We start from the raw sequence: 55,353 nt of genomic DNA, 5'->3' as shown, positions 1-55,353 counted from the left end.
CAGTGGTCGAGGCGGCGTTGGCGCTGGCCAATGTGCCGCACACGCTGACGGACGTGCCCTACCTGAAGCCGGGGGCCGAGCGCGACCGGCTGCTGCACCTGAATCCGCTGGGCCAGGTGCCTACGCTGATCACGCCTGATGGCGAGGTGATGACGGAAAGCGCGGCAATGGTGCTGCACCTGCACGACGTGGCGCCGCAGGCGGGCCTGGCACCCGAGGCCAGCAAGCCGGAGCGCGCGCATTTCCTGAACCTGCTGGTGCGGCTGGTGGCGGCGGTCTACCCAACCTTCACATTCGGCGATGACCCTGCGCAATGGACCACGCCGGGCGCGCCAGCCGATCTGCTGCGCGAGCGCATCCATATGCGGCGGGCCGAGCTGTGGCTGGAACTGGAACGCCAGGCCGGCACGCCGCACATGCTGGGCCGCCGCTTTTCGGCGCTGGACCTGTACGTGACGGTGATGACGCACTGGCGTCCGGGCCGCGCCTGGTTCGAGGCGAATTGCCCGGCCCTGAGCGCGGTGGCGCGTCAGGCGGCGCAGGAGCCGAACGTGGCGCGGGTGCTGGCGCGCAATTTCCCGCCGTTGACGGAGTAGCGTTTCGGCGTTCGGCAGCGGCGGTCCGCGCCGCTGCCGGTATTTCATTGATCGCGCGGTTTTGCGCTACGCCTTGGTGCGGCGCTTGCGCGAGCCATGGGCTTCGCGCAGCGCGATGTACACGCCGCTGCCGGCGATGAACAACGCGCCCAGGTAGGCGTAGGCATCAGGCGCTTCGCGCCAGAAGATCCAGCCCAGCAGCGTGGCCCAGATCAATCCGGTGTAGTCGAAGGGCGCCACGACGGACGCGGGCGCGATGCGAAAGCCCTGCGTGATGAGCGCCAGGCCCAGCGTGCTGAAGAGCGCCACGGCAGCGAAGTACGGCAGGTCGGCCAGAGCCGGCGTGTGCCACACCCACGGCAGCCCGACGGCGCTGCACACCAATTGCCCCGCGACGATGTAGAAGGTGGTGGTGAGCATGCCCTCGCCATGGCTGATGCCGCGCGCGGTGATCATCATGACGGCGTAGAGCAGCGCGGTGGTCAGCGGCAGCAGGGTGGCCGCCTGGAAGGCGTCGGTGCCGGGACGCACGATGATGAGCACGCCGGCAAAGCCGGCCAGCACGGCCAGCCAGCGCTTGGCGTCGACGCGTTCTTTCAGGATCAGCACCGACAAGGCGGTGACGAACAGGGGCGCGGCAAAGGCGATGGCGGTGGCCTCGGCCAGCGGCAGGGCGCGCAACCCCAGGTAGAAGCAACAGGCCGAGACGACGTTGATGGCGCCCCGCGTGAGGTGCAGGCCGGGGTGCGCGGTACGCAGTACGCGGCGTCCGCCCAGGCCGATGGCGAGCGCGGTGACGAAGGGCAGCGCGATGAGAGCGCGCAGGAACAGGATCTGCAGCGGGTTGTAGTTCGTGCCGAGCCATTTGGCGTTGGCGTCGCTGAGCGTCAGGAAGAAGATGCCGCCGATGACGCAGGCGATGCCGGCGGCGGCGGAGTGATTGCGGGTGGCGGGAAAGACGGTGGTGGAAGACATCGGGGTTCAGCGGGGGCGGCGGTGTTGCAACCGCCTGGGGTGATGCGGGGCAGGTGAATCAGCTTTGGGCGCGATAGGCGGCCAGGGCGACCATGGCCCAGGCGGCAAGGAAGGCGGCGCCGCCCAGGGGGGTGATGGCGCCGAGCCAGTGGGTGCCGGTGAGGGTCAAGGTGTAGAGGCTACCTGAAAACAGGACGATGCCGATGAACATGACGATGCCGGCGGCGGACAGCAGGGGGGAGCCGTAGCGGGCGCCGAGCAGGGCGATGATGAAGAGGCCGAGGCCGTGGATGAGGTGATATAGCACGCCGGTTTGCCAGACGGAGAGCAGCTCGGGGGTGACCAGGCGCTTCAGGCCATGGGCGCCGAATGCGCCGGCACCTACGGCTACCAGCAGGTTCAGGGCCGCTAGGACGGTTAGCTGGCGGTCTGTCATGCTTTTTCCTTTTTTCTGGGGGGCTGGGCTTTGGGTTCCTATGATAGGCGGAAATGTTGTTTGTTTTTTTTGGGCTTGCGTTGGGGAGTGCTTCGTAGGTCGTCCGTCGGGCGGCGTGTCTCGGTGGCGGGCGCCCACGATTGCGGTCCGGAGCCTTCGCTCCGGACTTCCCCTTCGTCATCGTCGTCCGCCTTCGGCTCCCTTCCGATTCCCTCGGGCGCATCGAGGTTGCCCGCCACCGAGACACGCCGCCCGACGGACTACGAGTGTCTGGGTGCGTGGCGGAGCTAGACCGAGTGGGGTGGGCGAGGGGTGCGGGGCCCGCTTCGTGCCGGCCGCGCGGGCGGCCTTACGAAGCTTACGCATTGTGGGGCGTCGGGGCCGTGTGCGCTGCGCGCGGGTGGGGAGCGAGTGGGAGGGGTGTGCTTCTTGGTGCGCTTGATGCTGTGCTCGATTGGCGGCTAGCGTGCGTCTTGTCGGCTTCTCTTTGGCAGTGGAGCTGATTGGTGAAGGTGCCGCGGCGAATTTGCCGCGGCGGTTTGAGGGGAGTTAGTCCACCGTGAGGACGGCGCGGCCTACGACCTTGCCGGCGCGTAGCGAGGCCAGGACGGTGTCGGCGTCTTTCAGGGGGTGGCGGTGGACGGGCATGGGGGGGACTTTGCCGGTGCGGACCAGGGTCATCAGTTCGCGTAGTTCGGCGAGGTTGCCGACGTAGCTGCCGATGATGGAGAGGGCCTTCATGGGGATGAGGGCGATGGGCCAGGACGAGGCGCCGCCGAAGAGGCCGACGATGATGAGTTTGCCGCCCTTGGTGAGGAAGTCGAAGGCGAGCGAGGTGGTGGCGGGGGCGCCGACGAGGTCGATGGCGGCTTGCAGGGGTTTGCCGCCGGCGGCCTTGAGGATTTGCTGGGCGGCGTCGGGGGCGGCGCCGTCGATGGCGGCGAGGGCGCCGGCTTTGAGGGCGGCCTGGCGTTTGGCGGGGTCGATGTCGACGATGATGCCGCCTTTGCCGCCCAGGGCCTTGATGAGGGTGAGGCTCATGAGGCCCAGGCCGCCAGCGCCGAAGATGACGACGGGGTGTTCGCGGTAGATGGCTTCGCCGATTTTCTTCAGGGCGGAGTAGGTGGTGAGGCCGGAGCAGGCGTAGGGGGCGATCTGGGCGGGGTCGAGGTCGCCGATGTCGATGAGGTAGCGCGGATGCGGCACCAGGATGTGGTCGGCGTAGCCGCCGGCGCGGTGTACGCCCAGGCAGGCGGGGGCGGTGCAGTGGTTTTCCTGGCCCGCGAGGCAGGTGGCGCAGGCGCCGCAGCCGATCCAGGGGTAGACGAGGTAGTTGCCGCCCGGGGCGGCGCCCTGGGCGTCGGGGCCGGCGGCGACGATGCTGCCGACGGTTTCGTGGCCCATGGTGAGCGGCAGGGTGACGCCGCGGTCTTTCAGCGACAGGGTACGGCCCTGGCCGAGGTCGTAGCCGCCTTCCCACAAGTGAATATCGCTATGGCAGACGCCCGCGGCGCGGACCTTGAGCAGCACCTGCGTGCCTTGCGGCGCGGGGGTGGGCGGGTCCATTTCCTGCAGGGGCTCGCGGAAGTTGACGACGCAATAGCACTTCATGATGTCTCCTCGTGGGATGGGCTTATTTTTTGACCAGGGGGCATTCGCTGTCGGCCAGCGACACGAACACGTTGTCGCCGGGCACCGTGGACAGGATGCGGTAGAAGTCGCCGGGGTATTTGGAGTCGGCCGGCTTTTTCACTTCGACCAGATACAGATCCATGATGACGCGTCCGTCTTCGGGGCGGATATGGGCATTCTTGATCAGTTTGGTGGTGATGGGCAACTCGCGCATCTTCTGGTTGACGGCGGCGCCGTCGAAGGTGCCGGCGGCCTGCGCGGCTTGCAGGTAGTGGGTGGTGGCGACGTAGCTCAGGGCCTGCACGATGGAGGGCGGGCGGGTGACGCCCATTTTCTTTTGCCAGCGGCGGGTCCATTCGCGGGTGTCGTCGTCGGCGTCCCAATAGAAACCGGTGGGAAAGGTCAGGCCCTGGGCGACGGGCAGGCCCATGGCTTGCACATCGTTGATGAAGGTCAGGAAGGTCAAGAGGCGCTGTTTGCCGCCGGTCAGGCCGAATTCCTGGGCTTGCTTGATGAGGTTGACCAGGTCGCCGCCCGCGCTGGCCAGGCCGACGACGTCGGCCTTGGAGGATTGCGCCTGCACCAGGAACGAGGCGAAGTCCATGGCGCCCAGCGGGTGGCGCGTGCTGCCGACGACCTTGCCGCCGGCAGCCTCGACGAAGCGGCTGGCGTTGGCTTCGAGCGATTTGCCGAAGACGTAGTCGGTGGTGATGAAGTACCAGGACTTGCCGCCGCTGTCGACGACGCTTTTGACCACCGCGTTGGCCAGGGCGTAGGTGTCGGGCGCCCATTGGGTGCTGAGGGGGCTGCATTGCTTGCCGCTGAAGTCGCCCGCGAAGCCGCCGCTGATGAGGGCGGTGCCGCCTTTTTCGCGCGCCACGCCTTGCGCGGCCAGGCCGGCCGAGCTGGCGCCGCCGTCCACGACGGCGACCAGCCCCTGGGTGTCGAACCAGCGCCGCACCAGCGCCGAGGCCACGTCGGCCTTGTTCTGGTTGTCGGCGCCGATGACCTCCACGGTCTTGCCGGCCGCCTTGCCGCCGAAGTCTTCGACGGCCATGCGCACGGCCATTTCCGAGCCCAGGCCGCCCAGGTCGGAATAGATGCCGGACCGGTCGTTGGAGACGCCCAGCCGGGCGACATCGCTTTGGGCCTGCGCGGCGCAGGTGGCGAGCAAGGCGGCCGCGGCCGCCCACAAGGGGTTGATACGCATCTGTCTGTCTCCACGGTCCGCTCGGCGAACCGGCGTGTGCATTGTTGGAATTGACGCGAATACGACGGCAGCGCGCCGGTGCTCCAGCCGGCTGAATTTGTTTGCTTGTTAAGGAATAAAAATTCCTGTGCAAGAAGTTAAATTTTCATATGTGAAAGGTCAATGGGTGGATTGCCTAGGTGGGGGCGTGCGCGGGCCGCTTGCCGGGCGGAGAACACGGCAGGCCAAAGAAAGGAAGGCGGGGGGAGGATGTGGCGGGCGGAAGCCTTGCGCGACGGCTGTCTTCAAGGGCTGGCGGGCCGCGCCGCCCGCCCTTGAGCACGGGGGATCAGGTGCCGCGCCGCACCAGCGTCGATTTGCCGAACAGGCTTTCGATCAGGTCCACGGCCAGGTCGGCCGTCTTGTTGCGCACGTCGAAGGCGGGGTTCAGTTCCACCACGTCCAGCGAGCGCATGAGACCGGTGTCGGCGATCATTTCCATGCACAGCTGCGCTTCGCGGTAGGTCGGCCCGCCCATGACGGTGGTGCCCACGCCGGGCGCGATCTCGGGGTCGAGAAAGTCGACGTCGAAGCTGACGTGCAGGTGGGTGTCGTCGTCCAGCCCGGCCAGCGCGGCCTGCATGGTGGCGCGCATGCCCATTTCGTCCAGGTAGCGCATGTCGAACACTTCCAGGCCGGCCTGGTGCACCAGGCGCTTTTCGCCGTCGTCGACGCTGCGGATGCCGATCTGGCGTACCCACGACGGATCGATGTCGGGCGTCTGGCCGGACATGCCGGTGATTTCCGCGGGGCCGTGGCCGCACAGGCAGGCCACCGGCATGCCGTGGATGTTGCCGGTGGGCGTGAGCGTGTTGGTGTTGAAGTCGGTGTGGGCGTCCAGCCACAGCACGCGCAGTTTCTTGCCGGCGGCGCGGCAGTGGCGCGCCACGGCGCTGATCGAGCCGATGCCCAGGCAATGATCGCCGCCCAGCAGGATGGGCAGGTGGCCCTGGGCCAGCGCGGCGTACATGGCGTCGTGCACGGCCTGGTTCCAGGCGGTGACCTCGGCCAGGTGGCGGTAGCCGTCCACGGGCGGTTGCCAGGGGTTGGCCGGGCCGTACAGGTTGCCCTGGTCGGTGACGGTAAAGCCCTGGGCTTCGATGACCGGCCCGATGCCGGCCACGCGCAGCGCTTCGGGGCCCATCGAGGCGCCGCGCGCGCCCGCGCCGATGTCGGTGGGGGCGCCGATGAGGGTGACGTGGGTGGGCAAAGCGGGGGTGTTCTGCAAGGTCTGGCTCCGTGAAGCTGGGGTCAGGGGCGCCCAGGGTGGGCGGCGGTGCCGTCGAGTGTAGCGCCGCTGCGTGTAGACATTGCCATGGCGATGGCCGGGCCTTTGCCGGTGGCGCGGCGGGGCTGCGGCACAATAGCGCCGAGACCCGCATCGATCCCCGGGCGGGTGCCCGATCTTTTTTCGGACGACTTCATGTTCCAGCAATCCCTGTTCCTGACTTTGGCGCGCCGCGCCGTGGCCGCGCTGGCCCTGGCCGGGCTGACCGCCCTGGCGCCGGCCCAGGCCGCCGACAAGCCGCTGCGCATCGGCGTGATCGCCAGCGTGGCCAATGCCGCCACCGAGCTGGCCATCGCCGAGGCGCGCAAGGCGGGCCTGGAAGTGCAACTGGTGGAATTCAATGACTGGGTGCTGCCCAACATTGCGGTGGCCGACGGCTCGGTGGACGCCAACTTCTTTCAGCACGAGCCTTTCCTGGAGCTGTTCAACGCGCGCCGCGGCGCCAATCTCAAGCCCATCGCGTACGGCTATTCGACGACCATCGGCCTGTTCTCCAAGAAGCTCAAGAAGGGCGAACCGCTGCCCGACGGTGCCACCATCGCGGTGCCCAACGACCCGGTGAATACGGGCCGCGCCTTGCTGCTGCTGGAATCCATCGGCCTCATCAAGCTCAAGCCGGGCGTGGCGCACCAGGCCACGCTGCAGGACGTGACCGACAACCCCAAGCGCCTGAAATTCGTGCAGATCGAAGGCTCGCAATCGGCGCGCACGTTCGACGACGTGACGGCCTCGGTCACCTACACCACGTTTGCCAAGCAGGCCGGCCTGGATGAAAAGGACGGCCTGGCGTTCGACAACAAGGACCCCGCCAACGTGCGCCGCTACGCCATCCGCTGGGTGGCTCGTCCTGACCGCGCAGAAGACCCGCGCCTGTTGAAGTTCATCGCCATCTACCAGCAGTCGGCCGAGGTCAAGGCCAAGCTGCGCAGCCTGTATGGCGACCTGATCGCGTTTCCCTGGTAGGGGCTGGCGGGCAGGGCGTGCTGGCGTGGCAGTCGACGGCAGCGCTGCTCGTGACCGCGCAGTAGGGCTTGGCAGGCCGCAGGGGCAGGGGGCGTCTTGACGATTCTTGGCATTTGAGTTGCAGATTGAAACGTATACTTGCCGCGCTTTGCCGCCCTGCGTCCGAGACGGCGCGGGATGCCAACGCGGCCAGTGCGCGCCGCCTTTCCCGACTGCGAACCCATGCGACTCGTTTCATCGAATGACGCTTTGATTTCGCCGCAGCCGCGCGCCGAGGCAGGCCGTCCGCAGGCTGCGGACCCGCCGCCGGCCGATGCCCAGGCGCGGCACGCGGATGACGCCCAGGCTGCGGAACTGCAGCGCTTGCGCGAGGTGGTGGCGCGCTACGAAGCCCTGTTCCAGAACGCACCCGTGCTGATCAATGCCTTTGACGGGCGCGGCCAGTGCGTGCTGTGGAATGAGGCCTGCGTGCGCCGCTTCGGCTGGACCCGCGACGAAATCAACAGCTACCCCGAACCGCTGGCGCTGTTCTATCCCGATCCCGAAACCCGCGCCCGCGTGGTGCAGAGCGTGGGCCCCACGCCCGACCAATCGTTCCGTGAATGGCAGCCCCTGGCGCGCACCGGCGAACGGCTGTCCGTGCTGTGGTCCAACGTGCGCTTGCCGGATGGCAGCGTGGTGAATATCGGCATGGACATGACCGAGAACCGCCGCAACGAGGCCGCGCTGGCGCGCCTGGCCAAGGTGGACGACCTGACCGGCTGCTGGACTCGCGCGGAGATCCTGCTGCGCCTGCAGGCCATGCTGGAAGCCGCGCGGCAAGGCGCGCGCCACACCGCGTTGATGCTGGACCTGGACTATTTCAAGCAAGTCAACGACCGCTACGGCCACCTGGGCGGCGACGCCGCGCTGCGCCATTTTTGCAGCCAGCTGCAAGGCTGCCTGCGCGAAGGCGACGCGGTGGGGCGGTTGGGCGGCGAGGAATTCCTGGTGCTGCTGGCCGATGCCGACGCGGACGTCGCGCTGGCGGTGTGCGACCGCTTGCGCGCGGGGCTGCGCCAGCATCCGGCCAGTGTCGACGGCCATGCGGTGGTGCTGTCGGCCAGCGGCGGCATCACGCGTTTTTTGGCCACGGATGCCAGCATGTCGGACGTGCTGCGGCGCGCCGACCAGGCGATGTACCGGGCCAAGCGGGCCGGGCGCGATTGCGCGGTAGTGTTGCCGGATTAGACGTCGGCGGCCAGGGCGCAAGAGGGGGTTGCGCGCGGGCCGATAGGGGAATCAGGCCGTGGCCCGGCTGCCCGCCGCGCGGCGGCCATTCAGGCGCCAATGCAGCGCCAGCGCGGCCAGGGCCACGGCGCCGGCGGCCGCCAGGCCCAGGGTGTCAAAGCCCGCATGCGTATACAGCGTGCCGGCCACTGCGGTGCCGACGCTGGCGCCCAGGTAGGTCGTGCAGGTGTTCAGGCCCAGCACCGCGCCGCGTTCGTCGGGGCGGGCGCGCGACAGCAGCAGTACCAGCAGGTTCAGGCTCAGTTGCGACGCGGCGCCCCACAGCACCGCAATGGCCAGCACGGCGGCCAGCGCGTGCGCAGCGGGCAGAAGGCCCAGGTACACCAGCGCAATCGCGGCCAGCGCCAGCGGCAATGCGCGGCGCGGCCCCAGCCGTTCGATCAGCGGCGCGCCAACCAGGCCCGCGAACAGAAAGCCCGCGCCGTAGGCAAAGGCGATGAAGCCCACCTGGCCCGCCGACAGGCCCAGCAGGGTGCGCACGTGGTCCGCCAGGAAGGCGTAGACGCCGTAGAACGCGGACGAGAACGCGAGGCAACCCAGCAGCAGCACCGGCACGTCGCGGTACGACAGCGGCGCCAGCAAACGCATCAGGCGCAGCGGCGCAGGGTGGGCGCTGCGGCGTTCGGGCAGTCTGTACAGGCCCGCGAGCGCCACGGCGGCGCACAGCGCCAGCACCGCGTAGGTGGCGCGCCAGCCCACGGCATCCGAAATCAAGGCCGACAGCGGCACGCCCGCCACCAGCGACACCGACCAGCCCGAGATGACGCGGCCCAGCGCGCGGGTCTCCTGGCCGGGCGCGGCGACCAGCGAGGCCGAACCATACGCGGCCGGCAGGATCACGCCCGCCGCGGCGCCGGCCAGGGCCTGCGCCGCGGTCAGCACGATCCAGTGGGGCGCGCAGGCCGACAGCAGCAGGGCGGCGATCAGCGCGATCATGGCGCCCAGCAGCGCGCGGCGGATGCCCCAGCGGTCGATGCGGGCGGCCAGCAGGAAGGCGCTGGCCGCCGTGGCCGCGCCGTAGGCCGAAATGGCGGTGCTGACCGTCAGCGGCGTGCTGCCGAACGAGCGCGCCACGTCGGACAGAATCGGGCTCAACGCCAGGCCGTTCGAACCCACCACGCTGACGGCGAACATCAGGGCGGGAATGGCGGCGGGCAGGGGAGCCTTGCGAGGGGTGTTGCGGGGAGCGTTGCGATTCAGCATCCGCGGAATTTTATTGGAATAAAATAAGGGTTAACACCGATAATCCCTTATCTCATCAAAGTTCGAATGCCGTTAGGCAGAACCCGATTCCAATGCCCGATCTCGACGACCGCGACCGAAAACTATTAACGCTGCTGGCCGATGACGCCTCGCCGAGCTATGCCGATCTGGGCAAGCAACTGAACCTGTCGGCGCCCGCCGTGCACGAGCGCGTCAAGCGCTTGAAGCGCGACGGCCTGATCAAGGGCATCGCCGCCAAGCTGGATGGCGCGCGCATCGGCCGCCCGCTGCTGGCGTTTGTGCACGTCGATACCAACAACTGGAGCATCACCCAGCAGGTGCTGGGGCTGGCCGAGCTGACCGAGGTGGAAGAGATCCACACCATCACGGGCAAGAGCGCGATGCTGCTGAAGGTGCGGGTGCGCGACACCCAGGCGCTTGAGGCGCTGTTGGCGCGCATTCACCAGATCGACGGCATCACCAACACCACCAGCGACATCGCGCTGACCAGCTATCTGGAACGAGGGCCGCTGCCGGACGACGCGGACTGAGCCCGCCGCAGCCGCAGGCGCGTGATTTCCGACGGTGCGCCCAGGCGCTTGGGCGGGCCCCAGTAGCCGGTGCCGCGGCTGGTGTAGACCCACATCCTGCCCTGGCGGTGCAGGCCGGCCGTGAACGGCTGCTGGAACCGCACGAAAAAGCCCCACGGAAAGAACTGGCCGCCATGTGTGTGGCCGGACAGCTGCAGCGTGTAGCCCAGCGGCTCGGCCGCGGCCGCGCTGCGCGGCTGGTGCGCCAGCAGGATCTTGGGCAGGGCATCGGCCGGGGCGCCGGCCAGCGCGGCCTTGGGGTTGCTGCGCTGCTGCGGGTCGAAGGCGCCGGCGCTGTAGTCGGTCACGCCCGCCACCACCACCGGCAGGCCGGCGGGGTGGATCACGGCGTGTTCGTTCATCAGCACCCGCAGGCCCATGCGGCGAAATTCCGCCACCCAGGGCGTGGCGCCTGAATAATATTCATGGTTGCCGGTCACCAGGTACACGCCGAAGGGGGCGCGCAGCTGCGCCAGCGGGCTGGCCTGCGCGGCCAGTTGCTCGACGCTGCCGTCCACCACGTCGCCCGTGATGGCGATGACGTCGGGCGTTTCGGCGTTCACCGCGTCGACGATGGCCTGCACGTAGCGTTTCTTGATGGTCGGGCCGACGTGGATGTCGCTGATCTGCACGATGGTGAAGCCGTCCAGGTCGGCCGGCAGGCCTTCGATGGGTACGTCCACCGTCACGACCTGGGCGCGCCGGCGGGCGTTGTAGAAGCCGACCAGCGTGGCGGCCAGCGCCAGCGCGGCTACTGCCAGTGCGCTTATCCGCCGCAGGTCGATCCAGGGCAGGGCAACGCCCGTGGCCAGGTCGATCAGCCAGGCGGCCAGCAGCAGCACGTCGCGCAGCACCGTCAGCACGAACAGTGACGAAAACAGCCCCATGGCAATCAGCCCGACCCAGGCGATGCGGTCGCCCCAAGGCGGATGCACCGACGAGCGCCCCAGCATGCCCAGCGGGATCAGGATGCACGACAGGATCAGCAGCAGGATGGCGGTGGCGGCGCCCGCACCGGCGAATCCGGCATCGGGGATGAGGCGGGCGCCGACATACACGTGGGCAAGGGCGCCCAGGGTCAGAAAGCGCAGGAAGAATGACGATTGGCGTAGGGACACGGGCGGTGGGGCGCGGGCCGGCCAGGCAGCCGGCCCGCGAATAGCAGAGGAACTGCCATTCTATGCTGGCACCAGCAGGTCGGGCCCGACCTCGCTCAGCCGGTTCACGCCCAGTATGGCCATGTTGCGGTCGACCTCGGCGCGCAAGAGGCCGATGGCATGGGACACGCCCGCCTGGCCGCCGACCGCGGCGGCATAGTTGAAGGGGCGACCCACGAACACGAAACGCGCGCCCAGCGCCAGCGCCTTGAGCACGTCGCCGCCGCGGCGCACGCCGCTGTCCATCATCACGGGCATGTCGCCCGCCGCATCCACTACGCCAGGCAACGCGCGCAGCGGCGAGATGGCGCCGTCCAGCTGGCGTCCGCCATGGTTCGACACGATGATGCCGTCGGCGCCGTGCTGCCGCGCCAGGCGGGCATCGGCGGGGTGCAGGATGCCTTTGATGATCAGCGTGCCCTGCCATTGGCGCCGGATGCGCGCCACGTGTTCCCAGTTCAGGTGGTCGCGCGCGCTGAAGTCGCGTAGCACCGAGGCCGACACGATGGGCGCGCCGCGCGTGGCGAACGAATTCTCGAAATGCGGCATGCCGTGGTTGAGCAGCGTGCGCAGGAAGGTGCCGGCCAGCCAGCGCGGGTGCGTCAGGCCGTCCCAGGCCAGGCGCAGGCTGGGCTTGAGCGGCGTCGAAAAGCCGGTGCGCACGTTGTTCTCGCGGTTGGCGGACACCGGAATGTCCACGGTCAGTACCAGCGTTTCGTAGCCGGCCTGGGCCGCGCGCGCCACCAGCGCGTCGATGCGCGCGGGGTCGCCGGGCAGATAGGCCTGGAACCAGGTGCCGGGCGCTTCGCGGATCACGTCTTCCAGCGCGATCAGCGCGGTGCCGCTCAGAATGGCGGGAATGCCCTGTTCGCGCGCGGCGCGGGCCTGCACGATGTCGCCGCGATAGGCCGACAGCGCGCTGATGCCCATGGGGGCGATGCCGAACGGCGATTCGTAGCGGCGGCCGAACAGTTCGGTGTGCTGGCTGCGGCCCGAGACGTCCACCAGTACGCGCGGCTGGAAGGCATAGCGGCCGAAGTCGTGCCGGTTGGCGTGCAAAGACTGATTGTCTTCGGCCGCGCCGGCCACGTAGCCGAAGATGGGGCGCGGCAGGCGGCGGCGCGCGGCGGCCTCGAAGTCGTCCAGCGACAGCATGCGCGACAGGGCGCGGGAAAGGCGAGCGGGCGTATCGGACGAGGCGGGCAGGGTGGCCATGGCAAAGGGGCGGCTGAAACCCCCCAATCTACCGACCCGCCTATATCGTATAAAGCGAATAAATATGGAATACCTATTTCGCTTTTATTGAAGTACTTGGCTTAACCCCGTACTTTCAACGCTGCACCGGCAGCGCCAGCAGTTCACCCATGCGCACCGGGCCGCGCACCGACGGCGTGTCGGCCCAGCGCACCTTGCCCGGGCCGAACAGCACGATGGCGGTCGAGCCCAGCTTGAAGCGGCCCATCTCGGCGCCTTTTTCCAGGTGGATCGGCGCGCGTGCGGCATCGTCGTAGCGCACGGCCTTGACGCGGCGCTTGTACGGCGTGACCAGGCCCGCCCACACGGTTTCGATGGACGCCACGATCATGGCGCCGACCAGCACCACGGCCATCGGGCCGTGTTCGGTGTCGAAGATGCAGACCACGCGTTCGTTGCGCGCGAACAGGCGCGGCACGTTGCGCGCGGTGAGCGGGTTGACCGAGAACAGCCGGCCCGGCACGTGGATCATTTCGCGCAGCGTGCCGGCCACCGGCATGTGCACGCGGTGGTAGTCCTTGGGCGACAGGTAGATGGTGGCGAACTCGCCGCCCTGGAACGGCGCGGCGCGATCCGTATCGCCGCCCAGCAGGTCGGCCAGGCCGTAGCTGTGGCCCTTGGCCTGGAAGATGCGGCCATGCTCGATGGCGCCCATCTGGCTGATGGCGCCGTCCGCGGGGCACAGCACGCCGCCGGGTTCGTCGTCCAGCGGCCGTGCGTCGGGCTTGAGCGCGCGGGTGAAGAAGTCGTTGAAGCAATCGTAGGCCAGCGCGTCTTCCTGTTCGGCCTCGCGCATGTCCACGCCGTACTTGCGGACAAAGCGCGAGATCATCCAGTTCTTGACCGCGGGTTCCCGGCAATCGGAGGCGACGCCGAAGAAGCGCGACACCAGGTGATGCGGCGCAAGATACTGGCTGGCAAGGAAGATTTTGTCTTTGATCGGCATCTACGAGCGCTAAAAAACGCGTCCCGCGGACAGCGGGACGTGGGTGGAGGTTGTCGCGCGCAATCTGCGGCAGCTATCACCGCGCGCGCGTGCAATCGGCGGGATTGTAACGCGTTAAACCGCGAATGGATCGCCCATCGGGCAGGGGCTGCGCGGCCCCTCGAACCGCCCGATCGGCATGGCGTATCAGGCCGCGGCCTTCGCCGCCAGCTTGGTCTTGTAGAGCCATTCCTTGTAGTCGTCCAGGTCGCCGTCGAACGGGCTCACGCGGCCATCGGCCACGATGATGAACTGGTCGGTGGTGGCGCGCAGCAGGTGGCGATCGTGCGACACCAGTACCAGCGTGCCTTCGAACTGCGCCAGCGCGGTGGTCAGCGCTTCGCGGGTTTCCAGGTCCAGGTGGTTGGTGGGCTCGTCCAGCAGCAGCAGGTTGGGGCGCTGCCAGACGATCAGCGCCAGCGCCAGGCGGGCTTTTTCGCCGCCGGAGAACGGCGCGATCGAGCTGGTGGCCATGTTGCCGTTGAAGTTGAAGCTGCCCAGGAAATTGCGCAGTTCCTGTTCGCGCACGGTGGGCGCGATCTTGGTCATGTGCCACAGCGGCGATTCATCATGGCGCAGCATCTCGACCTGGTGCTGGGCGAAGTAGCCGATCGACAGGCCCTTGTTGAATTGCGTGTCGCCCGCCAGCGATTGGAGGTCGCCCGCGATGGTCTTGATGAAGGTCGACTTGCCCGCGCCGTTGATCCCGAGCAGGCCGATGCGCTGGCCCGCCTGCAGCGAAAAATTGATGCCCGACACGATGATCTTGTCGGACACCGCGCCGCTGTCTTCGTCGGTGTTGCGGTAGCCGGCGCTGACCTTGTCCATGGTCAACAGCGGATTGGGTGCGCGCAGCGGTTCGCGGAACTCGAACGAGAATTCCGCGGCCGCGCGCAGCGGCGCCACTTCTTCCATGCGGGCCAGCGCCTTGATGCGGCTCTGCGCCTGGCGCGCCTTGCTGGCCTGGGCCTTGAAGCGGTCGATGAACGATTGCAGGTGCGAGCGCTGGCGCATCTGCTTTTCCATCATGCCCTGGGCCAGTTCCAGTTGCGCGGCGCGCTGGCGTTCGAACGACGAGTAGTTGCCCGAGTAGCGCTTGAGCTTGCGCTCGTCGATGTGCACGATGACGTTGACCACGCCGTCCAGGAAATCGCGATCGTGCGAAATCACGATCAGCGTGCCCGGGTAGCGCTTGAGCCAGTCTTCCAGCCAGATGATGGCGTCCAGGTCCAAGTGGTTGGTGGGTTCGTCCAGCAGCAGCAGGTCGGACGGGCACATCAGCGCTTGCGCCAGGTTCAGGCGCATGCGCCAGCCGCCCGAAAAACTGGTCAGCGGCAGGTGCATCTGCGCCTGCGTGAAGCCCAGGCCCGTCAACAGCTGTTCGGCGCGCGAGTGCACCGTGTAGGCATCGGCGTCGGCCAGGGCCGCGTAGATGTCGGCCATGCGCAGGCCGTTCTCGGTGCTTTCGGGTTCGGCTTCCAGCGCGGCCAGTTCGGCTTCCAGCTTGCGCAGCGTGACATCGCCGTCGATGGCGTATTCGATGGCCGGGCGGTCCAGCGCGGGCGTTTCCTGCGCCACGTAGGCCATGCGCCAGCTGGCGGGGTAGTCCAGGTCGCCCTGGTCGGCGTGCAGCGTGCCGCGCAACAGGCCGAACAGGCTGGACTTGCCGGCGCCGTTGGCGCCGATCAGGCCGATCTTGTCGCCGGGGTTCAGCAGCAGGTCGACCTTGTCGAGCAAGGGCTTGACGCCGCGCATGAGTGAAACTTGTTGGAAGCGGATCATGAATCGTGGGGCTGGGGGTGGCGCGACAGGCGCGCGACAAGGCTCCCGCCACAGCTCGCGGCGCAAAAAAAGGAACCTGGAGAAATCGTGCGGGCGGCGCAGGCCGGACGGGCTGGCGGCGTACGGAGGACCCCGTACTTGCCATCGAGCGGCGGATGCCACGCGTGCCACGCGCGAAAGGCGGACGAGGCAGCGCCTGTCCGATCGTGGGCGGTATTGTAGCTGGCTGTGCGAACGCGCGCTTTACGCGTCGGCGGCGGCGATGGCGGCGGCCAGGGCCAGCAGGCGTTCGGCCTCGGCGGCGTGCAGGTTTTCGACCAGCGCGCCGTCCACCACGGCCACGCCCTGGCCGGCGGCTTGCGCCGCGCGCCAGGCGTCCAGGCGCTTGCGGGCGCTGGCCAGTTCGGCCTCGGTGGGCGCAAAGGCGGTGTTGGCCGCGGCGATCTGCTTCGGGTGGATCAGCGTCTTGCCGTCAAAGCCCTGGTCGCGGCCCTGGCGGCAGGCGGCGGCAAGGCCCGCGTCGTCGTCCAGGTCCAGGTGCACGCCATCGAGCACCGCCAGGCCGTGGGCGCGCGCCGCCAGCACCGCCATCGAACGGGCCAGCAGGGTCTCGTGGCGGTCGGGCGTATGGCGGGCGTGCAGGTCTTTGACGAGATCGGACGTGCCCACCACGATGGCCGCCAGGCGTGGGTGGCCGCTGGCAATGGCGTCCTGCCGCAGAAAGCCCAGCGGGGTTTCGGCCATGGCCCACAGTGGTAGCGTGGCGGGCGCGCCGGCGGCGTCCAGGGCCTGCGCCAACGCTTCCAGTTGCTCCACCGATTGCACCTTGGGCAGCAGCACCGCATCGGCGCCGGCCTGGGCGATGGCGCGCACGTCGTCCCGGCCCCAGGGCGTGTCCAGCGCATTGACGCGCACGACGCATTCGCGCCGGCCGTAGCCGCCTGCGCGCAAGGCGGCGGCCACCTGTTCGCGCGCCATGGCCTTGGCATCGGGCGCCACCGCGTCTTCCAGGTCCAGGATCAGCGTGTCGGCGGGCAGGCTGCGCGCCTTGTCCAGGGCGCGCGCATTGGCGCCGGGCATGTAGAGGACGGAACGGCGGGGGCGGGCAGGCAGGGACATGGCGCGAAAAATGAAAGAAGGTTCAGGGCTTGCTGTTGCCGACGATCTGCACTGGCATGGTGCACACATAGCCCACGCCGTAGACGGTGCGGATGCCCATGTCGCCGCCGGCCTGCGCGCGCAGCTTGCGGCGCAGGCGATGCATGTGGGCGTCCAGCCGATGGGTGTCGTAGGCCTCGGCGCTGGCGCCCAGCGCTTCGACCAGGCGGCCGCGCGACAGCGGCAGCGGCGCGGCCTGGATCAGCGCGCCGATCAGGCGGCTTTCGGTATCGGTGATGTCGACCTGGATGCGCTTGGGCGATACCAGCACGCGGCGGGCGGGATCGAAGCGCCAGGTCTCGGCGGCGGGGGCTTGCGGATCGGTGGCGGGCACCACGCGCAGGCGCCGCGACAGCGACACCAGCGTGGCGCCCAGCTCGGCCAGGTTGACGGGCTTGGTCAGGTAGTGGTCGGCACCCAGGCTCAAGCCAGAAACCTTGTCTTCGCTGAGCAGGCGGCCGGTGAGCATGATGATGCCCATCGACGGATAGGTGGTACGTAGATGCGACACGCGCGCCAGGCCATCGCCGTCGGGCAGCATGGCGTCCAGCACCAGGATGCCGGGGGTGACGCTGAGCAGCAGTTGGTCCAGTTCGGAAAGCGTGCCGGCGGTCAGGATGGCTTCGCCCAGGCCGAGATCGTGGATGTACTCGGCGATGGTGTCGCGCCAGTCCCCGTGATCGTCAACGATGATGATGGTCACGGCGCCGGGCGGGTCAGTACGTGAGGCGCTCCGAGGGCAAACACGCTTTGCGCTCCTTTCATGCTACGGCTTCTTATTGGTGTGGGTGGGTCCGCATGGCGAGGGCGCCGGGCCGGACGAGGCGCCATCTGGCTGATCCCCTGCGGGCGCTTCGCGGGAGAATATCATTATCGCCGTTGCGGCGGCGCAGCGAAGCGCGGCGGGGGGATCGCGGCCTGACGCATGCAGGCCGACTCGACGTGGGTGGTCAAAAAATGACCAGCCCCTGCGGCAGCGTCGCAACGGCCACCAGCCGGGCCTGCGCGTTGTTTTTATCCACAGAAACTGTGGATAAAAAACCGCGACAAAAAGTTGTGCACCGTCGGGGTCGGCATGACCGGCATGCGCGTTCGCGCCCGCGCGAATCAGGCCGCCGGCAAGGCGGGGTCCGACAGGTATTCCACCGGCACGCCTTGCGGCACCTTGCGCACGCGGTCGCGCTCGATGCGCGGCGGTGCAAAGCGCGTCTTGCGCGCCGCCGCATTCTGCAGCAGCACCGACAGTACGGCGCCTTTGTCCTGAATCCATTGGGTCTTGCCGCGCAACAGCTTCATGGCGTTTTCTGCGGTTCCCAATTTGTAGGACATGGAATTGATCTGCACCGAGGTCTTGCCATTGAAGGCGGATTCATCCTGCTCGGTCAGCGCTGCGGCGTCCAGGTTGCTGCTTTCATGGTCGATGCGGTAGATGAACTTGAGCTGGCTGAACGGGTCCAGCACGACGACGAGCTTGTCCGAGCCCGAGACGTCGGACAGCATGCCGATGACCATCGATTCGACCAGCTGGTTGCCCCGTTGTTCTTCGGTGTAGATGAAGATGCTGCGGCGGTTGTGCCCGAGCGGCGCGGGCGGGGCGAGGGGAGAACGATCCATACCTGACTTGAAAAGGGCGGGACGGGCGGTGGAAAAGCTTGCCCCGCTGCACTGCGTTAACGGCGCCAAGCCGTGTGAACTTGAGCGCCGGCCAAAACAAAGAACAAATCGCCGCGGCTACGGCGCGCGGCGCAGGCGAGCCATGAGGCGCGCTTTGGCGGCGGGCCAGTCCTCGTCGAGGATGGCGAAGTAGACCATGTCGCGGGCGCGTCCGGACTGCGCGATCAGGTGCTTGCGAAACACCCCTTCCTCGACGCCGCCGATCCGCAGGATGGCCTGCCGGGACTGCGTGTTGGTCGCTTCCGTTTTGAACACGACCCGCATGATACCAATTGTTTCAAAGGCGTGCTGCAATAACAGCCACTTGGCTTCGGTATTGGCTCCCGAGCGTTGGCTGGCCGGGGTGAGCCAGGTGGCGCCGATCTCCAGGCGCTTGTGCGCCAGCGCAATATCCATATAGCGGGTGGTGCCGATGACCTGGCCGTCGGCGCGCCGCACGATCACAAACGGCAGACAGGCGCCCGCCGCCTGGCTGGCCAGCGCGCGTTCGACGTAGCGGCGCATGTCGGCGGCCGATTCGACGGGTTCGGGTTGCAGGCGCCACAGTTCGGGATCCAGGCCGACGGCAGCCAGCGCATCGGCATGGTCCAGGGTCAAGGGTTCCAGTCGCACGATCTCGCCAATCAGCGTGACGGGCTGCAAAGGGGGCAGGGCAGACATGAAGGGGGGGCTCCGCGTAGGCGCCGCCAGCAGGCGCGGGCCGCAGCGGCCAGACCCGGGGCGCCGATGGATTCTACGCCTTGCATGGCGCTTGCCGAAGCCCGCGCCCGGGCGCAGAATTTCGCGCATGAAAACAGACGTGATTGTCCTGGGCGCCGGCATCATCGGCGTCAGCGCGGCGCTGCATCTGCAGGCCCGCGGCCGTTCGGTGACGCTGCTGGATCGGCGCGGCCCGGGCGAAGAAACCAGCTATGGCAACGCGGGCCTGATCGAACGCGCCAGCGTCATTCCCTATGCCTTTCCGCGCGACTGGCGCAGCTTGCTGCGCTATGCCGGCAACCAGACGCCCGACGTCAGCTACCACCCGCGTTTCCTGCCGCGCATCGCGCCGTGGCTGCTGCGTTATTGGTGGCATTCGGCGCCGTCGCGGCTGGCGCGCGCGGCGGCCGCGATGCTGCCGCTGATCGAACGCAGCGTGGCCGAGCACGACGCGCTCAAGGATGCGGCGGGCATCGGCGGCCTGTTCCGCCGCAATGGCTGGATCGACGGCATGCGCACCCAGCAAAGCCTGGACCGCGCCGCCGCCGAAGCCGCCGCGCTGGCGCCGTATGGCCTGGACTACCAGGTGCTTGACCGCGCGGGCCTGGCCGCGCTGGAACCGTCGCTGTCGCCGCGCATGGTCGGCGCCATTCACTGGCGCGATCCCGTCAACGTGTCGGACCCGGGTGCGGTGGCGCGCGGCTACGCCGCGTTGTTCAAGCAGCGCGGCGGCGTGCTGGCGCGGGGGGACGCGCGCAGTCTCGAAGCCGTGTCCGGGGGCGGCTGGCGCGTGCGCGGCGTGACGGGGCAGGTCGAGGCCCGCGACGTGGTGGTGGCATTGGGGCCGTGGTCGCCCGACGTGCTGCGGCCGCTGGGTTACCGCATCCCCATGGCAGTCAAGCGCGGCTACCACCAGCATTTCGCGTTGGAAGACGGCGCGGCCCTGTCGCATCCGGTGGCCGACATCGACAGCGGTTTCGTGGTGTCGCCCATGACGCTGGGCCTGCGCCTGACCACGGGCGCTGAATTCGCGGCGCGCGACGCGCCGCCTTCGCCCATCCAGATCGCGCGCACACGGGCGCTGGCGGCGCAGTTGCTGCCGTTGGGCGAGGCGGTGGAGAAAACGCCCTGGATGGGCTGTCGGCCCTGCATGCCGGACATGCGGCCGGTGATCGGGCCGGCGCCGCGCCATCCCGGGCTATGGCTGGCGTTCGGCCATGCGCATCACGGCTTCACGCTGGGGCCGGTGACCGGCAAGCTGCTGGCCAGCCTGGTCACCGGGCAGGAACCGGACATGGACCCTGCGCCTTATGCCTTGAACCGTTAGAGGCAGGACGGCGGGCGGGGTAGCGGTGCACTACGCCGCCCGCCGTCGTTCCGGCAGCGGCGTAGTCCCGCCGCGCGCGCGTATCAGGCGCCGAGCTTCTCGCGGCGCTGGCGCACGGCCAGGGCCAGCATGTCCAGCACGGGCAGCGTCTGGCTCCAGCCCAGGCAGGCGTCCGTGATGGACACGCCGTGGCGCAGCGGCTGGCCGGGTTTGAGGTCCTGGCGGCCTTCTTCGAGGTGGCTTTCGATCATCACGCCGGTGATGCGGGTGTCGCCCTGGGCGAGTTGGGCGGCGATGTCGCGGGCCACGTCGACCTGGCGCAGGTGCGACTTGTTGGAGTTGGCGTGCGAGCAGTCGATCATGACCTGTTCGCGCTGGCCGGCGGCACGCAGCACGGCGCAACAGGCGTCGACGCTGGCGGCATCGTAGTTGGGGCCTTGCTTGCCGCCGCGCAGGATGACGTGGGTGTCTTCGTTGCCGCGGGTTTCGAAGATGGCGGCCATGCCCATCTTGGTCATGCCCATGAAGGCGTGCTTGGCGCTGGCGGCCACGATGGCGTCGGCCGCGATCTGCACGCCGCCGTCGGTGCCGTTCTTGAAGCCCAGCGGGCAGCTCAGGCCGGAACTCAGCTGGCGGTGGCTGGGGCTTTCGGTGGTGCGTGCGCCGATGGCGCCCCAGGCGATCAGGTCGGCGATGTACTGCGGGCTGAGCAGGTCCAGGAATTCGGTGGCGATCGGCAGGCCCAGTTCGCTGATGTCCAGCAGCAGCTCACGGGCGCGGCGCAGGCCTTCGTTGATGCGGAAGCTGCCATCCAGGCGTGGGTCGTTGATGTAGCCCTTCCAGCCGACGGTGGTGCGCGGCTTCTCGAAGTACACGCGCATGACGATCAGCAGGTCGTCCTGATACTGGTCGGCGGCGGCGCGCAGTTGGCGGGCGTATTCCATGGCCTGGCCATGGTCGTGGATGGAGCAGGGGCCCACCACCAGCACCAGGCGGTCGTCTCGGGCGTGCAGTACGTCGGCGATGCGGGCGCGGCTTTGCTCGACCAGCGTCTGGATGGCGGCCGAGACCGGCAGCTCGTCCTGCAGCAGGGCGGGCGAAATCAGGGGGCGCACCGCGCTGATGCGGGTGTCGTCCGTACGGGTGTTGTCCTGGGTGGAGTCGGCCGTGCCGACCTCGCGGTCGTGCAGGGGGTCGTCGATGCGGGGGGTCAAGGGAAGCTCCGTGCCATAGATGCGGGGAAAGACCATCATTATCGCACCGGCTGGCATCGGGCCGTGCAAGCGGCTTCGTCCGTCCGGGTGACGGACCCCCTTGCCGCCCCAGGCTAATTAATAGTGACTAACCCGTCCTATCTGGCGGCGCAGTCGCGGAAGATGCCTTAGCATTGTCGGAACGCCTTCCAGCAAGCGGCTGGAAACGCCCGCCAAACCGCTCCACCCTCTAGGACCCGCGCGATGCCCAAAACCGACGCCGGCGCGACCCGGCGGATACTCCTGGTGGAAGACCACCCCGTGGAACGGGCCTATCTGCAGAACATGCTGCTGGCGCTGGGTTACCGGCGGGTCGCCGGGGTGGGCAGCAGCACCGAAGCCGTCAGCGCGCTGGCGCGCCAGGCCTACGACGTGGTGCTCAGCGACATCGTCATGGGCGAGGGCGACGGCACCTTGCTGCCCAACGAACTGCGCCGGCTGGTCGACGGCGGCCGCCTCAAGGTCATGCCGCCCATCATCTGGATCAGCAGCCTGACCGACGAACTGCTGCAATCGCATGTGCGGCTGGCACTGCAAGCCGGTTGCCCGTCGTCGCAGGCGCTGTCCAAGCCGGTATCGCGCACCGCCATGCAGCATGCCATCAAGGCCGCGCTGCACAGCATCGACCACGACCCGGCTTCGCCGCGCCAGGCGGCGGTGCGGCGCGACGTGCTCGAAGCCGAGCTGGGGCAGGCGTTGGCCTCGGGCGTGGGCATGAGCGTCGTCTTGCAGCCGCAGGTCGACCTGACCACGGGCCGGGCGGTCGCGGCTGAAGCGCTGTCGCGCTGGCATCACCCCACGCTGGGCGCCATATCTCCGGCCGACTTCGTGCCGGCCGCGCATCGGCTGGGGCTGGACCAACTGCTGTTCAACCGGGTGACCGACCGCGTGATCGAGGTGCTGGCCGCCATGCATGCCGAGCACATCGCGGTGCCCATTGCCATCAACGCCTCGGCCTCCACCTTGTGCGCCCCTGACTTGCCGGCCCTGCTGGAGCAGCGCGTGGGCCAGGCCGGCCTGCCGGCGCGGCTGGTGAAAGTGGAACTGACCGAAGACGAGCCCGTCACCGACTGGCTGACGCTGTCGTCCGCCTTGAACCTGTTGCGGGTTCGCGGGTTTGAACTGGCCATGGACGATTTCGGCGCGGGCATTGCCTCGATGCGGCTGTTTTCCGCCATGCCGTTCACCGAACTGAAGATCGACCGCGACTTCATCGTGCACATGCACCGCGAGCCGGCCTCGCGCGCGGTGGTGGCCGCCGCCATCGAAATGGGCCGCGCGCTGGGCCGCCGGGTGGTGGCCGAAGGCGTCGAACAGGAACGCGACCTGCAACTGCTGCGCGAGCTGGGCTGCACGTTCGCGCAGGGTTACGGCATATCGATGCCGCTGGCGCCGGCCGATTTCATTGAATTCTGCCGCCAGCACTGAGGGCGGTGAATGTCGGAAAAAAAGCCACGGGTTCGGCGCCCGTGGCTTTTTTCAAGGCTGAGGCCGGGGCGCGGCCGTCAGAGTCCGGCGACGTCGATGTTGCCCGGGTAGTCGACCGAAAACTTCAGCGTCGTGTCGCGCGACTTGCCCGGTTCCAGTTCCCAGTTCCAGGCCAGCACGCCGTCGTCTTCGCGCTTGATGTCGCGGTCGGCCGGCGACAGCAGCTTGACCTCGATCTTCTCGTTGCGCGAGACCGGCAGGCGGTCCTTGAACGTGATCTGTTCCTTGGTGGCCTTGTTGTTCTTGACGGTGATCTTGTATTCGTAGGTCACGCGCTTGCCGTTGCCCGAAAAGCCCGTGCTTTCGGTAAAGCGGTTGACCAGTTGGCGCTTGATGGAAATGCCATCGTCGGCGCCCATCGCCAGTTCCACTTTTTCGCCGGGCATCACGGCCTTCATGGCGGATGCCGCCACGAAGGCATCATCCAGGAACGTATTGAGCGTGCCCGCCAGGAACGGGAATTCCGTGTTGTTGTTGGCCTCGGCCGTCAGGTAGGCGGTTTCGCGCAGCGCCGGGGTCGACTGGTATTGCAGCGTCGCGGGCAGCTTGGCGGTCGTGATGGCGACGCGCTGCACGCTGTTGTCGGACGGCAGCGTGGCGGGCGTGCGGATCTGGAACGATGCGCTGGTGGCGGCGGATTGCACCTCGGCGGTCGAGACCTTGGCCGCTTCCGGCTCGGGCGCTTCGAGGGAGTAGGCGGCTTCGTCCTGCACCGACTTGGGCGCGGGCCGGGCGCGCTCGCTGCGCATCAACGGCGCCGCGGCGGCCACGGGCGCGGGCATCGGCGGGGGCGGGGCGGCCACATCGATGATCCACGGGATCAGCTTGGGCGCGCCGCCGCCCAGCGACGGGCGGGCGGTGGACAGGGTCAGCTTGACGTTGTTCCAGTCTTCGCCGGTGTTCTGGCGAATGACGCCGAAATAGCCCAGGTCGACGCTGCGGTCGGCCGGGCGCAAGCGGGCGTCGTAGGCGGGCGTCCAGCGGGCGCCGGCCACGGCATACGACACGTTCAGGTCCAGCTTGCCGGCGCGGGCCAGGGTCACGCGCAGCGTCACGGTCTTGGTGCGGCGGTTGAGCTGGCCTTGCAGCTGGCCCAGTTCGCCTTGCGCGGCGGTCAGTTGGCGGTCCAGGTCTTCGCGCTGTTCGGCCACGCGGCGCAGGCCGGCCAGGGTGCGGTTGAGCGTGTCGGCGCTGAGCGCCTGGATGGCCTTCAAGTCTTCCAGCGTGGGGCGCGGGCCGTCCTTGGCGGGTTCGGTGGCGCCGCGTTGCATCATCGCGACCAGCTCGCGCTGGTTGTCCAGCACGGCGGCTTCGTCGTCCAGCGCGGCTTGCTGGCCCTGGATCTTGCGGACCTGTTCTTCCAGCTGCTTGACGCGTTCGTTGGCGGTGTCGACCTGGTAGGCGTCGCGCACCTTCACATCCAGCAGCGTGGCCTGGCCGGTGCTCTTGGCCGACACTTGCAGCGAGTTGTCCTGCAGGGTGGCGGGCAGCTTTTCCAGCACCAGTTCGTGCTCGCCCGCGGGCAGCTCGCTGCTGGCGCTGCGGGTGACGACCGCGCGGTCCTGGTAGACCGTGACCGCGCCGATGGAAGAGGCCAGGCCGGCGGCAGCGGCAAAGCCGGGAAGCGAGGCGAAGGCAAGGGCCAGGAGAGTACGTTGCACGAGAACACCTTTAGGCAGGTTGAGCGGGTCCGGCGGGTATTGCTGCCGGGCCGGCGCCGCGGTAGCGCGCAATGTACAGGGAGCCGCGCACATCGGGTTTACAGAAGGTGACAAAAGCGACAGGGCTATACCGCCCCGATTTCCGTCCCAGTTTCAGGCACCCGCAACCGGTTCGGGATGCGCCAGTTGGCGCAACATTTCGACGGCATTGCGCGCCGCGATGGAGCGGTCATGGCGCCGGTAGGCCATGTCCAGCAACGCGTGTGGCGCGTCGCCCTTGATGGGGCGATATTCGATGCCCTGCGCGCCCATGTGGCGCATGGCGGCGGGCACGATCGAGATGCCCACGCCGGCCGCCACCAGGCTGACGATGGACGCCATCTGCGGCGCTTCCTGGATGACGCGTGGCGCAAAGCCGGCGCGCAGGCAGGCGTTCTGGATGGCGTCGTACAGCCCGGCGCCGATGGGGCGCGGGTACAGCACGAAATCTTCGTCGGCCAGCGCCGCGATGGGCACGCTGCGTTTGCGGCTGAGCGGGTGGTCGGGGGGCAGGGCGATCAGCATGGGCTCGTCCAGCACGCGTTCGGATTCGAATTCCGCGTCCAGCACATAGGGCGGGCGCACGAAGGCCACGTCCACCGCGCTTTCGCGCAGGCCGCGCAGCAGGCTCTGGGTATTGCTTTCGGTCAGCGTGATGCGCACGTCCGGATAGCGGTCGCGGTAGGCGCGGATGGCTTGCGGCAGGTAGGGGTGGAACACGGCCGACGCGGTAAAGCCCACGGTGATCGCGCCGCGTTCGCCGCGGCCCAGGCGACGTGCGGTGTCGATGGCGCGATCGGCGCTGGCCAGGATGGCGCGCGCATCTTCCAGGAACTGGGCGCCGGCCTCGGTGAGTTCCACGCCGCGCGGCAGCCGCAGGAACAGCGGCGTGCCGATTTCCCGTTCGAGCTGCTGGATCTGCTGGCTGAGCGGGGGTTGGCCGATGCCCAGCCGGGCGGCAGCGCGGGTGAAGTGCAGCTCTTCGGCTACCACCGTGAAATAGCGCAGGTGTCTCAGTTCCATTGTTTTAAAATATAGCGAGTGCCGGTTTCATATATTGGACATATGCAGGGGAAAAGTCTACCTTGAATGCACGGGCGGTTGCCCGGCGTTTTTCGAGAATTCCGATGTCCACCCCTACAGCAGTACCCGCGGCCAGTGATGCCGGCCAGACGCAGGCCAGCGCCCAGGCGGATGCCCGCGCCGCGACGGCGTCCTCCGACTATCTGGCGCGCGGCACACCCGCATTGCGCCGCGCCCAGTGGGCCTTGTTCGCGGCCGGCTTTTCCACTTTTTCGCTGTTGTATTGCGTGCAGCCGCTGATGCCGCTGTTCACCCATTCGTTCGACGTGTCACCTGCGCAGAGCAGCCTGGTGCTGTCGCTGTGCACGGGTCTCCTGGCGGTGGCGATCTTCCTGGTGGGCCTGTTTTCGCAGGCGCTGCCGCGCAAGCGCATCATGGCGCTGTCGCTGTTTGCCTCGGCCGTGCTGGGCACGGTGGCGGCGGTGGCGCCCGACTGGCACAGCCTGCTGGCGCTGCGCGCGTTGCAGGGCGTGGCGATGGGCGGGGTGCCGGCGGTGGCCATGGCGTACCTGGCCGAAGAGGTCGAACCCGACACCCTGGGTTTTGTGATGGGCCTGTATATCAGCGGCAGCGCGTTCGGCGGCCTGTCGGGCCGGGTGATCACCGGCCTGGTGTCCGACCATTTCGGCTGGCGCGCGGCCATGGGCACGCTGGGCCTGCTGGGCATCGTGGCCGCCGTGCTGTTCGTGTGGCTGCTGCCGGCCTCGCGCCGCTTCACACCGCAGCGGGCGCGCGGCTGGGCCGGGGTGTTCGGCGACGTGCGCGCGGGCATCGGCGCGCACCTGAAGAACGGCCCGCTGTGCGGCCTGTTCGCCATGGGCGGGCTGCTGATGGGCGCATTCGTCACCGTCTACAACTACGTCGGCTTCCGCCTGCTGGCGCCGCCGTTTTCCCTCAGCCAGACCTTCATCGGCTTCATCTTCGTGGTGTATCTGGTGGGCATTTTCGCGTCCACGTTCTTCGGCCGCCTGGCCGACCGGCACGGGCGCGGCGCCATGCTGGCGGCCGGCACCGGCCTGGCGCTGGCGGGCTTGCTGCTGACCTTGTCGGACGCCTTGCCCGTGCTGATCGCCGGCATCGTGGTGTTCACCTTCGGCTTCTTTGCCGCGCACGCGGTGGCCAGCGGCTGGGTCGGCCAGATGTCGCGCGGCTACAAGGCGCTGGCGGCATCGCTGTACCTGCTGGTGTACTACGTGGGCTCGAGCGTGCTGGGGTCGCTGGGCGGCCAGTTCTGGACCGGCGGCGGCTGGCCCGGCGTGGCCGCCATGGCGGGCAGCCTGCTGGCCGGCGCGCTGTGCATCAGCGCCGCCCTGTACTGGCGGTCGACGCGGGCCGCCCCGGCGCCCGTGGTCGGGCGCGGGGCATAAGCCAGGCGCCGCGGTCAGGCCAGCGTGCGGCTGGGCACTTCGGCCGCCAGCGTCGCGTCCATGCCCTGGCTCAGCGCGGCCAGCAGCAGGTGCGGCTCCAGGTTCAACTGGGCCAGCAACACGCTGCATTTGGCCAGGCGGGTCAGGTCTTCGTGTTTCAGGCCCACGAGCCATTGACAGGCCTTGGCCGAAATCTGCAGGCCCGCCAGCGCCTGCAGGTTGCCGGTACGGGCCAACCGCTGCAGGAGCAGCAGATACATCAGATTGGTTTCGTGGATGTCGCGCAGAAGTTCGGCGGATCTCGGCATCGGGTGCCCCTTCCTTACTTCGTTGAATCCGCGGTCCGGCGGTTGCACGGACCAGGAACAAGCAAGGCGCGAGGCGTCCTCAGCATGGGCGTCTAGTCAAGCGGTGAAAAGCTTGCGGCCGGTATGGTTTGTCGATCATATTTAAGCGATCAAATGCCGTCAGTAATGGATTTCCCTGTGCCCGCGGCGGGCATATCGATATAAATTAAAAAAGACTTATTCTCATTTATAATGCCGGGCAAGTCGGACGGCGCTGGCATGCGCCCGCCGTGTTGTTTCCTACCGAACCGAGGCCCGTGATGACGTTATCTTTCCAGGCGCCCAATTCCTTGCAGCGTGAACACGCGGCCCTGCTGGCCGCCTACGGCCAGGCCCAGGCGCGCTGCAGCCGCCTGCTCAGCGCGCAGGCCCAGCGCATCCAGCACCTGGAAGCCGAGGCCATGCGCCTGCGCGCCGCCGTGATCCAGCGCGACACCGCGCTGGAATGGGCGCGCCAGGACCGCGCCGCGCTGGAAGGCGCGATTCCCGGCCTGCCCAGGCGCGTCGCGCTGGCGCGGCGGGTGACGCAATTGATGGAGCGGGTGCAGAGCCTGATGCGCGAGCGCCTGGCCTGGCAGGACCGTGCGGCCCAGGCGCGGCTGCGCCCGCTGGACACGGCCTTTGAACCGGCGGCGCGGCCCGCCGTGATTGCCGCGGCGACGCTGCGCGAAAAATCCGTGCTGTGCGTGGGCGAAGACGCGATGGCCCTGATGCTGACGCGCAAGGTCGTCGAAATGGCCGGCGGCCGCTACCTGGGCCATTGCGGCGGCGAGGGCGCCGATGGCGACACGCTGGAAGCCAGCCTGGTGGCGGCGGACCTGGTCATCTGCCAGACGGGCTGCGTCAGCCACGGTGCCTATTGGCGCGTGAAAGACCATTGCACCCGCACCGGCAAGCAGTGCGTGCTGGTCGACAAGCCCGAGGCCTTGACGGCGCTGGGGCTGGCGCGGGAAAGCGTCGAGTCGACCCGCTGACCGGCGGCCATCCGCGCAAGCGCCGACCCGCCGAATCGTCGGCCTGCTGATCCGCGCGATTGCCTCGCGCTGTTGCCTCGAGTTACCTAGGGTTTCCGCTGCCGGGCCGCGCTCGCAATACTCTCGGGAGAGCCCGAGGGAGAATCCATGCTGACCCAGCGAGACCGCGTAGCGCACCCGTGGACCGACACGCTTGCGCGCCTGGAAGACGAACGGATCATGCTCCAGCGCATTGTCGCGGGCGTGCCATTGCCCGAGGTGCTGGCGCATGTGCTGCACGCGATCGAGGCGCAGTCCAGCGTCGAGTTGCGCGCTTCCATTGCCCTGATCGACGAAACCGGCCGCCTGCTGCTGCACGGCGCCGCGCCCAGCTTGCCGGCGGCCTTCAACGCCGCGGTCGACCGCGCCCTGATCGGGCCTGGCGCGGCCTCGTGGGGGCAGGCCGCCTACACCGGCAGTCCGGTCTATGCGGAAGACATCGCCAGCCATCCCGCCTGGGAAGCCTGGCGCGAGCAGGCCTTGGAGCATGGGTTGCGAGCCTGCTGGTCCACGCCGATCAAATCGCCCGATGGCCGGCTACTGGGGGTGTTTTCCAACTACTACGGCACGCCGCGCTCGCCGTCCGCGCACGATATCGACGCGATCGCGGTGGTCACGCGCAGCGCCGCGCTGGCCATCGAACGCCACCTGACCGAACTGGCGCTGCGGCGCAGCGGCGAACGCTGGCGCGCCATGTTCGAAGGCATGCAAGAGGCTTTTTTCCTGAGCGAGGCGCTGCGCGATACGCAGGGCAACATCGTCGATTTCCGTTTCATCGAGGTCAACCCGGCTTTCGAGCGCCAGAGCGGCATGAAAGAAGGCGACACCCTGGGCCACACGCTGCGCGAAATGATCCCCGGGGTGCCGGGCCGCATTATGGACGCCTTCGCGCAGGTGGTCGAATCCGGCGAGCCCGCGCAGTTTGAATTCGCCGTGCCGGGTCCGCGCCCGGCCTGGTACGAGGCGCGCGCCCGCAAAGAGGGCGCTGACCGCATGATGGCGCTGTTCCTGGATGTCACCGCCCGCAAGACGGCCGAAGCCGAACTCTGGGAAGGGCAGCACCGCAAGAATTTCCTGATGGCGCTGGGCGACCGCCTGCGCGAACTGCCGCAGCAACAGGCCATCGAACACACCGCCTGCGAAAGCCTGGGGCAGCACCTGGCGCTGGGCATGGCGGCGGTGCTGGACTGGGCAGGCGAGGGCGCCGAACCGGTGGTGTCGACCTGCTGGCGCTGCCATCCGGGCCGCGACGATGGCCGCGGCGTGCCGGGGCCGGACCTGTATACCGATGCGTTCTACGACGCGCTGCGCAACGGCCGCACGACCTATCTTGAGCCGCTGCTGGCGCAGGCCGACGGCGAGATCCTGCCATCGGCCATCGTGGTGCCGACCGGCCGCTGGGGCCGCCAGGGCGGCGCGCTGGTGGTGCGGCCGGCGGCCGACAGCCGTTTCAAGCGCGGCGACGTGGCCTGTATCGAGGAAGTGGCCGAACGCATGTGCGGCGCGGTGGAACGGTCCCAATACGCCCGCATGCTCGAGCAGCGGGTCGAGCATGCCATCGCCGAGCGCGACCGCATCTGGCGCCTGTCGCCCGAGCTGTTGGCGGTGATCGACGGCCAGGGCCGCTACGTCAGCGTCAACCCGGCCGTGCGGCCGATCCTGGGGTGGACACCCGAGCAGTTCCTGGCCATGGGACTGCGCCAGCTGATCCATCCGGACGACTACGACGCGACGCGCAACGCGTTGGCGCAGGCGCGCAGCGCCGACGCGCCGCAAGGCGTGCGCCACCTGGAAAACCGCGTGCTCAAGCGCGATGGCGGCTACGCCTGGATCACCTGGAGCATGTCGTGGGCGCAAGACAGCCTGTACATGACCGGCCGCGACGACACGGATCTGAAATCGCAGGCCGAGACGCTGCTGGAAACCGAGAACGCGCTGCGCCAAGCCCAGAAAATGGAGGCGGTGGGCCGGCTGACCGGCGGCATCGCGCATGACTTCAACAACATGCTGCAAGGCATCACCGGCGCGCTGTACCTGATCCAGCGCAAGCTGGCGGCCGGCACGCCCGAGCAGGCCGTGCGCTTCATCAATGTGGCCATGGAATCGGCCAATCGCGCCGCCCACCTGACGCAGCGGCTGCTGACGTTTTCGCGCCGCCAGCCGATCGATCCGCAGGCCTTCTGCGTGGCCTCGACGCTGCAATCGATGGCCGACCTGTTCCATCGCTATACCGGCGAAGGCGTGTCGCTGGCGTTCGACCTGGAACCGGGCCTGTGGCCGGTGCGCTGCGACCGCAACCAGTTCGAGAACGCGCTGCTGAACCTGGTGATCAACGCGTGCGACGCCATGCCGGATGGCGGTGTGCTGACGGTAGCGGCGCTGAACACGCGGCTGGACCGGGCCTTTCTGCGGCCCTATGGCGGCGTGCAGGCGGGCGCCTTCGTCGAAGTGTGCGTGACCGACATCGGCTGCGGCATGACGCCGGATGTGCTGGCGCACGCGTTCGATCCCTTCTTCACCACCAAGCCGCTGGGCGAGGGCACGGGGCTGGGCCTGTCGATGATCTACGGCTTCGCCAAGCAGGCGGGCGGCGTGGTGACGCTGGACAGCAAGGTGGGCGTGGGCACCTCGGTCAGGATCTTCCTGCCGCGCCACGAAGGCGCGCTGGCCGATGCCGCGGCGCCCGGCCCCGAAGCCAGCCCGCCTGGCGAGCGCGCCCGCCAGGCCGTGGTCGTGCTGGTGGAAGACGATGCCAATGTGCGCGAGATGGTGCGCGAAAGCCTGGCCGAGCTGGGCATGCGGGTGATCACGGCCAACGATGGCGACGCGGGGCTGGAGCGCGTGCGCGCCACCCCGGATATCGATCTGCTGGTGACCGATGTCGGCTTGCCGGGCCTGAACGGACGCCAATTGGCCGACGCGGCGCGCGCCACGCATCCCGACCTTAAGGTGCTGCTGATGACGGGCTATGCCGAAAGCGCGGCGCGCGGGTCGGGCTTTCTGGACAGCGGCATGGAACTGATCGTCAAACCCTTTGCGCTGGATGTGCTGGCCGCGCGGGTGCAGCGCATGCTGGATCCGATCACGGTAGAGGCGCCCCGGGCAACGCCGACGCTGGGGTGACCGGGTTTCAAGCACCGGTAAAAATTGCCTGCCCGGGCGCAGGCGCCAGGGCGACGGGCCGGTGGGCATGGCGATTGCTGTAAGGACAGGGCAACTCAAAAAGGAGCCTGTCCATGAAAATCCGTGCCTTGACCCATGCAATCGTAGTGGCCGCTTTCACCGGTGCCGCCAGCCTGGGGGCTGCCGGCGCCGCCCTGGCGCAATCGGCTTCGCCCACGGCCCCGTCCACCACGCCGAACGACGGCACCGCGGTGCAGCCGAACCGGCCCGTGCCGCCGGGGCAGGCTGCGCCTGCGCCCAACGCCGCGCCCAACACCATGACCACGCCGCCCAACCTCGACAAGAACGCGGCGCCCGCGTCCGACAAGCGCAGCGGCGAAATGCCCACCCGCCATCGCGAGGCCAACGACAACGTGCCGCGCACGCCGGCAGCCGGCGCGACGCCGCCGCCCGGATACCCCAACTCTGGCGGCAGCAAATAGGCAGTCGGGCCCTGCCACAGGGAACAATGCCCACCCGCGAGGGTGGGCATTTTCTTATCGGCGGCCCGACATCACTCAATGCTGTCGACGCAATTCGGCGGGGGGCAGGCGTAGCTGGCCGCGGTACTTGGACACCGTGCGGCGGGCCAGCACGATGCCGTTGCTGGCAAGCTGCTGGGTCAGGGCGACGTCAGACAGCGGCATGGCCGGGTCTTCGGCGTCGATCAGTTCCTTGATCAGCGCGCGCACGGCGGCGGCCGAACAGGTGCCGCCGGAGTCGGTGGCCAGCTCGCGCGAGAAGAAGTGGCGGAACTCGAAGACGCCGCGCGGCGTCACCATGTATTTGCTGACCGTGGCGCGCGAGACCGTGGATTCGTGCATGTCCAGGTCGTCGGCCACTTCCTTGAGCATCAGCGGGCGCAGCGCCACCTCGCCATATTCGAAGAAGGTCTGCTGGCGCTTGACGATGGCCTCGGCCACGCGCTGGATGGTGGTGTAGCGCTGCTCCACATTGCGCACCAGCCAGCGGGCTTCCTGCAGTTCCTGCGCCATGGGGCTGCGATCGTCCAGCCGCGCGCGGCGAAACAGGTCGGCGTAGACGCGGTGCAGGCGGGCCTGCGGCATCGCGCTGCGATTGGGCACCACGCGCCAGCGCGAATGCCATTTGTCCACGAACACGTCGGGCACCACATACACCGGCGCTTGCATGTCGTAGCGGCGGCCGGGCTTGGGGTCCAGCCCGCGAATCAGCGCGCAGGCGTCGCGCAGGGCGTCTTCGGTGCAGTTCAGCGCACGGCGCAGGCCTGCGGCATCGTTCTTGGCCAGACGTTCGATCTGTTCGGCCACGATGCGCAGCGCCAGCGTGCGCAGCGGCGCACTGACGCCGGGCGCGGCGGCCAGTTGCAGCGACAGGCATTCCTGCAGGTCGCGGGCGCCCAGGCCGGGCGCATCCAGTTGCTGCACCAGGCGCAACGCGGCCAGCCATTCGCCTTCGTCGGGCGGCGGCGTGAAATCCGGGCTCAATGCGCTGCACAGGTTGGCCAGCGGGGTGCGCAGGTAGCCGTCTTCGTCCAGCGCGTCGATGATGAATTCGGCCAGCAGGCGGCCGCGCGGCTCCAGCCGGTAGTTGCCCAGGTCCGCCGACAGTTTTTCACGCATCGACACCGGGGCGCTGGCCCATTGGCCCAGGTCGTGGTCTTCGCCGTCTGAACGCGCCGGCGTCGGATAGTCGCCGGAGTATTCCGGCGCGGCCGGGGTGTCGGCGGCGGCGTCGTTGTCGCGGTCCGGCGGGTCGCCCGCGACGGCGGTTTCGATGGGCGGCTCGGACGTCATGGCGCCGCGTTCAGGTTGCGCGGGCGCCGGGTCCGCCACTTGCTCATCGGCTTCCTCAAGGAAGGGATTGGTGGCCATCGCGAGTTCGACCGCGGTCGTGAATTCCAGCGCCGACATCTGCAGCAGCTTGACCGACTGCTGCAGGCGGGGCGCCAGCGTCATCTGCTGGCGCAGGCGCAATTCTTGCATCGGATGTCCCACGCTTGCCTCCCGGAAAAACGGGTGCCGCCAGACGACGGCTCATCCTGGTACACATGCAAGAACCATGCCTGCCTGGCCCCAGGGCGAAAGCGCGGGGCGAGGGCGGCGTGCGCCCGTCCAGGGTTACAAAACGGCGGTAAGAATTCCGCGGGGTGCGTCCCCGAGGCCCGTGGGTTTGGCGCCGTCTAGGCGGCCGCCGGCCCGCCCTGTTCTTTTTCGTAGACGTCCAGCCGGTTGTAGAGCGTCTTCAGGCTGACGCCCAGGGTCTCGGCCGCCAGCCGCTTGTCGCCGCCGTGGTGGGCCAGGGTGGCCAGGATGAAATCACGCTGCGCATTGCCCAGGGCGGTACCCACCGGCACATTCAGGGCGCCGTCCTTGAACTCGGCGCGTTGCGCCGCGCGCGGCCTGGGCAGCGCAATGTCCAGCACATCATCGGACAGGATGTAGGCGCGTTGCACGGCGTTGCGCAGTTCGCGCACGTTGCCGGGCCAGTCGTGCTGCGCAATCGCATCCAGCATCGGTTTGGAAAAGCGCTTGTGGGTGGCGTGCTGGCGGTTCAGCGCATCCAGGAAGCGTTGCGCCAGGATCAGGGCATCGCCCGTGCGTTCGCGCAGGGGCGGTACGCGCAGCGGAATGACCAACAGCCGGTGCAGGAAGTCCTGCCGCAGCCGCCCGTCGGCCACCGAGGCGGCGGGGTCGCGGTTGCTGGCGCAGATGATGCGCACGTTGGCGCGCAGCAGGTCGGCGCCGCCCACGCGCTGGTAGGTGCCGGCTTCGAGCACCCGCAGGAAATGCACCTGCATGTCGGGCGGCATTTCAGTCACTTCGTCCAGGAACAGCGTGCCGCCGCTGGCATATTCGAAATAGCCGGCGTTCTGCGCCACGGCGCCGGTGAAGCTGCCTTTTTCGTGGCCGAACAGTTCGGCGTGCGCCAGCGAGCCGCTGATGGCGCCGCAGTTGATGGCCACGAATGGCCGGTCGCGCCGTGCGCTGGCATCGTGGATGGCGCGGGCCACCACCTCTTTGCCGGCACCGCTTTCGCCGACGATGAACACACTGGCATCGGTGCCGGCGGCGAGGCGCAATTGCGTGGCCAGCTTTTGCATGACGGGGGACAGTCCGGAGACGTCCAGGGGGTTGATGTCGGCAGTCGCGGCGTCCTTGCGGTCGCCGACGGAACGATCAGGCATGCGGGTATCCTCGGCCCCACGGGGCGTGGGTGACAGGCCGATGGTAGAGGGGCAGGCGGCGGCGGTTGCGACCAGTTGAAAGCAATCGAAAACTTTAGTGGATCGTATCGAATATTTACGTCCGGCCGGCACAGAGTGGCTATGCTCGAACTTGGCCGGAAAAAGGGCCCGGGCGCCGCTCGGGCTGCCGCGCCTCGGAGCCGTCATGCCTCACCTGCTGATCGTCGAAGACGACGACGCTATTCGTGAAACCTTGGCCGAGATCGGCCGCGACAGCGGCTTCACGGTGGCGCTGGCCGCCAGCGTGAAGGACGCGCTGATCCAGCTCGAACGCCAGGCGCCCGACCTGGTGCTGACCGACGTGCGCCTGCCCGGCGGCAGCGGCATGGACATCTTCAAGAACGTGGCCGTGGCCAGCGCCGAAGTGGTGGTGATGACCGGGCACGGCACCGTCGACAACGCCGTCCAGGCGCTGCGCCTGGGCGCGACCGACTACCTGACCAAGCCCATCTGCATGGATCGCCTGAACGAGATCCTGACGCGGGTCGTGGCCAATGCCGGCGGCGAACGACCGGGCACGCCGTTCGAAGAGCCGGGCCGTTTCGGCAAGATGTACGGCTCGTCGCCACCCATGCGCGAGCTCTATCGCCAGGTCGGTCGCGTGGCGCCCACCGATGTCACGGTCTTGCTGATCGGCGAAAGCGGCACGGGCAAGGAACTGGCGGCCCACGCCATCCACGAGCTCAGCCGGCGACGCCAGCGGCCGTTCATCGCGGTCAATTGCGGGGCGATTTCGCCGCACCTGATCGAAAGCGAAATGTTCGGTCACGAACGCGGCAGCTTTACCGGGGCCGACCGCCAGCACAAAGGCTACTTCGAACGCGCCGACGGCGGCACGCTGTTCCTGGACGAAGTGACCGAAATGCCGCTGGACCTGCAGGTCAAGCTGCTGCGGGTGCTGGAAACCGGCCAGTTCATGCGGGTGGGCACCAACCGCGAGATCGGCTGCGACATCCGCATCATCGCGGCCACCAACCGCAACCCCGAACAAGCCGTGCAGGAAGGCAAGCTGCGCGAAGACCTGTATTACCGCCTGAGCGTCTTTCCGCTGGAACTGCCGCCGCTGCGCGAGCGCGGCGACGACATCGCCTTCCTGGCGGATCGCTTCCTGCAGGCCCAGAACCAGGACGTCGGCAGCCACAAGGCGTTTTCCGCGCGTGCCAAGTCCGCCCTGGCGCAGTACGAATGGCCGGGCAATGTGCGTGAACTGAAGAATTTCGTGCGCCGCGCCTTCATCATGGCCGAAAGCGACGAACTGGACGTCGACCTGCTGGCGCCGCAAGTGTCGCCCGGCGGCGACCTGGCCGCGGGCGGGCAGGTCACGGTGCCTGTGGGCGAGACCCTGGCCGAGGCCGACCGCCGCTTGATCCTGGCCACGCTGGAACGCTGCAAGGGCGTCAAGAAGCAGGCCGCGGCGGTGTTGGGCATCAGCCCCAAGACGCTCTACAACCGGCTTGAAGAATACGCGGCGGCGGGCTACGCGCTGCCGGGCGAGCCGCCGCCGTCGTCCTCTTCCTCGGCATCGCGTTGATGCGCGACCCAGCCGCCGCTACACAGGGCGACGGCGGGCGCGCTGCGCGCGCTTACTTGCCGTAGCGGGTCTTCAGGTCCGCCATGCAGGCGTCCTTGGCGTTGCCCGACATGGCATCGCACTTTTCCTTGCCGACCTTGTAGTCCGCCTCGTTGCGCGTCTTGGCCGCATCATGATTGGCTTCGGCCTTTTCCTTGCCGGCCTTGGCGTCGGCGCGGGCCTTGTCGCGCGTGGCTTCGGCCTGCTTCTGGCAGACGTCCTTCTGGTTGCCCTTCATGGCGTCGCACTGCTTCTTGTCCATCTTGTATTGGTTGTCGATCTGCTCGCTGCTGCGCACTTGCGTCGTTTGCGCCGCCACCGGCAGCGCCAGGGCCGACAGGCACAGGGCCGCGGCGGGAATGAGCGTGAGGGACAGGCGGGTCTTGGACAGATTCATGGATCACTCCTTTGGATTGGAACGGCCGATGATTGGTCGTTCCGCACGGGTCCTTTAGCAAGCCGCGTGCCCATGGCAGCCAGGAACGCGGCTTGCGCCAAAGGGGCGAGCGCCGGTCCGATCCAGGCGGCGCGGCGCCAGGAGAAAACCATGAGCCAGCCAGATGCCAGTACGACCTCGAATGAGACCCAGGGCAAGACCCCCGGCAATACCGACCCCAAAGCGCCGCGGGATGACGACGACGCCGCTCGCCGCAGCGGCCAGTTCGGCAGCGACAAGCCGGGCGCGGAACAATCCGGCGCGCCCGAGCGCCCGGCCGACAAGACGCCGCATCCGAAAGGGCCCGAGTATGAAGAGGGCGGGCCGTATCCCGGCACCCGCAAGCCAGGCAACTGAGGCGTTCAGTCCTCGTCGGCGCCCAGCCGGAACAGCAGTACCACGCAGTGCAGCGCCGCCAGGCCCACCAGGCCATAAGCGACGCGCGCTGCCGTGGCAGACGGCAGTACCCGCGCGAACACATCCAGATTGACCGCGGCGATCAGGCCGCAGTTGACGCCGCCGACCACCAGCGCGATCAGGGCGATCCAGTCCAGCGGCGCCAGGGCGCGCCGTCCCGCCGCGTTGCGCGGGGCGGGCTCGCCTTGCGCGGCCGCCGCTTCGTCGTCTTCGCCGTATGCGTACATGTCCCGTTCCTTTGCCTGCCGCAGGTAAATCCTGCCCGGCCTGGCGTTTATTGCGCGTCTGACGACGCGGCGTCTTGTTCCGCGGGATGGGCCGCACCCCTGTGCCCTGCGCTTACGTCTGGTCACCTGATGGCCCCCTCAGCAAGCGGCGTGCCGCGTCGGCCCGGCGGGCATGGCAGTTGCTGCCCCTGGTTCATGGCCGATGGCGGGCCGTGCCAGGGCGAGGCGCCGGCCACATCCATGGCGCAATGAACCCGCCGCCGTGGGGCGGCCAAGGAGACGGACATGAACAAGAAGAAAATTTTGCAACGCCTGGCCGCGATTTGCCTGTCGGGTGGCGTGGCGGCGTCCTGGGCGGCGGTGGCCGCCGGGTTGTCCGAGGCCGACAGCCATTTCCTGCAGGCGGCTGCGGCGGCCGATGCCTTTCAGGTGCAGGCGGCCGGTCTGGCGCGTGAGCGCGCCGCCAGTACGGAAGTGCGTACCTTCGCCGCCAAGATGCAGGCGCAGCACCAGGAGGACGGCGCGGGGCTCAAGCGCCTGGCCGCCAGCAAGCAGGTGACGCTGCCAGACCAGCCCGAGCCGGCCGACCAGCGCACGCTGGAAACCCTGGCCGGCAAGACCGGTACGGAATTCGACGCGCTGTATACGGACCAGGTGGCGGTCGCCGCCCACGCCAAGACCGATGCGCTGTATCGCGATGCGGCGCGGCAGGCCGGCGATGCGCAGGTGCGCCAGTTCGCGGCGCAGGCCGGGCCCATGCAGGCCGACCACCTGACGCTCGCGCGCGCCTTGAAACGTGATCCCGCCGCGCGGCAGGACCAGATCCAGCCCGCGACCCGTGGCGAGCCGCCCGCGGTATCACCGGCCGCGCGCGAGGCGCCGGCTTCGGTGGCGCCGGAGAAATAGGCGGGCAGGCCGGGCTTGGCGCATCGGGCTGGTCGTGTCAGGCACGCCGCTTGCTGTGAGGACGTCGCCCGCGCCACCCGGCGTTGGCACTCCATCCATGTGAGAAAGGAATTGCCATGAACAAGGATCAAGTGAAGGGTCGTGTCAACGAGGCCGCGGGCAAGGTGAAGGAAGTGGCCGGCAAGGCCACGGGCAGCACGTCGACGGAAATCAAGGGCGCGGCCCAGAAGATCGCCGGCAAGACCCAGGCGGCCTACGGCGACGCCAAGGAAAAGGCGCAGAAGTAAACGCTGCGCCTTGCTGCGGGACCCCATGGGCGCCGCGCCATCGATGGCGCTGCGCCCATTGTGCGTGGCGCGTCGTCGTCTTTACTGCTGCCGGCCCACGATGACGCCGAACAGGAACGCCGCGCCGGCCACCAGGCCGACTGCCTGCCAGGGACGCGCGTGGATGTATTGCTCGGTGCAGTCGATGGTTTCGCGCACCATGTCGTGCGCGGTGTCGGACGCATCGCGCAGGCTGCGGCGGGTGTCGCGCAGTTGGTCGGCCAGGCGCGTCTTGAGCGCTTCCAGATCGGTGGCGGTCGCGTCGCTGAGCGTGGCCTCCAGGTCGTCGATCCAGCTTTCCGGATGGCGACGCCGTCCGCGCGCGCCGCGGTCGTCGGGGCCGTGCTCGGGGAAGTCCGAGGGCAGGGGAGTATGGTTGTTGGCCATCGATAGCTCCTGGGTGGGCGTTGGGGGAATGTCCTTTTTACCCAGCAAGCGCCGCGCCTGCCATCAACGCCACATCCGCTTTCAATTCTGACGGCTGCCGGGGCCGCCGCCGGCCTCAAGGCTGCCTGGCGTCAGGCCTTATCCAGGAAAGCCAGCAAGCGCCGTTCGTCTGCGCTCAAGCCGCGCGGGCCGGCCGGCGCCGGGGCGTGCGCGGGCAACTTGCCAGCCAGGTAGGTGTCGACGATCAAGGGATGCACATAACAGGCGCGGCACACGGCCGGGGTGTTCGCCAGCCGCTGCGCCACCTGCTTGATGACTTCCACCACCTCTTGTCTGGCCTGGCGTTCGTCGACGAACGGCCGCCGTTGCAGCGCGGCGTAGGCCAATACCGACCCGGCCCACGTGCGGTAGTGCTTGGCGGTGAAGTCGGCCGCGCCGGCCTCGCGCAGATAGGCGTTCACCGATTCGGAATCGACCGCGTGCGGATTGCCGTCTTCGTCCAGATACTGGAATAGCTGTTGGCCGGGAATGTCCAGGCAACGCTTGATGACGCGGGCGATGCGCCGATCGGTCACCGTCACGTCGTGTTCGACGCCGCTCTTGCCGCGAAAGCGAAAGCGCAACCGATCGCCCCGCACCGTGGCGTGGCGCCGCGTCAGCGTCGTCAGTCCATACGACCGGTTGGCGCGCACGTATTCGCGGGCCCCGATGCGGATCAGCGTGTCGTCCAGCAATTGCACGACCACGCCGATCATCTTGGCTTGTGCCAGGCCCGCCATCCGCAGGTCGCGCGCCACCTGGCGGCGGATGCGCGGCAGGCTCGCGCCGAACTCGCGCAGGCTGCCGTACTTGTCGGCATCGCGCTGCTGCGCCCAGGCCGGGTGATAGCGATATTGCTTGCGGCCGCGGGCGTCACGGCCGGTGGCTTGCAGATGGCCCCAGGCCAGCGGGCAGATCCAGACGGCCTCGTAGGCGGGCGGAATGGCCAGGGCACGGATGCGGTCCAGTTCGGCGGCGCGCCGGATGCGCCGGCCCGTGGTGTCCAGGTAGTGGAAGGTCGCCGCGTTGACGCGCACCCGTGAGTACCCGGGGCGGGTGTCATCCATGTAGACCAGCTTGCCGTCGACAGGGGGCGCTGCCCCGGGGGGCTTGGGGCGTGCGCTGGGGGATTGTCCGGTGGATGTCGTGGCGTGTGCCCTGGGTGGTGCCATGTCGGCCTCCTGCAAGTCGCGGCAGGACCTTAGCAAGCGGCATGCCCGTACGCGCAAAGCCGCCCGGGCACGCCACTTGCTGTCAGTGGCGCGACAGGCAACAAAGGAGCGTTTGCATGGCGAAGACACTACAGGACTTCACGGTCGCCATCCTGGTGGTGGATGGCTTTGAACAGGTGGAACTGACCGGGCCGCGTGACGCGCTGCACGCCGAAGGGGCGCGCACCGTCATCGTGTCGGCCAGGCGCGGGCCGGTGCAAGGGATGCATCACAACGACAAGGGCGACCGTTTCGAAGCGGACCTGATCTTCGCCGAGGCGAGCGCCGAGACGTTCGATGCCGTCCTGCTGCCGGGGGGTGTCGTCAATGCGGATGAGATCCGGCTGCATCCCAAAGCGCGAGAATTCGTGCATGCGATGCACGAAGCGGGCAAACCGCTGGCCGTGATCTGCCATGGCGCCTGGCTGCTGATTTCCGCCGGCCTGGTCAAGGACCGGAAGATGACCAGTTGGCCCTCGTTGGCCGACGACCTGCGCAATGCGGGCGCCGACTGGGTGGATGAAGAGGTGGTGGTGGATGGCCGGTGGATCAGCAGCCGCAAGCCGGACGACATTCCCGCCTTCAACCGCGAAATCCTGCGCGTGTGCGCGCTGGTGCGCCATTGAGTGGCGCCGCGGTGCCGGGTACGCGGGGCCGGAGGGTTCCGGCTTCGCACAAAGCAGCACCTTTACAGGAGAGTGCCATGTCTGCCGATCTATACCTGCATGTCCCGCCCAAGCCGGAACCGATTCCGCCGGGCTCGCCGCCGGGCGATCTGCCGGTCGATCCCGATACCGATGAGCCGGAGGTGGATCTGCCGCCGCTTGAGCCGCCGGTGAAGGAAAAACTCGCGCGTGTCCATTGATACGCGTCAGTCCACTCGACGTACCCACCAAGAAAAAAGGATGAAACCATGTCCACCATTTTGCTGATCATTCTGATATTGCTGCTGGTAGGCGCCGTGCCGGCGTGGCCGCATAGCCGAGGCTGGGGCTATTACCCCAGCGGGTTGCTGGGGATCGTGGTCATCGTCCTGATCGTGTTGCTGCTGACGGGCCGGATATAGCGGCCGCAGACGCCTTGCCTGGCTGACACGCCCGCTGTCGCGGCATCAGGCGCGCCGGGCCGTCGGCCCGGGCGCCTGCGTGGCCGCCAGCCGACCGCGGTGCTTGAGCCGGCGGCGGCTGATCCAGATGACCAGCCCGGTCACGAAGAACAAGAGCGGCAGCAGGCCCAGCACCGCCGTCAGGATGCGGCTGGGCAGTCCGAACAGGCTGCCCGAATGCAGGGGGAACATCACCGCCAGCAGGCGTTGGCCGGCCGTGCCCGACAGGGGATCGGCCGCCGACACCAACACGCCGCTGCGCATGTCGATGAACAGGCGCAGCGTGCCGACCGGCTGCCAGTCGTCCGCGCGGCGCATGCGGGCCTGGTAGACGCCATTGGCGGCATCGCGCCTCAGCATCACGAGCGTGGCGGTGGCGGGCGCCGCTTCGCGCGCCTTTGCGGCCGCGCCATCCCAACCCACTTCCGTTTCGGCAGGCGCCAGCGGCGCCAGCTTGGCCGTGCGCGCGTCCACCGGGACGCTCATGACGCTGGACACCAACTGCCGGCCCAACTGCGGCAGGCCCATGAAAAAGCCGCTGCCCGCAACCACCAGCAAGAAAATGGCGGAAATCAGGCCCGCGGCGCGGTGCAGCTCATAACTGGTGCGAAACGCGCCGACCCCGCGCGTCACCGATACCGAACGGCGCCAGTGGCCCGGACGCGGCCAGGCCAGGTAGACACCCGCCAGCAATAGCACCACCCAGGCCACCGCCAGCCAGCCCAGCACTTCGCGGCCGGTCTTGCCTTGCAAGAGCGTCATGTGCCAGCGCAGCAGCAGGGGCATGACGTGGGCGCGGTCCAGCGACACCGCGTCGCGGTTGCGGCTGGCCAGCAACTGGCCCGAGCAGGCATCCACGCCGGCCTCGTTGTCGGCCGTGGAGGCGTGCTTGAACTGCACGCGGTAGCTGTCGGCACCGGATTCGGGCAGGGTGATGGCATTGACCGCCGCACCCGGCCAGGCCTGCTGCACGGCCTGCGCGGCGGCAGACGGCGGCAAGGGCGTGGCGCAAACGCCCGCACGGTTGCGCAGCATGGCCGAATTCAGCCAGCCGTCAAGTTCATGGTCGAACGCCAGCAGGCTGCCCGAAAGGCCGGCCAGCACCAGCACCACGCCCAGGATCAAACCCACCCAGCGATGCAGGGTGGACAGGGCAGTGCGCAGGGTCTTGCGGTGCTTGGCTTTCATGACGCGATCAAGGGCGGGACAGGCAGGTGGCGCGCAATTGTACCGAGGCGTAATATTCGCCGGCCTGTTTTTTGGCGGCCGGTGCAATCACGCGCGGTGCGCCGCAGCAGGCACCCTCGACCCGCCGCGTTCCTGACCGCATTTCCGACCGCATTCCGACCCGCAGCAACATGAAGATCCCCCTCCTGATCCTGATCGAAAGCGTGCATGACTTCCTGCCCGCCATCGAAGACCGCGGCTTTCGCTGCATTCTTGCCACCACCCCCGAACAACGCGCCCGCGCCATCCGCGAACACGCCGACGAGATCCGCGTGGTGCTGACACGCGGCGCGACCGGCTTTCATGCCGACGAAATGGCGGCCTTGCCCAAGCTGGAGTTGATCTGTTCGCTGGGCGTGGGCTTCGAGAACATCGACGTGGCCGCGGCGCGGGCGCGCGGCCTGCGGGTCACGCACGGCCCCGGCGCCAATGCCACCTCGGTGGCCGACCACGCCATGGCGCTGCTGCTGGGCACGGCGCGGCATTTGCCGCAGGCCGACGCCTGGGTGCGCCAGGGGCACTGGAATGGCTTCATGGGGCCGCAGGTGTCGGGCAAGCGCCTGGGCATTCTGGGGCTGGGCACGATCGGCCTGGAAATCGCCAGGCGCGGCGCGCTGGGCTTTGGCATGACGGTGGGCTACTACAACCGGCGGCCGCGTCCGCAGAGCGGCTACACGTACTACGACAGCCCGCTGGCGCTGGCTGCCGAGTCCGACTTTCTGGTGGTGGCCACGCCCGGCGGCGCCGACACGCGCCATCTGGTGAACGCGGCCGTGCTGGAGGCGCTGGGGCCACAGGGCTATCTGGTGAACATCGCGCGCGGCAGCGTAGTCGATACCGACGCCCTGATCGCGGCGTTGGCCGAACGCCGCATTGCCGGCGCGGGGCTGGACGTGGTGGAAGGCGAACCGGTGGTGCCCCCGGCGCTGTTCACGCTGGACAATGTGGTGTTGACGCCGCACAGCGCGGGCCGTTCGCCCGAAGCGGTGTCGGCGACGGTGGCGTTGTTCCTGGAAAACGCCACCGCGCATTTCGGCGGCAAGCCGGTGCTGACGCCGGTGCCGGGTTCGCAGGGCTGACCGGCTGGCCCGCGCGGAGCAAGCCGTTCGCGCGACGCCGGGTGGCGGGCGGCTCTCTGTGCGAGAGCCGCGCGGACCTTAGTGCGAGAACATGATCGGCACGGTCATGCTCTTCAGGATGGACGCGGTGGCGCCGCCCATGGCCCATTCGCGGAACTTGCTGTGGCCGTAGGCGCCCATCACGATCAGGTCGGCGCTGTAGTCGGCCGCTGCATTCAGGATGGTGCTGCCGACGCCCACGCCCTTGATGTCGCGGCGCACATGGTCGGGCGCCGGCATGCCCTGGGCGATGCAATAGGTGGCCAGGTCTTCGAACGGCGCGGCTTCGCCCTTGCGGGTGGCGGCGCCTTCGTCCATGGTCAGCACCACCAGGTGCGAGGCCGAACGCAGCAGCGGCGCGGCGTCCGCCAGGGCGCGCGCGGCTTCGCGGCTGCCGTCCCAGCACACCAGCACGCGGTCGCCGATCACCGGGAAATCGCCGCTGGACGGCACCACCAGCACCGGGCGGCCGGCCGTCAGCAGGGCCTGTTCGACGAATTCGGTTTCGTGGGCGGCCTCGACGTCCTCGCGGTTTTCCTGGCTGACGACGATGAGATCGCTGGTACGGCCATACAGCGCCACCGTGGCGCTGGGGGTGTTGTCACCGGCGCGCACCACGGCCGGCACATCCGCGTTGGCGGCGGCTTCCAGGAAGGCGTTCTGCACCGCGCCGCGGTTCTGCGACTGCAGGTCGCGCATCACGCTCAGGGTCTTGGACATCAGCACGGATTCGCCGTAGTAATACTGCGGCGGCGCCGAGCTGGCGTAGATGCCGACCAGTTCGGCCTTGTGGCGCTGGGCCAGCGCCAGCGCGACCTGCGTGCGGCGGGCGCAATCGAACCCGTGGTCCAGGTGTACGGAAATGCGGCGATACATGGCGGCCTCCTTTTCAGCGCGACAGGCCTTTATCGTTGCGCGTTCCGCGCATTCCGCCCTTGACGCAGGTCAAGGCGCCCGCAGTTAGGCGGGGCCGGCGCAAGCGCCATTCAGGCCTGCTGCACCCGTTCGCGCAATTGCCTGACCTGGCGCGCCTGTTGCGCGATGCGGTCCAGCGGCCCCGCCAGGGTGGGCGCGGCCGCCGCCAGCGCGGCGGGCACCGCCAACTGCCGGATATCGGTGGCGGGCGGCGCGTCCTGGGGATGCAAGGCATGCGCCAGCGCCTGGCCGTAGTCGCGCAGCACGGGGGCGGCGGCGCTGTCCGGCGCCAGCGCGGGCTGGATTTCCAGCACGGTGCCGGCCGCGGTCACGCGGCGCATCGCGGCCAGCAGGTTCACGGCAGTATCCACATTGCGGTCGCGGTGCACGGGATTTTGCTGCAGGCGTTGCAGCGAGGCCTCGGCGTTGTCGGCCGACAGGCAGGCCAGGCGCCGCAGGCCGACGATGTCTTCGGCCGCGCCCGCGCCGCTCTTGTCGCGGGTCAGCGCCAGAGTGTAGGCGGCATGGCGGTCCAGCGCGCGGCTCAAGGCGCCGGCCAGTTGGCGCGGTTCTTTCTCGGGCCACACCAGAAAGCCCACCAGCAGCGCCAGCACACCGCCCAGCACGCTGTTGAAGGCGCGCAGCGCAGCCAGCATGGGCTCGTAGATGTCGGGCTGCTGGATATGGCTGACCAGCACGAACTGCGAGGTCAGGAAAAACGTGAACAGCGCGTAATGGATGGTGCGGGCCGCAAAGGTGCCCAGGGCGATCGGCAGCACCGCCAGCGCCACCGACAGCGGCGTGGTCAGCAGCAAGCCCAGCAGCGAGGCGCCGATGGCGCCGGCCACGCTGCCGATCACGCGTTCGACGGTGCGCTGCCAGGTGGTGGCGAAGTAGGGCTGCAGGATGAAGACCAGCGTCAGCGACATCCAGTAGCCGTGGTTGACGGCAAAGGTCTTGGACAGCGCCACGGCGATGGTGGCGCCGATGCCCACCCGCAGCGCGTGGCGGAACGCGTCGGATTCGAAGCGCAGGTTCTGCCGCAGGCTGCGCCACGCCGCGCGCGCGGGGGAATCGGCGCGGGCGGCCAGCGCCGGCACGTCGGGCGCGCCGTCACGGTCGAACAGCGCCTGCATGACCGACTGCGCGTTCTGCTGCAGGCGGTCCAGCACCGGCACCATGGTGGCCAGGTCCGGGGCATAGGCCATGGCTGCGCCGCGCAGCTCGTGCAGGCCGGCGCCGAAGTGGGCCAGCCGTTCGCGCAGGCATTCGGCCTGCTTGGCGTCGGTGACGTCGGACGTGCTGGCGATGGCGTTGGCCACGCTGGCGTAGCGGTGGAAGGTGTGCGACAGGTTGGCGCCCGCGCCCCGGCCCAGCCAGCGCGGCGCGTTCGATTCCAGCAGGTCGGCCGCCGCCACCAGTGCGATGAAGCTGTCTTCGGCGTTGTCCAGCAGATAGAACAGCTGCTGGGCCCGGGCGCGGCGCGAAGGCCGCGCGTCCTGCACTTCGCGGATGCGGCCGCGGGCGGCTTCCAGGGCGGCGCGCAGGGCGCTGCGCTGGGCGCGGGTGACGGCGCTCCAGGCCTGCGGACCGCCGGCGGGGGCCAGGCCGGAATACATGCGCGCCAGGGCGTCGCCGAAATCGGCCAGGCCGCGATAGCAGTGCGCCACGGCGTGGGTCGCGTCTTTCCAGGGGCGGCGGCGCCAGACCAGTGCGGTCATCAGGATGGCCCACAGCGCGCCGGCCACGAAGAACAGCGTGTACGACAGGCTGGCCGCCAGCGTGGGCGCCGGCAGTTCGGCCGCCACCACGAAGCCGGCCGACAGCAGCGTGCCGACGATGGCGGCCGCCGGCCCCAGCACCCGCAGCAGGCCGCCGAAGGTGCAGCAGACGAAAGTCAGCGGCAGCAGCAGCCACAGGTGGCCGGCGCTGGCGCTGGCCAGAAAGCAGAACAGGGCGCCGATCAGGCCCAGCGCCAGCATCGAGCCCGCCCGTTGGCGCAGCGGCCCGCCGGGGTCGCCAAAGCAGGCCCAGAACGCGGCAATCGCCGTCCAGCCCAGGCGCGGCTCGTGCGCCAGCACGGCCAGGATGACGGGCGCGGCGCTGATGGCCGCCGCTTGCAGGGCGTCCAGCCACAGGACATTGCGCGCCGAATTGCGCCAGCGGGAAAGCAAAGTAGTCACGCGGAAAGCCAAAAAAAACGCAACGCTACCATGTCGACAAGACAAAAAAATAATGAATTTTCAGAGCGTCCGATTATTGGGATTTTCATGAATCATCAGGCATAAATACTACTGGTTACATATGTGTGACTTTGGCGCCGCAAGCGCGCACAATTGCCTGGAATAAATGTGCGAAATCGCATAAAAAAACATTGGCGATCGAATAGCGAATGCGCTGGGTAAGTAACGCTAGGCAGTCAATAACCCTGCAAGCCGAATGTGAATACTCATGTCCAATGTGCCTCGGTCTGCGCCCGGACAGCGCAGGCCGTACTCCGGGGCACTTAAGGAGCAAACATGACGCCAAATCACGAGGCTTCCACAAGCTCGGTGGTCAGCGACGACGAAGTCGCTGCCATGATTACCGGCAAAGATGGCCTGCGGGTGCTGCTGCAACCCCAGGTGGATTTATTGACGGGCCGCATTGTGTCGGCCGAGGCCTTGGCGCGCTGGCAGCATCCGCGCCTGGGTATTGTCATGCCTGCCGAATTCATTCCCGCCGTCAATCGGCTGGGGCTGGACCGCACCCTGTTCGAACGGGTGGCGCAGCGCGTCATCGACATGCTGCAGACCATGCGCCGAACCGGCATGGCGATACCGGTGGCGATCAATGCGCCGGCCTCGACCCTGTCCGATGAGCGCTCGGTCGATTTCCTGCTGGCACGCATCCATGCCGCGGAATTGCCGGCGTCGCTGCTGCGGGTCGAGCTGACCGAAGACCAGCCCATCAAGGAACTCGAAGCCCTGCGGGCCACGCTGGCGCGGCTGGAAGAGGCCGGCTGCGAGGTCAGCCTGGACGATTTCGGTACCGGCCATGCGTCCCTGAAACTGCTGTCCGCCATTCCGTTGTCCGAAGTCAAGATCGACCAGTATTTCGTGACCCGCATGCGCCGTAGCGCAGTGGCGTTCGAGGTGCTGCGCACGGCCGCCGAGCTGGCCACCCGGATGGGCTGGCGGGTGGTGGCCGAGGGCGTCGAGAACGTGGCCGACATTCCGGCCTTGCGCGCCGCGGGCTGCCGGTACGGCCAGGGCTATGCGCTGGGCCGTCCGATGCCGCTGGACGATCTGATGATGCGCCTGCGGGTGCAGCGCGACCGTGGCGAGCCGCTGGCCGCGCCGGCCAGCTATGCGTCGGCATGGCTGGACGCCTTCGATCCGCAGGACGCCGAAACCGGCCTGCCGGTGCACGTCACCACGCAATAGGGCAGGCCCAATCAGGGTCTGACCCGCCTGGCCCGGCCGCCTTTTCTACCCCTCGCATCCCTAAATTACCGGGGCCGCAACGGCCTGGCCGGGGCCCGCCGCGTGGCCGGCCCGGGCGGCGCCGGGCTTGGGCACGCCAGTTGCTACTCCCTGTGTGGCGGAATGGTTCCGCCGACTAGGAGACTTGCAATGGCAAACCCGAATCAGCCCGACCAGCAAAAGCAGCCCCAAAAGCAGCAGACGCAGGAAAGCCCGAAGGATCGTGACCAGCCAGGTCAGCAACAGCCCGGCCAGGGCGGCCAGCACATGGACAAGGACGGCAAGCCGGGCCAGCAGCCCGGCCAAGCCGGCCAGCAACGCCCGCAGACGCAGCGTTGATGCGCTGACGACGTTTAGGGCCTATTAACGGGCCCTGGTGAGCCCGCGTTGCGGCGACGGCCGGCAGGCGCAGGGTGAGTGGCGGCGATGCCCGTGCGGGGAACCCTGCGCGGGCATCGCCGTTTCTGGCTCGGCCATGAGGCGTAGCCGGGCCGCCGCGTGACGGGGGCCTGGTTTGGCCTGCATTGGGTTTGCATTTGGCCTGCATCCTGGCCTGCATCGTGCCCCTGGTGGCCGTGTACCGGTAGCGCCGCATGCCTTGCGCCGCGGCGAGCCGGTCGGTAAGGTGCAGGCAAGGCCGCCCGTTCCTTGCCGCGACGCGCCCGCGTTGCGGCCACCGCCACAGGATCCCCGATGAGTCTTCAATCCGCCGCGCCGCGCCGCCGTTCGCCCCTGGGCATGGCCTTGGCCATTGTTGTGCTGCTGGCCGCCGTGCTGGCGGTGCTGGCGCTGGCCGGCACACGGCTGGTCGAACTGCGCATTGCCAATATGCTGGGGCCGCGGGCACAGGTGGGCAATGTGCAGGTCGGTTTGCGGCAGGTGGTGCTGACCGACGTCAAGATCGCGGGCACGGGCGACGCGGCGCCGGCCAGCGCGCGGCGCGTGGTGGCCGAACCCGAATGGATGTCGTTCCTGCAGCACGAGGCGGTGTTTCGCAAGGTCACCATCGAGGGCTTCGATTTTGCCGTGCTGCGCACGCCGGATGGCGACATGCAGATCTCGCCGGCCTTGCAGTCGGCGCTGCGCGAGGCCGACAAGGCCAATGATCCGTCGCGCCGCAAAGACCCGATCCGCGCCGATGACATCGTGCTGACGGACGGGCGGCTGGACTTCCTGGATGCGGCGATTTCGAAGCCGCCGCACCGCATTCCGTTCAACCAGGTCACTGCGCGGCTGCATCCGCTGGTGCTGCCGGCGGACGGCCAGCGCAGCGAGATGGAATTCAAGGGGTCAGTCGAAGACAACCGCAACGGCGCCGCCACCGTCACGGCGACCGGCTCGCTGGAAGTAGGGGGCACAGACGCCGACATGAAGGTGGCGGTACGCAATATGGATATTCGCTATGCCGCGCCGTATCTGGCGGAAAACGGCGCGGGTTCACTGTCGGGCGGCGCGATGGACCTGGACATGCAGACCTCGATCGCCAAGCGGCAATTGAAGGCGTCTGGCGTGGTGGCGCTGCATGGCTTGAAATTCAGCGGCGATGGCTCGCTGTTTTCGTTGCCGCGCAAGGCGGTGCTGGCGGCCATGGAAGACCCCCATGGCGCGCTGCGCATGGAATTCAGCCTGTCCGGCAGCCTGGACAATCCCAAGTTCTCGGCGTCGCGCGGGTTCGCGGCGCAGATTGCGCGCGGTGTCGGGCACGTGCTCGGCGTGGGGGCCGAAGGCGCGGCCAGCGGCGTCGCCGGCGCCGTCAAGGACGTCGGCGACGCGATCTCGGACCTGTTTTCGCCCGGCTCCGACAAGCGTTGATCACCCGCGCAGGGCCGGCGCGACCCTCAGAACCGGTAGTTGGCGCTCAGTTCCACGCGGCGGCCTTCGCCCAGCAACCATTGGGTCTGGTTGTAGTAGGCGGTTTCGGCGTATTGGCGGTCGAACACATTGAATGCCCGTAGCGCCAACGTCAGGTCGCGGCGCGGCTCCCATTGCAAGGCCAGGTTGGTGGTGGTGTAGCCCGCCATTTCCAGGGTGTTGGCGGCATCCGCGAAACGCCGGCCCACGTAGCGCACCCCGGCGCTGGCGGTCCATTGCGGCGCAAATTTCCAGCTGACCCAGGCATTGGCGACCCGTTCGGGCACGTCGGTGGGCACATTGCCTGCCCGCGACACGGCCGTGCCGTTGACCGATTCGCTGAAGTCGTCATAGCGCGCCCGCAGCACGGCGGCATTCAGGTCCACCCGCCAGGCCGGGGTCAGTTCGACCCCCAGCGTGGCTTCCAGCCCGCGCGACGATTGCTCGCCCACCTGGATGCGCAGCGACGGATCATTGGGGTCGCGCGTCACCAGGTTGTTCTTGCGGATATGGTAGGCGGCCAGGGTCCATTGGCCCTTGTTGTCCCAGAACGTCTGCTTGACGCCCACTTCCACCTGGCGGCCCTTGGACAGCTCGAAATCCTTGTTGGCCGGCGACAGCAGCAACAGGCTGCCGATGGGGTCTGCGGCCTCGGCGTACTGGCCATAGACCGACAGCGTGGGCAACACGTCGTAGACGGTGCCGATGCGCCAGCCGACATTGTTGAAGGTGGTGTCGAACGCCGTCTGCCCGGCCACCAGGTCGCGCCGCTTCAGGTCGATGTGGTCGTAGCGCAGGCCGCCCAGCACCGACCAGCGTTCGGTCAGCATCAGGCGATTTTCGGCGAACAGCGCGTATTGGTCGGCCGTGTTGCGGTAGCGCGGCGTGGTGCCGGCGACATTGATGAAACGGCCGTGGTCGACGTCGTACGGGTCCACCAGCGACGTGCCCGAATAGGGTGAATTGTTGGTGTGCTTGAGCGAGGCGTGGTTGAGCTCGACGCCCACCGCCACCTTGTTGGCCAGGCCGAACAGATGGCCGTCGAAGCTGGCGTCGGTGACCGTGCCGACCTGTTGCTGGTCGTGGCGGATGTCGGTGTAGGCGCTGCGCTGGATCAGGCCGCTGGCCGGCTGCCAGGTGTAGTTCTCAGCGTCGCGGTAGTCGCGGTCGCTGCCGATGTAATAGACGCGGCTGCGCACGCGGGTGGCGGGGTTGGGCGTCCATTCGGCCTTCAGTTCGGTGCGGTTGTCGCGATAGATGATCTTGCTGTCGGCCACGTTGTAGTTCTTGCCGCGCAGGCTGTAGTCGATGTCGCCGTTGATCAGCGGCGTGCCGAAGTAGCGCGTCGGTTCCTGCCAGGCATAGGCCTGGGTCAGCGTGAAGTTCAGGTCCGGCGACACATCCAGCCGCAGCGCGGCCGTGACGGCGAAGTCGCGTGAATCGCCCAGGCTGATGCCCGAATTGCTGTGGTTGCCGCTGATGTCCAGCCGGTACGACCATTTGTCGTCCAGCGCGCCGCCGCTGCCAAAGCCCAGGCGCTGCGTGTCATGCGTGCCGACGGTGGTCTGGATCTCGTTTTCGATGGGGCCGCGGGTGGGCTTCTTGGGAATCACGTTGACCACGCCGCCGATGGCGCCTTCGCCATACAGCACCGAGGCCGGGCCGCGCAGCACTTCGATGCGGTCCACGGCCCAGGGGTCGTAGATGAACGTCTGGCCGACGCCGCCGAACTGGCGCACGCCGTCATACAGCTGGGCTACGGAATTCGAATCGGTGAAGCCGCGCGACGACAGCGACGAGCCGCCGTTGCCGGGATGGCGCATGGCGCTGATGCCGGCCGCCTGCGTGATGGCGTCGGTGACGTTGACCGCGCCGCGTTCGCGCAGTTGTTCATTGCTGATGACGTCGATGCTGGCGGGCGTGTCGAACGGCGTCAGGCCCAGCAGCGTGCCGGTGCTGGCCTGTTCCAGCAAGGTGGCCGACGGCGCGTCGGCCGAGACGGAAATGGCGGGCAGCGTGGCGACACTGCGCGAGGCGGCTTGCGACGGTGTGGCAGACGGGGCTGCGGTGGGGGCAGCCGTTGGGGCATTGGTGGGGACGGCCGTGGCCGGCAGCGTCTGCGCGTGCAGGGCCGGCGTGAAGGCGAGCGCGGTCCAGACGGCCACGCGCCGTTTCAGGACGCGGCGCGTCCTGGGGCAAGTAAAAGACATGGAATTTCTCGGTATGCCAAAGAAGCCGCACGGCGTGCGGCGAAGCGATCAGCTGATAACCGGGAAAAGAGGCGGGGCGCGGGCGCCCAGCGGCGGGCCGGGCGGGAATCCTTCGGCGACGGCCGGCGGGGCACGCGCGGCCAGCGGATGGGCCATGACGGCCGTGCTGGCCAACAGCGGCGCGGGCGAGGGCGGCAACGCCACCGCCGCCAGCATGGCGCCCATGGGGCAGGCGGCGGCCTGGGCCGCGTGCCGTTCGTCGGGGGCATCGCTATGTTTGGCGGGCCCGGCGACCCAGATGGTGCCGGCGGCCGAGCACAACTGGATCAGCGTGCCTTGCTGCGCGGCGGGCATGAAGCCCTGGGGCACCATGGCCTTGAGCGCGAACAGCGCCAGCACCAGCCACAGCGTGGCGGTGTTGCGGGCGAAGGGCAGGAACGGGCGGCGCATGGTCGGCGCCCATTCTAGAAGGTTTTGCGGGCGCGGTGGCACCGGGCGCGGGGGGCGGCCTGCGACGCATCGCCGCAGGCCGCCGCGTTCACGTCGGCGTCACACCGTCCTGGCGGCCCAGAATGCCGTGCGCACGCCGGGCGCTGCCGCGATGCGGGCGGTGACGCGGTCCAGGTCCAATTCGTCGACCGACGCTTCGCTCAGCGCGGCCTCGATCTCGACCTCGTTTTCGCCGAACTGGTCGATCTTCAGTTCAGAGAGGGGCAGCTGTTCTTCTTCCAGCACGTCTTCCAGCACGGTCATGGCGGCCTGGCGCTGGTCGACATGCGCGATGACGTGGATGACGGTGGTCACTTCCGTGGTCTGCGCGTCCACCGGCTGGCGGTTGACGTAGCTGACCACCGGCCGCAGCAGCGTGTTGGCGGCCAGTACGAACACGGTGGCCGCCAGCGCTTCGAGGATCAGCGAGGCGCCGGCGCACGCGCCGATGGCGGCCGAGCCCCACAGCGTGGCCGCCGTGTTCAGGCCGCGGATGCTGCCGCCTTCGCGCATGATGGCGCCCGCGCCCAGGAAACCCACGCCGGACACGACATAGGAAATGACGCGCGCGCCGCCGTCGGGGCCGCCGACGCGAAAGGCCATGTCCACGAAAATGGCCGCGCCCACGGCCACCAGGGCGTTGGTGCGCAGGCCGGCCGTGCGTTGACGCACCTGGCGCTCGAAGCCCACGATGGAGCCCAGCACGAAAGCCGTGGCCAGGCTGATGAGCGTGTTGGCCAGCGTCAGCAGCTGGATGTTTTCGAAGTTCTTCATGTTGTTCTACTCGAATGCAGCGTGTTTTTTTACGAATACGGCGGGGCCAAGGGGTGACCGATGGGCGCCGGCCGGGCCGGCGCCCTTCAGGGCAATTGCCAGACCGACAGCGCCGTCAGCACGAAAGCCAGCAGCCAGATCAGCAGCAGGGCGGCTACCCGCGCGACAAGGAGGCATTTGTACGGGTCTTTCATGACAGTCTCCTTTCCGTCATTCAGGCCGGCAGCACGGCCAGGCTGGCGCCGGCCTCGTTTTCCCAGTGCACGCGGCGCACGTCGGGGCTTTGGCCCAGCCGCAGGGCGACGGCGTTGAGCAGGCCGCGCAGTTGCGGCGGGCACTGCAGCGTGACGATGGTGCTGGCCAGTTGGCCGGCATCCGCACGCGAGATGCGCACGTTGAGCACGCGCAGGTCCAGCGCTTGCAGCTCGTAGTACAGCTGCTTGCGCAGCGCGTTCAGGGTGTCGGCCAGGCTGACGATGGTGAACTGGTAGGTGGGGGTGGCAGCCGGTGCGGCGGGCGCGGCGGCGTGGCCGGCGCCACGCAGGGCGGCGGCCCCATCCAGGAAGGGGAGGAGTTTCTTGATGCGCATGGTCGTCTCCAGGGGGAGTACGGTGGAAGGTCCACATGCAGGCGCCGCCTGGCCGGCGCGGCGCGGGCGCAACAAAGCCCGCGGTATGCGTCGGTAAGGGGTATTCGGGGGAGGGCTGCGGCCTGGGCAGTGCGTGCATCGCACGTTGGCTGTCCGGGGCCGAATGCCGTGTCCTGGCTTTACGCAGGACTTGGCAGATGATGCTGCGAAGAATCCTGCGTCAAGCGGCGCGAGCAGTCGTGTATCGACTACATCCGTCGTTGTCCACAATGATCTCGGGGTGGTTGAAAGTGCTGCGATTATAAATAGGCATTAGGGAAAACACCAAGAAAAAAATGCAGCGTGGCGGTTCTTTTTCGGAGGCCCCGTGGCGATGCCTTGAAGACGCTCGCCACGGGGGCCGCCCAGCGGCGGTTCAGGGCGTGCCGGCGTAGTACTGGCTCAATGCCTGGACCTCGGCATCGGTCAGGCGCTGCGCAAAGGCCCGCATCACGCCCACATCGTCGTTCTGGCGCGAGCCATTGCGAAAGGCGTTGATCTGGTCGACGAAATATTCCTTGGGCTGGCCGGCCAGCCGGGGCAACAGCGGCCCTTCGCCCAGGCCGCGCAGGCCGTGGCAGTTGGCGCAGGCGGGCAGGGCGCGTGCGCCATCGCCCGCCTGGTCCAGCTTGCGCGCCGCTTCGCCGCCGACGTCGCCCACGTGCAGCGGCGGGCCGGCCAGGCTGCCGTAGTAGGCCGCCAATTGGCCGATTTCCTGCTCGGTCAGCGCCTGGGCGATGCCGTTCATCAGCGGCACCTTGCGCGTGCCCTGGCGGAAATCGGTCAATTGCTTGGCCAGGTATTCGGGCGTCATGCCGGCCAGGTTGGGGAAGATGCCGCCCAGCGGCGTGATGCCGGCCTGCCCGTGACAGGCGACGCAGGCCTGCACTCCGGCAGCCGGCCTGCCGGTGGCGGCCAACTGCTTGCCGAGGGCGGGGTCGGCGCCTTGCAGCATGCCTTCCCAGGCGGGCCGGGAGGCGCTGAAATCCAGCGCGCTGCGGCCAGGCACGGGCGTGGGCGCGGCGGTCGGGGCACTGGCAGTCGGGGCGGCCGTCGTTCCTGTCGCTACGCCGGCAGGTGCTGCGGGGGGCGCGCCGGAAGCCGCGGGCGCCGCAGTTGCAGGCGCGGGCGCCGGTGTCGCGGCCGGGGCCGCTGC

At 68.5% G+C, this 55,353-nt stretch carries 53 protein-coding genes (1 of these 53 only partly in view); 21 read left to right on the top strand and 32 right to left on the bottom strand.

Annotation, left to right across the window (positions count from 1 at the left end):
- Window positions 1-596 carry the 3' portion of a glutathione S-transferase family protein gene (locus HV798_RS19715; RefSeq protein WP_175193498.1) on the top strand. Its footprint begins 43 nt before the window's first position, so the window shows 596 of its 639 coding nt (coding positions 44-639); the start codon falls outside the window, past its left edge; its stop codon occupies window positions 594-596.
- 66 nt (window positions 597-662) lie between these two features.
- Here the strand turns inward: HV798_RS19715 and HV798_RS19710 are convergent, their stop codons facing one another.
- The 5 genes from HV798_RS19710 to rocF all read right to left on the bottom strand — a co-directional run bounded on the left by HV798_RS19710 (window position 663) and on the right by rocF (window position 6,116).
- A complete protein-coding gene (locus HV798_RS19710; protein ID WP_175193497.1) occupies window positions 663-1,571 on the bottom strand; it encodes a DMT family transporter in 909 nt (302 codons plus the stop codon).
- Window positions 1,572-1,629: 58 nt separating this feature from the next.
- Window positions 1,630-2,007, bottom strand: coding sequence for a DUF423 domain-containing protein (locus tag HV798_RS19705; protein ID WP_175193496.1), 378 nt, complete (start codon window positions 2,005-2,007; stop codon window positions 1,630-1,632).
- Between the two features lie 549 nt (window positions 2,008-2,556).
- Window positions 2,557-3,618, bottom strand: a complete 1,062-nt coding sequence (locus tag HV798_RS19700; RefSeq protein ID WP_175193495.1) for an alcohol dehydrogenase — start codon at window positions 3,616-3,618, stop codon at window positions 2,557-2,559.
- Window positions 3,619-3,640: 22 nt separating this feature from the next.
- Complete coding sequence (locus HV798_RS19695) at window positions 3,641-4,849, bottom strand: ABC transporter substrate-binding protein (RefSeq protein ID WP_175193494.1); 1,209 nt, start codon at window positions 4,847-4,849, stop codon at window positions 3,641-3,643.
- 328 nt (window positions 4,850-5,177) lie between these two features.
- Entirely contained in the window at window positions 5,178-6,116 is a 939-nt protein-coding gene (gene rocF, locus HV798_RS19690; protein WP_175193493.1) for an arginase, read from the bottom strand.
- Window positions 6,117-6,311: 195 nt separating this feature from the next.
- On the opposite strand from rocF, the gene HV798_RS19685 reads away from it, so the two are divergent.
- Entirely contained in the window at window positions 6,312-7,139 is an 828-nt protein-coding gene (locus HV798_RS19685; protein ID WP_175193492.1) for a MetQ/NlpA family ABC transporter substrate-binding protein, read from the top strand.
- Window positions 7,140-7,361: 222 nt separating this feature from the next.
- Window positions 7,362-8,369, top strand: a complete 1,008-nt coding sequence (locus tag HV798_RS19680; protein ID WP_175193491.1) for a GGDEF domain-containing protein — start codon at window positions 7,362-7,364, stop codon at window positions 8,367-8,369.
- Window positions 8,370-8,420: 51 nt separating this feature from the next.
- Here HV798_RS19680 and HV798_RS19675 read toward each other — a convergent pair whose 3' ends face one another.
- A complete protein-coding gene (locus HV798_RS19675) occupies window positions 8,421-9,632 on the bottom strand; it encodes an MFS transporter (protein ID WP_246288971.1) in 1,212 nt (403 codons plus the stop codon).
- Window positions 9,633-9,724: 92 nt separating this feature from the next.
- On the opposite strand from HV798_RS19675, the gene HV798_RS19670 reads away from it, so the two are divergent.
- Window positions 9,725-10,183, top strand: a complete 459-nt coding sequence (locus HV798_RS19670; protein ID WP_025140804.1) for an Lrp/AsnC family transcriptional regulator — start codon at window positions 9,725-9,727, stop codon at window positions 10,181-10,183.
- On the opposite strand, the gene HV798_RS19665 is transcribed toward HV798_RS19670, so the two are convergent.
- The 8 genes from HV798_RS19665 to HV798_RS19630 all read right to left on the bottom strand — a co-directional run bounded on the left by HV798_RS19665 (window position 10,144) and on the right by HV798_RS19630 (window position 18,892).
- Complete coding sequence (locus HV798_RS19665; protein WP_175193490.1) at window positions 10,144-11,340, bottom strand: metallophosphoesterase; 1,197 nt, start codon at window positions 11,338-11,340, stop codon at window positions 10,144-10,146. The genes HV798_RS19670 and HV798_RS19665 overlap by 40 nt on opposite strands.
- A gap of 60 nt (window positions 11,341-11,400) precedes the next feature.
- Window positions 11,401-12,594 carry an alpha-hydroxy acid oxidase gene (locus tag HV798_RS19660; protein ID WP_175193489.1) on the bottom strand — a complete coding sequence of 398 codons (1,194 nt, stop codon included), beginning with the start codon at window positions 12,592-12,594 and terminating at the stop codon, window positions 11,401-11,403.
- 115 nt (window positions 12,595-12,709) lie between these two features.
- Window positions 12,710-13,579 carry an archaetidylserine decarboxylase gene (asd, locus tag HV798_RS19655; protein WP_175216491.1) on the bottom strand — a complete coding sequence of 290 codons (870 nt, stop codon included), beginning with the start codon at window positions 13,577-13,579 and terminating at the stop codon, window positions 12,710-12,712.
- Between the two features lie 186 nt (window positions 13,580-13,765).
- Entirely contained in the window at window positions 13,766-15,400 is a 1,635-nt protein-coding gene (locus HV798_RS19650) for an ATP-binding cassette domain-containing protein (RefSeq protein ID WP_175193487.1), read from the bottom strand.
- Between the two features lie 243 nt (window positions 15,401-15,643).
- Complete coding sequence (locus HV798_RS19645; RefSeq protein ID WP_175193486.1) at window positions 15,644-16,519, bottom strand: HpcH/HpaI aldolase/citrate lyase family protein; 876 nt, start codon at window positions 16,517-16,519, stop codon at window positions 15,644-15,646.
- A 22-nt stretch (window positions 16,520-16,541) separates the two neighbouring features.
- Window positions 16,542-17,261, bottom strand: coding sequence for a response regulator transcription factor (locus HV798_RS19640; RefSeq protein ID WP_175193485.1), 720 nt, complete (start codon window positions 17,259-17,261; stop codon window positions 16,542-16,544).
- A 404-nt stretch (window positions 17,262-17,665) separates the two neighbouring features.
- The gene (locus HV798_RS19635; RefSeq protein ID WP_175193484.1) at window positions 17,666-18,172 is read right to left on the bottom strand and encodes a hypothetical protein; all 507 of its coding nucleotides are present in this window, start codon (window positions 18,170-18,172) and stop codon (window positions 17,666-17,668) included.
- A gap of 117 nt (window positions 18,173-18,289) precedes the next feature.
- On the bottom strand, window positions 18,290-18,892 hold the full coding sequence (locus tag HV798_RS19630) for a GNAT family N-acetyltransferase (RefSeq protein WP_175193483.1): 603 nt from the start codon (window positions 18,890-18,892) through the stop codon (window positions 18,290-18,292).
- Window positions 18,893-19,019: 127 nt separating this feature from the next.
- Between HV798_RS19630 and HV798_RS19625 the strand changes: the two genes are divergently transcribed.
- Complete coding sequence (locus HV798_RS19625) at window positions 19,020-20,258, top strand: NAD(P)/FAD-dependent oxidoreductase (RefSeq protein ID WP_025140795.1); 1,239 nt, start codon at window positions 19,020-19,022, stop codon at window positions 20,256-20,258.
- 83 nt (window positions 20,259-20,341) lie between these two features.
- Here HV798_RS19625 and HV798_RS19620 read toward each other — a convergent pair whose 3' ends face one another.
- Complete coding sequence (locus tag HV798_RS19620; protein ID WP_246288990.1) at window positions 20,342-21,508, bottom strand: 3-deoxy-7-phosphoheptulonate synthase; 1,167 nt, start codon at window positions 21,506-21,508, stop codon at window positions 20,342-20,344.
- Window positions 21,509-21,715: 207 nt separating this feature from the next.
- On the opposite strand from HV798_RS19620, the gene HV798_RS19615 reads away from it, so the two are divergent.
- Entirely contained in the window at window positions 21,716-22,939 is a 1,224-nt protein-coding gene (locus HV798_RS19615; RefSeq protein WP_175193482.1) for an EAL domain-containing response regulator, read from the top strand.
- A 77-nt stretch (window positions 22,940-23,016) separates the two neighbouring features.
- Here the strand turns inward: HV798_RS19615 and HV798_RS19610 are convergent, their stop codons facing one another.
- Both HV798_RS19610 and HV798_RS19605 read right to left on the bottom strand, forming a co-directional pair.
- Window positions 23,017-24,660, bottom strand: coding sequence for a mucoidy inhibitor MuiA family protein (locus HV798_RS19610; RefSeq protein WP_246288969.1), 1,644 nt, complete (start codon window positions 24,658-24,660; stop codon window positions 23,017-23,019).
- Window positions 24,661-24,813: 153 nt separating this feature from the next.
- A complete protein-coding gene (locus HV798_RS19605) occupies window positions 24,814-25,722 on the bottom strand; it encodes a LysR family transcriptional regulator (protein WP_175193480.1) in 909 nt (302 codons plus the stop codon).
- 104 nt (window positions 25,723-25,826) lie between these two features.
- Here HV798_RS19605 and HV798_RS19600 point away from each other — a divergent pair, with 104 nt between their 5' ends.
- Complete coding sequence (locus tag HV798_RS19600) at window positions 25,827-27,149, top strand: MFS transporter (RefSeq protein ID WP_246288967.1); 1,323 nt, start codon at window positions 25,827-25,829, stop codon at window positions 27,147-27,149.
- Between the two features lie 14 nt (window positions 27,150-27,163).
- On the opposite strand, the gene HV798_RS19595 is transcribed toward HV798_RS19600, so the two are convergent.
- The gene (locus HV798_RS19595) at window positions 27,164-27,457 is read right to left on the bottom strand and encodes a flagellar transcriptional regulator FlhD (protein WP_025140789.1); all 294 of its coding nucleotides are present in this window, start codon (window positions 27,455-27,457) and stop codon (window positions 27,164-27,166) included.
- A gap of 299 nt (window positions 27,458-27,756) precedes the next feature.
- Between HV798_RS19595 and HV798_RS19590 the strand changes: the two genes are divergently transcribed.
- The 3 genes from HV798_RS19590 to HV798_RS19580 all read left to right on the top strand — a co-directional run bounded on the left by HV798_RS19590 (window position 27,757) and on the right by HV798_RS19580 (window position 32,114).
- Entirely contained in the window at window positions 27,757-28,470 is a 714-nt protein-coding gene (locus HV798_RS19590; RefSeq protein WP_175193479.1) for a DUF2325 domain-containing protein, read from the top strand.
- A 147-nt stretch (window positions 28,471-28,617) separates the two neighbouring features.
- A complete protein-coding gene (locus HV798_RS19585; protein WP_175193478.1) occupies window positions 28,618-31,632 on the top strand; it encodes a PAS domain-containing protein in 3,015 nt (1,004 codons plus the stop codon).
- Window positions 31,633-31,745: 113 nt separating this feature from the next.
- Window positions 31,746-32,114 carry a hypothetical protein gene (locus tag HV798_RS19580; protein ID WP_175193477.1) on the top strand — a complete coding sequence of 123 codons (369 nt, stop codon included), beginning with the start codon at window positions 31,746-31,748 and terminating at the stop codon, window positions 32,112-32,114.
- Window positions 32,115-32,189: 75 nt separating this feature from the next.
- Here the strand turns inward: HV798_RS19580 and HV798_RS19575 are convergent, their stop codons facing one another.
- On the bottom strand, window positions 32,190-33,635 hold the full coding sequence (locus HV798_RS19575; RefSeq protein ID WP_175193476.1) for an RNA polymerase factor sigma-54: 1,446 nt from the start codon (window positions 33,633-33,635) through the stop codon (window positions 32,190-32,192).
- A 197-nt stretch (window positions 33,636-33,832) separates the two neighbouring features.
- The gene (locus HV798_RS19570) at window positions 33,833-34,837 is read right to left on the bottom strand and encodes a sigma-54 interaction domain-containing protein (RefSeq protein ID WP_281360905.1); all 1,005 of its coding nucleotides are present in this window, start codon (window positions 34,835-34,837) and stop codon (window positions 33,833-33,835) included.
- 205 nt (window positions 34,838-35,042) lie between these two features.
- Here HV798_RS19570 and HV798_RS19565 point away from each other — a divergent pair, with 205 nt between their 5' ends.
- Window positions 35,043-36,428 (top strand): sigma-54-dependent transcriptional regulator, encoded by a 1,386-nt coding sequence (locus HV798_RS19565; protein WP_175193475.1) that lies wholly within the window; start codon window positions 35,043-35,045, stop codon window positions 36,426-36,428.
- A 52-nt stretch (window positions 36,429-36,480) separates the two neighbouring features.
- On the opposite strand, the gene HV798_RS19560 is transcribed toward HV798_RS19565, so the two are convergent.
- Window positions 36,481-36,864, bottom strand: coding sequence for a hypothetical protein (locus HV798_RS19560; protein WP_025140782.1), 384 nt, complete (start codon window positions 36,862-36,864; stop codon window positions 36,481-36,483).
- A gap of 150 nt (window positions 36,865-37,014) precedes the next feature.
- On the opposite strand from HV798_RS19560, the gene HV798_RS19555 reads away from it, so the two are divergent.
- Window positions 37,015-37,260, top strand: coding sequence for a hypothetical protein (locus HV798_RS19555; RefSeq protein WP_175193474.1), 246 nt, complete (start codon window positions 37,015-37,017; stop codon window positions 37,258-37,260).
- Between the two features lie 5 nt (window positions 37,261-37,265).
- Here the strand turns inward: HV798_RS19555 and HV798_RS19550 are convergent, their stop codons facing one another.
- Complete coding sequence (locus HV798_RS19550) at window positions 37,266-37,547, bottom strand: DUF378 domain-containing protein (RefSeq protein WP_175193473.1); 282 nt, start codon at window positions 37,545-37,547, stop codon at window positions 37,266-37,268.
- 285 nt (window positions 37,548-37,832) lie between these two features.
- Between HV798_RS19550 and HV798_RS19545 the strand changes: the two genes are divergently transcribed.
- Together HV798_RS19545 and HV798_RS19540 are read left to right on the top strand one after the other, a co-directional pair.
- A complete protein-coding gene (locus HV798_RS19545; protein WP_175193472.1) occupies window positions 37,833-38,453 on the top strand; it encodes a DUF4142 domain-containing protein in 621 nt (206 codons plus the stop codon).
- Window positions 38,454-38,569: 116 nt separating this feature from the next.
- On the top strand, window positions 38,570-38,740 hold the full coding sequence (locus HV798_RS19540) for a CsbD family protein (protein ID WP_025140778.1): 171 nt from the start codon (window positions 38,570-38,572) through the stop codon (window positions 38,738-38,740).
- A gap of 81 nt (window positions 38,741-38,821) precedes the next feature.
- Here the strand turns inward: HV798_RS19540 and HV798_RS19535 are convergent, their stop codons facing one another.
- The gene (locus HV798_RS19535; protein WP_175193471.1) at window positions 38,822-39,166 is read right to left on the bottom strand and encodes an ElaB/YgaM/YqjD family protein; all 345 of its coding nucleotides are present in this window, start codon (window positions 39,164-39,166) and stop codon (window positions 38,822-38,824) included.
- 131 nt (window positions 39,167-39,297) lie between these two features.
- Entirely contained in the window at window positions 39,298-40,272 is a 975-nt protein-coding gene (locus HV798_RS19530) for a DNA topoisomerase IB (RefSeq protein ID WP_246288988.1), read from the bottom strand.
- Between the two features lie 221 nt (window positions 40,273-40,493).
- On the opposite strand from HV798_RS19530, the gene HV798_RS19525 reads away from it, so the two are divergent.
- The 3 genes from HV798_RS19525 (at window position 40,494) to HV798_RS19515 (ending at window position 41,482) form a co-directional block, all read left to right on the top strand.
- Window positions 40,494-41,042 (top strand): type 1 glutamine amidotransferase domain-containing protein, encoded by a 549-nt coding sequence (locus tag HV798_RS19525; RefSeq protein ID WP_175193469.1) that lies wholly within the window; start codon window positions 40,494-40,496, stop codon window positions 41,040-41,042.
- A 77-nt stretch (window positions 41,043-41,119) separates the two neighbouring features.
- The gene (locus HV798_RS19520) at window positions 41,120-41,281 is read left to right on the top strand and encodes a hypothetical protein (protein WP_175193468.1); all 162 of its coding nucleotides are present in this window, start codon (window positions 41,120-41,122) and stop codon (window positions 41,279-41,281) included.
- Window positions 41,282-41,329: 48 nt separating this feature from the next.
- Window positions 41,330-41,482 carry a DUF3309 family protein gene (locus HV798_RS19515; RefSeq protein WP_042885785.1) on the top strand — a complete coding sequence of 51 codons (153 nt, stop codon included), beginning with the start codon at window positions 41,330-41,332 and terminating at the stop codon, window positions 41,480-41,482.
- Between the two features lie 45 nt (window positions 41,483-41,527).
- Here HV798_RS19515 and HV798_RS19510 read toward each other — a convergent pair whose 3' ends face one another.
- The gene (locus HV798_RS19510) at window positions 41,528-42,709 is read right to left on the bottom strand and encodes a PepSY-associated TM helix domain-containing protein (protein WP_175193467.1); all 1,182 of its coding nucleotides are present in this window, start codon (window positions 42,707-42,709) and stop codon (window positions 41,528-41,530) included.
- A 170-nt stretch (window positions 42,710-42,879) separates the two neighbouring features.
- Here HV798_RS19510 and HV798_RS19505 point away from each other — a divergent pair, with 170 nt between their 5' ends.
- On the top strand, window positions 42,880-43,827 hold the full coding sequence (locus tag HV798_RS19505; protein ID WP_175193466.1) for a 2-hydroxyacid dehydrogenase: 948 nt from the start codon (window positions 42,880-42,882) through the stop codon (window positions 43,825-43,827).
- A gap of 78 nt (window positions 43,828-43,905) precedes the next feature.
- On the opposite strand, the gene HV798_RS19500 is transcribed toward HV798_RS19505, so the two are convergent.
- Window positions 43,906-44,742, bottom strand: coding sequence for a universal stress protein (locus HV798_RS19500; RefSeq protein ID WP_175193465.1), 837 nt, complete (start codon window positions 44,740-44,742; stop codon window positions 43,906-43,908).
- 110 nt (window positions 44,743-44,852) lie between these two features.
- Window positions 44,853-46,964, bottom strand: coding sequence for an FUSC family protein (locus HV798_RS19495; RefSeq protein WP_175193464.1), 2,112 nt, complete (start codon window positions 46,962-46,964; stop codon window positions 44,853-44,855).
- A gap of 336 nt (window positions 46,965-47,300) precedes the next feature.
- Here HV798_RS19495 and HV798_RS19490 point away from each other — a divergent pair, with 336 nt between their 5' ends.
- The 3 genes from HV798_RS19490 to HV798_RS19480 all read left to right on the top strand — a co-directional run bounded on the left by HV798_RS19490 (window position 47,301) and on the right by HV798_RS19480 (window position 50,057).
- Window positions 47,301-48,206: an EAL domain-containing protein gene (locus HV798_RS19490; RefSeq protein WP_025140771.1), complete on the top strand. Its 906-nt coding sequence runs from the start codon at window positions 47,301-47,303 to the stop codon at window positions 48,204-48,206.
- A 189-nt stretch (window positions 48,207-48,395) separates the two neighbouring features.
- Window positions 48,396-48,584, top strand: coding sequence for a hypothetical protein (locus tag HV798_RS19485; protein ID WP_025140770.1), 189 nt, complete (start codon window positions 48,396-48,398; stop codon window positions 48,582-48,584).
- Window positions 48,585-48,938: 354 nt separating this feature from the next.
- Window positions 48,939-50,057, top strand: a complete 1,119-nt coding sequence (locus tag HV798_RS19480; protein ID WP_175193463.1) for a DUF748 domain-containing protein — start codon at window positions 48,939-48,941, stop codon at window positions 50,055-50,057.
- Window positions 50,058-50,083: 26 nt separating this feature from the next.
- Here the strand turns inward: HV798_RS19480 and HV798_RS19475 are convergent, their stop codons facing one another.
- The 5 genes from HV798_RS19475 to HV798_RS19455 all read right to left on the bottom strand — a co-directional run bounded on the left by HV798_RS19475 (window position 50,084) and on the right by HV798_RS19455 (window position 55,206).
- A complete protein-coding gene (locus HV798_RS19475; RefSeq protein WP_175193462.1) occupies window positions 50,084-52,306 on the bottom strand; it encodes a TonB-dependent receptor in 2,223 nt (740 codons plus the stop codon).
- A gap of 48 nt (window positions 52,307-52,354) precedes the next feature.
- Window positions 52,355-52,756, bottom strand: coding sequence for a DUF2946 family protein (locus tag HV798_RS19470; RefSeq protein ID WP_175193461.1), 402 nt, complete (start codon window positions 52,754-52,756; stop codon window positions 52,355-52,357).
- 99 nt (window positions 52,757-52,855) lie between these two features.
- Window positions 52,856-53,569, bottom strand: a complete 714-nt coding sequence (locus HV798_RS19465; RefSeq protein ID WP_025140766.1) for an MgtC/SapB family protein — start codon at window positions 53,567-53,569, stop codon at window positions 52,856-52,858.
- A 214-nt stretch (window positions 53,570-53,783) separates the two neighbouring features.
- Window positions 53,784-54,158 (bottom strand): hypothetical protein, encoded by a 375-nt coding sequence (locus HV798_RS19460; protein WP_175193460.1) that lies wholly within the window; start codon window positions 54,156-54,158, stop codon window positions 53,784-53,786.
- A 415-nt stretch (window positions 54,159-54,573) separates the two neighbouring features.
- A complete protein-coding gene (locus HV798_RS19455) occupies window positions 54,574-55,206 on the bottom strand; it encodes a c-type cytochrome (protein WP_246288963.1) in 633 nt (210 codons plus the stop codon).
- Window positions 55,207-55,353: the final 147 nt, after the last annotated feature.

It is taken from the genome of Achromobacter deleyi (assembly GCF_902859705.1).
Taxonomy (GTDB): Bacteria; Pseudomonadota; Gammaproteobacteria; order Burkholderiales; family Burkholderiaceae_B; genus Achromobacter; species Achromobacter deleyi.
The sequence above is the reverse complement of the archived record's forward strand: the minus strand, read 5'-3'. Positions and strand labels throughout refer to the sequence as shown.

Coding starts and splice junctions, on each gene's coding strand:
- HV798_RS19710 (WP_175193497.1), bottom strand. CDS start 1,571: ATGTCTTCCACCACCGTCTTTCCCGCCACCCGCAATCACTCCGCCGCC.
- HV798_RS19705 (WP_175193496.1), bottom strand. CDS start 2,007: ATGACAGACCGCCAGCTAACCGTCCTAGCGGCCCTGAACCTGCTGGTA.
- HV798_RS19700 (WP_175193495.1), bottom strand. CDS start 3,618: ATGAAGTGCTATTGCGTCGTCAACTTCCGCGAGCCCCTGCAGGAAATG.
- HV798_RS19695 (WP_175193494.1), bottom strand. CDS start 4,849: ATGCGTATCAACCCCTTGTGGGCGGCCGCGGCCGCCTTGCTCGCCACC.
- HV798_RS19685 (WP_175193492.1), top strand. CDS start 6,312: ATGTTCCAGCAATCCCTGTTCCTGACTTTGGCGCGCCGCGCCGTGGCC.
- HV798_RS19680 (WP_175193491.1), top strand. CDS start 7,362: ATGCGACTCGTTTCATCGAATGACGCTTTGATTTCGCCGCAGCCGCGC.
- HV798_RS19675 (WP_246288971.1), bottom strand. CDS start 9,632: ATGCTGAATCGCAACGCTCCCCGCAACACCCCTCGCAAGGCTCCCCTG.
- HV798_RS19670 (WP_025140804.1), top strand. CDS start 9,725: ATGCCCGATCTCGACGACCGCGACCGAAAACTATTAACGCTGCTGGCC.
- HV798_RS19660 (WP_175193489.1), bottom strand. CDS start 12,594: ATGGCCACCCTGCCCGCCTCGTCCGATACGCCCGCTCGCCTTTCCCGC.
- asd (WP_175216491.1), bottom strand. CDS start 13,579: ATGCCGATCAAAGACAAAATCTTCCTTGCCAGCCAGTATCTTGCGCCG.
- HV798_RS19650 (WP_175193487.1), bottom strand. CDS start 15,400: ATGATCCGCTTCCAACAAGTTTCACTCATGCGCGGCGTCAAGCCCTTG.
- HV798_RS19645 (WP_175193486.1), bottom strand. CDS start 16,519: ATGTCCCTGCCTGCCCGCCCCCGCCGTTCCGTCCTCTACATGCCCGGC.
- HV798_RS19635 (WP_175193484.1), bottom strand. CDS start 18,172: ATGGATCGTTCTCCCCTCGCCCCGCCCGCGCCGCTCGGGCACAACCGC.
- HV798_RS19630 (WP_175193483.1), bottom strand. CDS start 18,892: ATGTCTGCCCTGCCCCCTTTGCAGCCCGTCACGCTGATTGGCGAGATC.
- HV798_RS19625 (WP_025140795.1), top strand. CDS start 19,020: ATGAAAACAGACGTGATTGTCCTGGGCGCCGGCATCATCGGCGTCAGC.
- HV798_RS19620 (WP_246288990.1), bottom strand. CDS start 21,508: ATGGTCTTTCCCCGCATCTATGGCACGGAGCTTCCCTTGACCCCCCGC.
- HV798_RS19615 (WP_175193482.1), top strand. CDS start 21,716: ATGCCCAAAACCGACGCCGGCGCGACCCGGCGGATACTCCTGGTGGAA.
- HV798_RS19605 (WP_175193480.1), bottom strand. CDS start 25,722: ATGGAACTGAGACACCTGCGCTATTTCACGGTGGTAGCCGAAGAGCTG.
- HV798_RS19600 (WP_246288967.1), top strand. CDS start 25,827: ATGTCCACCCCTACAGCAGTACCCGCGGCCAGTGATGCCGGCCAGACG.
- HV798_RS19595 (WP_025140789.1), bottom strand. CDS start 27,457: ATGCCGAGATCCGCCGAACTTCTGCGCGACATCCACGAAACCAATCTG.
- HV798_RS19590 (WP_175193479.1), top strand. CDS start 27,757: ATGACGTTATCTTTCCAGGCGCCCAATTCCTTGCAGCGTGAACACGCG.
- HV798_RS19585 (WP_175193478.1), top strand. CDS start 28,618: ATGCTGACCCAGCGAGACCGCGTAGCGCACCCGTGGACCGACACGCTT.
- HV798_RS19580 (WP_175193477.1), top strand. CDS start 31,746: ATGAAAATCCGTGCCTTGACCCATGCAATCGTAGTGGCCGCTTTCACC.
- HV798_RS19575 (WP_175193476.1), bottom strand. CDS start 33,635: ATGCAAGAATTGCGCCTGCGCCAGCAGATGACGCTGGCGCCCCGCCTG.
- HV798_RS19570 (WP_281360905.1), bottom strand. CDS start 34,837: ATGCCTGATCGTTCCGTCGGCGACCGCAAGGACGCCGCGACTGCCGAC.
- HV798_RS19565 (WP_175193475.1), top strand. CDS start 35,043: ATGCCTCACCTGCTGATCGTCGAAGACGACGACGCTATTCGTGAAACC.
- HV798_RS19560 (WP_025140782.1), bottom strand. CDS start 36,864: ATGAATCTGTCCAAGACCCGCCTGTCCCTCACGCTCATTCCCGCCGCG.
- HV798_RS19555 (WP_175193474.1), top strand. CDS start 37,015: ATGAGCCAGCCAGATGCCAGTACGACCTCGAATGAGACCCAGGGCAAG.
- HV798_RS19550 (WP_175193473.1), bottom strand. CDS start 37,547: ATGTACGCATACGGCGAAGACGACGAAGCGGCGGCCGCGCAAGGCGAG.
- HV798_RS19545 (WP_175193472.1), top strand. CDS start 37,833: ATGAACAAGAAGAAAATTTTGCAACGCCTGGCCGCGATTTGCCTGTCG.
- HV798_RS19540 (WP_025140778.1), top strand. CDS start 38,570: ATGAACAAGGATCAAGTGAAGGGTCGTGTCAACGAGGCCGCGGGCAAG.
- HV798_RS19535 (WP_175193471.1), bottom strand. CDS start 39,166: ATGGCCAACAACCATACTCCCCTGCCCTCGGACTTCCCCGAGCACGGC.
- HV798_RS19530 (WP_246288988.1), bottom strand. CDS start 40,272: ATGGATGACACCCGCCCCGGGTACTCACGGGTGCGCGTCAACGCGGCG.
- HV798_RS19525 (WP_175193469.1), top strand. CDS start 40,494: ATGGCGAAGACACTACAGGACTTCACGGTCGCCATCCTGGTGGTGGAT.
- HV798_RS19520 (WP_175193468.1), top strand. CDS start 41,120: ATGTCTGCCGATCTATACCTGCATGTCCCGCCCAAGCCGGAACCGATT.
- HV798_RS19515 (WP_042885785.1), top strand. CDS start 41,330: ATGTCCACCATTTTGCTGATCATTCTGATATTGCTGCTGGTAGGCGCC.
- HV798_RS19510 (WP_175193467.1), bottom strand. CDS start 42,709: ATGAAAGCCAAGCACCGCAAGACCCTGCGCACTGCCCTGTCCACCCTG.
- HV798_RS19505 (WP_175193466.1), top strand. CDS start 42,880: ATGAAGATCCCCCTCCTGATCCTGATCGAAAGCGTGCATGACTTCCTG.
- HV798_RS19500 (WP_175193465.1), bottom strand. CDS start 44,742: ATGTATCGCCGCATTTCCGTACACCTGGACCACGGGTTCGATTGCGCC.
- HV798_RS19490 (WP_025140771.1), top strand. CDS start 47,301: ATGACGCCAAATCACGAGGCTTCCACAAGCTCGGTGGTCAGCGACGAC.
- HV798_RS19485 (WP_025140770.1), top strand. CDS start 48,396: ATGGCAAACCCGAATCAGCCCGACCAGCAAAAGCAGCCCCAAAAGCAG.
- HV798_RS19480 (WP_175193463.1), top strand. CDS start 48,939: ATGAGTCTTCAATCCGCCGCGCCGCGCCGCCGTTCGCCCCTGGGCATG.
- HV798_RS19475 (WP_175193462.1), bottom strand. CDS start 52,306: ATGTCTTTTACTTGCCCCAGGACGCGCCGCGTCCTGAAACGGCGCGTG.
- HV798_RS19470 (WP_175193461.1), bottom strand. CDS start 52,756: ATGCGCCGCCCGTTCCTGCCCTTCGCCCGCAACACCGCCACGCTGTGG.
- HV798_RS19465 (WP_025140766.1), bottom strand. CDS start 53,569: ATGAAGAACTTCGAAAACATCCAGCTGCTGACGCTGGCCAACACGCTC.
- HV798_RS19460 (WP_175193460.1), bottom strand. CDS start 54,158: ATGCGCATCAAGAAACTCCTCCCCTTCCTGGATGGGGCCGCCGCCCTG.